The 55,590-nt window shown below is 71.4% G+C and carries 55 protein-coding genes (2 of these 55 running past the window's edge); 36 read left to right on the forward strand and 19 right to left on the reverse strand.

Annotation, left to right across the window (positions count from 1 at the left end; genetic code table 11):
• The 4 genes from AB0P25_RS11265 to AB0P25_RS11280 form a co-directional block, all read left to right on the forward strand.
• A protein-coding gene (locus tag AB0P25_RS11265; protein WP_363808054.1) for an ABC transporter ATP-binding protein crosses the window boundary here: on the forward strand, positions 1-1,143 show its 3' portion. 741 nt of this gene lie to the left of the window's left edge; 1,143 of the gene's 1,884 nt are visible here — the last part of the coding sequence; the start codon falls outside the window, past its left edge; its stop codon occupies positions 1,141-1,143.
• Positions 1,144-1,207: 64 nt separating this feature from the next.
• Positions 1,208-1,564, forward strand: a complete 357-nt coding sequence (locus AB0P25_RS11270; protein ID WP_363807374.1) for a nuclear transport factor 2 family protein — start codon at positions 1,208-1,210, stop codon at positions 1,562-1,564.
• A gap of 64 nt (positions 1,565-1,628) precedes the next feature.
• Positions 1,629-2,873, forward strand: coding sequence for an Nramp family divalent metal transporter (locus AB0P25_RS11275; RefSeq protein ID WP_363807375.1), 1,245 nt, complete (start codon positions 1,629-1,631; stop codon positions 2,871-2,873).
• A 51-nt stretch (positions 2,874-2,924) separates the two neighbouring features.
• Positions 2,925-3,596 (forward strand): NYN domain-containing protein, encoded by a 672-nt coding sequence (locus AB0P25_RS11280; protein ID WP_363807376.1) that lies wholly within the window; start codon positions 2,925-2,927, stop codon positions 3,594-3,596.
• Positions 3,597-3,631: 35 nt separating this feature from the next.
• Here the strand turns inward: AB0P25_RS11280 and AB0P25_RS11285 are convergent, their stop codons facing one another.
• On the reverse strand, positions 3,632-4,297 hold the full coding sequence (locus tag AB0P25_RS11285; RefSeq protein ID WP_363807377.1) for a metal-dependent transcriptional regulator: 666 nt from the start codon (positions 4,295-4,297) through the stop codon (positions 3,632-3,634).
• A gap of 65 nt (positions 4,298-4,362) precedes the next feature.
• Here AB0P25_RS11285 and AB0P25_RS11290 point away from each other — a divergent pair, with 65 nt between their 5' ends.
• The 3 genes from AB0P25_RS11290 to AB0P25_RS11300 are packed head-to-tail and all read left to right on the forward strand — an operon-like array spanning position 4,363 to position 7,332.
• A complete protein-coding gene (locus AB0P25_RS11290) occupies positions 4,363-5,727 on the forward strand; it encodes a cystathionine beta-synthase (protein WP_363807378.1) in 1,365 nt (454 codons plus the stop codon).
• A gap of 19 nt (positions 5,728-5,746) precedes the next feature.
• The gene (locus AB0P25_RS11295) at positions 5,747-6,892 is read left to right on the forward strand and encodes a cystathionine gamma-synthase (RefSeq protein WP_363807379.1); all 1,146 of its coding nucleotides are present in this window, start codon (positions 5,747-5,749) and stop codon (positions 6,890-6,892) included.
• A 20-nt stretch (positions 6,893-6,912) separates the two neighbouring features.
• Positions 6,913-7,332 (forward strand): VOC family protein, encoded by a 420-nt coding sequence (locus tag AB0P25_RS11300; protein ID WP_363807380.1) that lies wholly within the window; start codon positions 6,913-6,915, stop codon positions 7,330-7,332.
• Here the strand turns inward: AB0P25_RS11300 and AB0P25_RS11305 are convergent.
• Positions 7,319-8,194, reverse strand: coding sequence for a hypothetical protein (locus AB0P25_RS11305; protein WP_363807381.1), 876 nt, complete (start codon positions 8,192-8,194; stop codon positions 7,319-7,321). The genes AB0P25_RS11300 and AB0P25_RS11305 overlap by 14 nt on opposite strands.
• A 39-nt stretch (positions 8,195-8,233) precedes the next feature.
• Positions 8,234-8,521, reverse strand: coding sequence for a hypothetical protein (locus tag AB0P25_RS11310; protein ID WP_363807382.1), 288 nt, complete (start codon positions 8,519-8,521; stop codon positions 8,234-8,236).
• 220 nt (positions 8,522-8,741) lie between these two features.
• On the opposite strand from AB0P25_RS11310, the gene AB0P25_RS11315 reads away from it, so the two are divergent.
• The gene (locus tag AB0P25_RS11315) at positions 8,742-9,854 is read left to right on the forward strand and encodes a glutamate--cysteine ligase (protein ID WP_363807383.1); all 1,113 of its coding nucleotides are present in this window, start codon (positions 8,742-8,744) and stop codon (positions 9,852-9,854) included.
• 61 nt (positions 9,855-9,915) lie between these two features.
• Positions 9,916-10,185, forward strand: coding sequence for a hypothetical protein (locus AB0P25_RS11320; protein ID WP_363807384.1), 270 nt, complete (start codon positions 9,916-9,918; stop codon positions 10,183-10,185).
• 43 nt (positions 10,186-10,228) lie between these two features.
• Here the strand turns inward: AB0P25_RS11320 and AB0P25_RS11325 are convergent, their stop codons facing one another.
• The 3 genes from AB0P25_RS11325 to AB0P25_RS11335 all read right to left on the reverse strand — a co-directional run bounded on the left by AB0P25_RS11325 (position 10,229) and on the right by AB0P25_RS11335 (position 12,332).
• Positions 10,229-10,435 carry a hypothetical protein gene (locus AB0P25_RS11325; RefSeq protein ID WP_363807386.1) on the reverse strand — a complete coding sequence of 69 codons (207 nt, stop codon included), beginning with the start codon at positions 10,433-10,435 and terminating at the stop codon, positions 10,229-10,231.
• A gap of 78 nt (positions 10,436-10,513) precedes the next feature.
• Entirely contained in the window at positions 10,514-10,678 is a 165-nt protein-coding gene (locus AB0P25_RS11330) for a hypothetical protein (protein WP_363807387.1), read from the reverse strand.
• Between the two features lie 67 nt (positions 10,679-10,745).
• Complete coding sequence (locus AB0P25_RS11335; protein ID WP_363807388.1) at positions 10,746-12,332, reverse strand: Na+/H+ antiporter; 1,587 nt, start codon at positions 12,330-12,332, stop codon at positions 10,746-10,748.
• Positions 12,333-12,486: 154 nt separating this feature from the next.
• On the opposite strand from AB0P25_RS11335, the gene AB0P25_RS11340 reads away from it, so the two are divergent.
• Genes AB0P25_RS11340 through AB0P25_RS11360 form a run of 5 tightly spaced genes read left to right on the forward strand, consistent with a single transcriptional unit; the run spans position 12,487 to position 19,762 of the window.
• Positions 12,487-13,770 carry a bifunctional glycosyltransferase family 2/GtrA family protein gene (locus AB0P25_RS11340; RefSeq protein WP_363807389.1) on the forward strand — a complete coding sequence of 428 codons (1,284 nt, stop codon included), beginning with the start codon at positions 12,487-12,489 and terminating at the stop codon, positions 13,768-13,770.
• A gap of 4 nt (positions 13,771-13,774) precedes the next feature.
• On the forward strand, positions 13,775-15,850 hold the full coding sequence (locus AB0P25_RS11345) for a glycosyltransferase family 39 protein (RefSeq protein ID WP_363807390.1): 2,076 nt from the start codon (positions 13,775-13,777) through the stop codon (positions 15,848-15,850).
• A gap of 43 nt (positions 15,851-15,893) precedes the next feature.
• Positions 15,894-17,273 (forward strand): amino acid permease, encoded by a 1,380-nt coding sequence (locus tag AB0P25_RS11350; protein WP_363807391.1) that lies wholly within the window; start codon positions 15,894-15,896, stop codon positions 17,271-17,273.
• Positions 17,274-17,317: 44 nt separating this feature from the next.
• Positions 17,318-18,328 carry a LacI family DNA-binding transcriptional regulator gene (locus AB0P25_RS11355; protein WP_363807392.1) on the forward strand — a complete coding sequence of 337 codons (1,011 nt, stop codon included), beginning with the start codon at positions 17,318-17,320 and terminating at the stop codon, positions 18,326-18,328.
• Positions 18,329-18,367: 39 nt separating this feature from the next.
• Positions 18,368-19,762, forward strand: coding sequence for an MFS transporter (locus AB0P25_RS11360; RefSeq protein WP_363807394.1), 1,395 nt, complete (start codon positions 18,368-18,370; stop codon positions 19,760-19,762).
• A 15-nt stretch (positions 19,763-19,777) separates the two neighbouring features.
• On the opposite strand, the gene AB0P25_RS11365 is transcribed toward AB0P25_RS11360, so the two are convergent.
• Positions 19,778-20,470 carry a FadR/GntR family transcriptional regulator gene (locus tag AB0P25_RS11365; RefSeq protein WP_363807395.1) on the reverse strand — a complete coding sequence of 231 codons (693 nt, stop codon included), beginning with the start codon at positions 20,468-20,470 and terminating at the stop codon, positions 19,778-19,780.
• A 116-nt stretch (positions 20,471-20,586) separates the two neighbouring features.
• Here AB0P25_RS11365 and AB0P25_RS11370 point away from each other — a divergent pair, with 116 nt between their 5' ends.
• Together AB0P25_RS11370 and AB0P25_RS11375 are read left to right on the forward strand one after the other, a co-directional pair.
• Positions 20,587-22,017 carry a gluconate:H+ symporter gene (locus AB0P25_RS11370; protein ID WP_363807397.1) on the forward strand — a complete coding sequence of 477 codons (1,431 nt, stop codon included), beginning with the start codon at positions 20,587-20,589 and terminating at the stop codon, positions 22,015-22,017.
• The gene (locus tag AB0P25_RS11375; RefSeq protein WP_363807398.1) at positions 22,014-22,523 is read left to right on the forward strand and encodes a gluconokinase; all 510 of its coding nucleotides are present in this window, start codon (positions 22,014-22,016) and stop codon (positions 22,521-22,523) included. Before AB0P25_RS11370 ends, AB0P25_RS11375 begins: the two co-directional genes overlap by 4 nt.
• A 2-nt stretch (positions 22,524-22,525) precedes the next feature.
• Here the strand turns inward: AB0P25_RS11375 and xylB are convergent, their stop codons facing one another.
• The 6 genes from xylB to AB0P25_RS11405 form a co-directional block, all read right to left on the reverse strand.
• The gene (gene xylB, locus AB0P25_RS11380) at positions 22,526-23,956 is read right to left on the reverse strand and encodes a xylulokinase (protein ID WP_363807399.1); all 1,431 of its coding nucleotides are present in this window, start codon (positions 23,954-23,956) and stop codon (positions 22,526-22,528) included.
• 104 nt (positions 23,957-24,060) lie between these two features.
• Positions 24,061-25,251, reverse strand: coding sequence for a xylose isomerase (gene xylA, locus AB0P25_RS11385; protein ID WP_363807401.1), 1,191 nt, complete (start codon positions 25,249-25,251; stop codon positions 24,061-24,063).
• An 82-nt stretch (positions 25,252-25,333) separates the two neighbouring features.
• Positions 25,334-27,640 (reverse strand): glycoside hydrolase family 3 N-terminal domain-containing protein, encoded by a 2,307-nt coding sequence (locus tag AB0P25_RS11390; RefSeq protein WP_363807402.1) that lies wholly within the window; start codon positions 27,638-27,640, stop codon positions 25,334-25,336.
• 30 nt (positions 27,641-27,670) lie between these two features.
• Positions 27,671-28,552 (reverse strand): carbohydrate ABC transporter permease, encoded by an 882-nt coding sequence (locus tag AB0P25_RS11395; RefSeq protein ID WP_363807405.1) that lies wholly within the window; start codon positions 28,550-28,552, stop codon positions 27,671-27,673.
• Entirely contained in the window at positions 28,549-29,595 is a 1,047-nt protein-coding gene (locus AB0P25_RS11400; RefSeq protein ID WP_363807406.1) for a sugar ABC transporter permease, read from the reverse strand. The genes AB0P25_RS11395 and AB0P25_RS11400 overlap by 4 nt, the downstream gene beginning before the upstream one ends.
• Positions 29,596-29,608: 13 nt before the next feature.
• A complete protein-coding gene (locus AB0P25_RS11405; protein WP_363807407.1) occupies positions 29,609-30,898 on the reverse strand; it encodes an extracellular solute-binding protein in 1,290 nt (429 codons plus the stop codon).
• 110 nt (positions 30,899-31,008) lie between these two features.
• Between AB0P25_RS11405 and AB0P25_RS11410 the strand changes: the two genes are divergently transcribed.
• Complete coding sequence (locus AB0P25_RS11410) at positions 31,009-32,007, forward strand: LacI family DNA-binding transcriptional regulator (RefSeq protein ID WP_363807408.1); 999 nt, start codon at positions 31,009-31,011, stop codon at positions 32,005-32,007.
• A gap of 73 nt (positions 32,008-32,080) precedes the next feature.
• Here the strand turns inward: AB0P25_RS11410 and AB0P25_RS11415 are convergent, their stop codons facing one another.
• Entirely contained in the window at positions 32,081-33,055 is a 975-nt protein-coding gene (locus tag AB0P25_RS11415; protein WP_363807409.1) for an acetylxylan esterase, read from the reverse strand.
• Positions 33,056-33,196: 141 nt separating this feature from the next.
• Here AB0P25_RS11415 and AB0P25_RS11420 point away from each other — a divergent pair, with 141 nt between their 5' ends.
• The 8 genes from AB0P25_RS11420 to AB0P25_RS11455 all read left to right on the forward strand — a co-directional run bounded on the left by AB0P25_RS11420 (position 33,197) and on the right by AB0P25_RS11455 (position 42,602).
• Complete coding sequence (locus AB0P25_RS11420; RefSeq protein ID WP_363807411.1) at positions 33,197-34,207, forward strand: LacI family DNA-binding transcriptional regulator; 1,011 nt, start codon at positions 33,197-33,199, stop codon at positions 34,205-34,207.
• Between the two features lie 90 nt (positions 34,208-34,297).
• A complete protein-coding gene (locus AB0P25_RS11425; protein ID WP_363807413.1) occupies positions 34,298-35,485 on the forward strand; it encodes a Gfo/Idh/MocA family oxidoreductase in 1,188 nt (395 codons plus the stop codon).
• A gap of 28 nt (positions 35,486-35,513) precedes the next feature.
• Positions 35,514-36,206, forward strand: a complete 693-nt coding sequence (locus AB0P25_RS11430) for a ThuA domain-containing protein (protein WP_363807414.1) — start codon at positions 35,514-35,516, stop codon at positions 36,204-36,206.
• Complete coding sequence (locus tag AB0P25_RS11435) at positions 36,191-37,288, forward strand: Gfo/Idh/MocA family oxidoreductase (RefSeq protein WP_363807415.1); 1,098 nt, start codon at positions 36,191-36,193, stop codon at positions 37,286-37,288. Before AB0P25_RS11430 ends, AB0P25_RS11435 begins: the two co-directional genes overlap by 16 nt.
• A gap of 42 nt (positions 37,289-37,330) precedes the next feature.
• Positions 37,331-38,512, forward strand: coding sequence for an ROK family transcriptional regulator (locus AB0P25_RS11440; RefSeq protein ID WP_363807416.1), 1,182 nt, complete (start codon positions 37,331-37,333; stop codon positions 38,510-38,512).
• 159 nt (positions 38,513-38,671) lie between these two features.
• Positions 38,672-39,949 (forward strand): multidrug effflux MFS transporter, encoded by a 1,278-nt coding sequence (locus tag AB0P25_RS11445; RefSeq protein ID WP_363807417.1) that lies wholly within the window; start codon positions 38,672-38,674, stop codon positions 39,947-39,949.
• 45 nt (positions 39,950-39,994) lie between these two features.
• Positions 39,995-40,708 carry a phosphatase PAP2 family protein gene (locus AB0P25_RS11450; protein ID WP_363807418.1) on the forward strand — a complete coding sequence of 238 codons (714 nt, stop codon included), beginning with the start codon at positions 39,995-39,997 and terminating at the stop codon, positions 40,706-40,708.
• Between the two features lie 10 nt (positions 40,709-40,718).
• Positions 40,719-42,602 carry a helicase HerA-like domain-containing protein gene (locus tag AB0P25_RS11455; RefSeq protein ID WP_363807420.1) on the forward strand — a complete coding sequence of 628 codons (1,884 nt, stop codon included), beginning with the start codon at positions 40,719-40,721 and terminating at the stop codon, positions 42,600-42,602.
• Here AB0P25_RS11455 and AB0P25_RS11460 read toward each other — a convergent pair.
• From AB0P25_RS11460 to AB0P25_RS11470, 3 genes are all read right to left on the reverse strand, one after another.
• A complete protein-coding gene (locus AB0P25_RS11460) occupies positions 42,599-43,420 on the reverse strand; it encodes an aminoglycoside phosphotransferase family protein (protein ID WP_363807421.1) in 822 nt (273 codons plus the stop codon). The two genes, AB0P25_RS11455 and AB0P25_RS11460, sit on opposite strands and share 4 nt — an antisense overlap.
• Positions 43,421-43,433: 13 nt before the next feature.
• Positions 43,434-44,000, reverse strand: a complete 567-nt coding sequence (locus AB0P25_RS11465; protein ID WP_363807422.1) for a hypothetical protein — start codon at positions 43,998-44,000, stop codon at positions 43,434-43,436.
• Between the two features lie 93 nt (positions 44,001-44,093).
• Positions 44,094-44,537, reverse strand: a complete 444-nt coding sequence (locus tag AB0P25_RS11470; RefSeq protein ID WP_363807424.1) for a DUF1801 domain-containing protein — start codon at positions 44,535-44,537, stop codon at positions 44,094-44,096.
• 252 nt (positions 44,538-44,789) lie between these two features.
• On the opposite strand from AB0P25_RS11470, the gene AB0P25_RS11475 reads away from it, so the two are divergent.
• From AB0P25_RS11475 to AB0P25_RS11500, 6 genes are read left to right on the forward strand one after another with little or no spacing between them, the layout of a single operon-like run.
• Positions 44,790-45,095, forward strand: a complete 306-nt coding sequence (locus AB0P25_RS11475) for a hypothetical protein (protein ID WP_363807425.1) — start codon at positions 44,790-44,792, stop codon at positions 45,093-45,095.
• Positions 45,092-46,330, forward strand: coding sequence for a hypothetical protein (locus AB0P25_RS11480; RefSeq protein WP_363807426.1), 1,239 nt, complete (start codon positions 45,092-45,094; stop codon positions 46,328-46,330). Before AB0P25_RS11475 ends, AB0P25_RS11480 begins: the two co-directional genes overlap by 4 nt.
• 10 nt (positions 46,331-46,340) lie before the next feature.
• Positions 46,341-46,706 carry a hypothetical protein gene (locus AB0P25_RS11485; RefSeq protein WP_363807427.1) on the forward strand — a complete coding sequence of 122 codons (366 nt, stop codon included), beginning with the start codon at positions 46,341-46,343 and terminating at the stop codon, positions 46,704-46,706.
• On the forward strand, positions 46,703-47,035 hold the full coding sequence (locus AB0P25_RS11490) for a hypothetical protein (protein ID WP_363807429.1): 333 nt from the start codon (positions 46,703-46,705) through the stop codon (positions 47,033-47,035). Before AB0P25_RS11485 ends, AB0P25_RS11490 begins: the two co-directional genes overlap by 4 nt.
• 60 nt (positions 47,036-47,095) lie before the next feature.
• Positions 47,096-48,766 carry a SulP family inorganic anion transporter gene (locus tag AB0P25_RS11495; RefSeq protein WP_363807431.1) on the forward strand — a complete coding sequence of 557 codons (1,671 nt, stop codon included), beginning with the start codon at positions 47,096-47,098 and terminating at the stop codon, positions 48,764-48,766.
• Positions 48,767-48,777: 11 nt separating this feature from the next.
• Entirely contained in the window at positions 48,778-49,449 is a 672-nt protein-coding gene (locus AB0P25_RS11500) for a GAP family protein (RefSeq protein WP_363807432.1), read from the forward strand.
• Here the strand turns inward: AB0P25_RS11500 and AB0P25_RS11505 are convergent.
• Positions 49,446-49,871, reverse strand: a complete 426-nt coding sequence (locus AB0P25_RS11505) for a hypothetical protein (RefSeq protein ID WP_363807433.1) — start codon at positions 49,869-49,871, stop codon at positions 49,446-49,448. The two genes, AB0P25_RS11500 and AB0P25_RS11505, sit on opposite strands and share 4 nt — an antisense overlap.
• A 46-nt stretch (positions 49,872-49,917) precedes the next feature.
• Here AB0P25_RS11505 and AB0P25_RS11510 point away from each other — a divergent pair, with 46 nt between their 5' ends.
• From AB0P25_RS11510 to AB0P25_RS11520, 3 genes are read left to right on the forward strand one after another with little or no spacing between them, the layout of a single operon-like run.
• On the forward strand, positions 49,918-50,241 hold the full coding sequence (locus AB0P25_RS11510) for a helix-turn-helix transcriptional regulator (protein WP_363807435.1): 324 nt from the start codon (positions 49,918-49,920) through the stop codon (positions 50,239-50,241).
• Positions 50,238-50,654, forward strand: coding sequence for an SRPBCC domain-containing protein (locus tag AB0P25_RS11515; protein ID WP_363807437.1), 417 nt, complete (start codon positions 50,238-50,240; stop codon positions 50,652-50,654). Before AB0P25_RS11510 ends, AB0P25_RS11515 begins: the two co-directional genes overlap by 4 nt.
• A 58-nt stretch (positions 50,655-50,712) precedes the next feature.
• Complete coding sequence (locus AB0P25_RS11520; protein WP_363807440.1) at positions 50,713-53,418, forward strand: Ig-like domain-containing protein; 2,706 nt, start codon at positions 50,713-50,715, stop codon at positions 53,416-53,418.
• A gap of 21 nt (positions 53,419-53,439) precedes the next feature.
• Here the strand turns inward: AB0P25_RS11520 and AB0P25_RS11525 are convergent, their stop codons facing one another.
• The gene (locus AB0P25_RS11525) at positions 53,440-53,997 is read right to left on the reverse strand and encodes a TetR/AcrR family transcriptional regulator (RefSeq protein WP_363807442.1); all 558 of its coding nucleotides are present in this window, start codon (positions 53,995-53,997) and stop codon (positions 53,440-53,442) included.
• A 122-nt stretch (positions 53,998-54,119) separates the two neighbouring features.
• On the opposite strand from AB0P25_RS11525, the gene AB0P25_RS11530 reads away from it, so the two are divergent.
• Entirely contained in the window at positions 54,120-54,689 is a 570-nt protein-coding gene (locus AB0P25_RS11530) for a hypothetical protein (protein WP_363807444.1), read from the forward strand.
• Positions 54,686-55,590: the 5' portion of an NAD(P)/FAD-dependent oxidoreductase gene (locus AB0P25_RS11535; protein ID WP_363807446.1), read on the forward strand. 586 nt of this gene lie beyond the right edge of the window; only the first 905 of its 1,491 coding nucleotides appear in the window; its start codon is at positions 54,686-54,688; its stop codon lies off the right edge, out of view. The genes AB0P25_RS11530 and AB0P25_RS11535 overlap by 4 nt, the downstream gene beginning before the upstream one ends.

Consider the following 55,590-nt stretch of genomic DNA (forward strand, 5'->3'; position numbering starts at 1 on the left):
CTGTCGAAGAGCTTCAACCGTCAGCAGACGGAGGAGGAGCGCTACGCGGACGAGAACCGCAACCAGATCCGGCTGCAGGTGTCGCAGGCGATGAGCGGTCAGTGGTTCTTCGCGATGGTGAACATCTTCCTGTCCTCCATCCCGGCGATCGTCTACCTCGTCTCGGGGTGGCTGATCGCGGGAGGCACGGCGGACATCACGGCCGGAACGATCGTCGCCTTCACCACGGTGCAGGCCCGGCTGCTCTTCCCGCTGCTCGCGCTGATGCGGGTCGCGCTCGACCTGCAGACGTCCGGGGCGCTGTTCGCCCGCATCTTCGAGTACCTGGACCTCAAGCCCGCGATCGCCGACCGGCCGGACGCGGCGCCGGTGGACCCCGCGCGCGACCTCGGGCGGATCGAGTTCGACCACGTCGTCTTCCGCTACCCGGACTCGCGTGAGGGCGAGCGCAACACCCTCGACGACGTGTCGTTCGTCATCCAGCCGGGGGAGTTCGCCGCGTTCGTCGGACCGAGCGGCGCCGGCAAGACGACGGTGTCGTACCTGATCCCGCGGTTCTACGACGCGACCAGCGGTCGCGTCTGTTTCGGCGACACCGACGTGCGCGACCTCCAGCAGGAATCGCTCGTCTCGCACATCGGCGTGGTGAGCCAGGAGACGTACCTGTTCCACGCCACCATCGCGGACAACCTCCGCTACGCGCGTCCCGGCGCCTCGCAGGAGGAGATCGAGGATGCGGCAAGGCGGGCCAACATCCACGAGACGATCGTGGGCTTCCCGGACGGCTACGCCACGGTCGTGGGCGAGCGCGGCTACCGGCTGTCCGGCGGCGAGAAGCAGCGGATCGCGATCGCGCGCGTGCTGCTCAAGGATCCGGAAGTCCTCATCCTGGATGAGGCCACCAGTGCCCTCGACACCATCTCGGAGCGGGTGGTGCAGCAGGCGCTGGACACCGCATCCAGCGGCCGCACCACCATCGCGATCGCCCACCGGCTGTCGACCATCGTGTCGGCCGACGTGATCTTCGTCATCGACCACGGCAAGGTCGTCGAGCGCGGGACGCACCGCGAACTGCTCGAGCTCGGCGGCGTGTACTCCCGGTTGTACCGCGAGCAGACCGAGGGCGCGCTGCTCGAGGAGTAGTCCACCGCACCACCCGCGCCACACGCACCACCCGCGCCACCCGACATCGACGAGAGGACGGCCCGTGCCGACGATCACCGAACTGCTCACCGCCCAGCTGCGCGACGTCTTCGACAACCGGGACGCCGCGTCCCGCCGCGAGGCGATCGAGCGCATCTACGCCGAGGACGTCGTGTTCACCGACCCCGAGGGCGAAGTGCGCGGCTGGGACGGCCTCGAGGCGAAGGCCGCGAGCATCCTCGACGGGACGCCCGGCGAGTTCGCACTGGAGGAGTCCGGCCCGGTGTATCTCGGACCCGACACCGGCGCAGTGGCGTGGACGTTCGGCCCGGCCGGCGCGCCGGTCGCGCGAGGCGTGGACGTCGTGCAGGTACGCGACGGGCGGATCGCGTCGTTGACCACCCTCCTCGCGGAGGGCTGACACGTCCTTCCACCATTCCGGCCGCAGAGTTAGACTGGGCTAACTTTTCGCGGAAGGAGCCGGGATGAGCGTCGACGTCGCCGAGCGGGCCTCCCGTGCCGCTCCTGCGCGTATGCTCCTCCTGCTCGGTCCGGCCTTCGTCGCGGCGATCGCGTACGTCGATCCCGGCAACGTCGCCGCGAACCTCACCGCCGGTGCGCGCTACGGGTACCTGCTGGTCTGGGTGCTGGTCGCGGCGAACGCGATCGCGGTGTTCGTGCAGTACCAGTCGGCGAAGCTCGGCATCGTCACCGGCCGCAGCCTCCCCGAGCTGCTGGGCACGCGGCTGGGGACGTTCGGCCGCCGCGCCTACTGGGTGCAGGCCGAGCTGGTCGCCGCGGCGACCGACATCGCCGAGGTGATCGGCGGCGCGATCGCGCTGAATCTCCTGTTCGGGCTTCCGCTGCCGCTCGGCGGCCTCATCGTCGGCGTGGTGGCGCTCGGCATCCTCTCCATCCAGTCGCGCCGAGGGCAGAGGCCGTTCGAGGCGGTCATTGTGGGCCTGCTGGCCGTGATCGCGGTCGGCTTCCTGGCCGGGCTGTTCGTCAGTCCCGTCGACTGGGGCGCGGCGGCCGCCGGCCTGGTGCCGCGCTTCGACGGCACCGAGACGGTGCTGCTCGCGGCGAGCATGCTCGGAGCCACCGTCATGCCGCACGCCATCTACCTCCACTCCGCCCTCGCCCGCGATCGGCACGGCGCGTCCGGCGACGCGGGCCGCATCCGGACGCTGCTTCGGGCGACGAGGCTCGACGTCGTGCTCGCGCTGATCATCGCGGGCGCGGTCAACATCGCGATGCTGCTCGTGGCGGCGTCGTCGCTGCGCGGGGTGGCCGGGACGGACACCATCCAGGGCGCCCACGCCGCGATCTCCTCGGCGCTGGGGCCGGCGATCGGGGTGGTCTTCGCGATCGGCCTGCTCGCGTCGGGCCTCGCGTCGGCGTCGGTCGGCAGCTACGCGGGTGCGACGATCATGGGCGGGCTGCTGCGGCTGCGCGTGCCGCTGCTCGCGCGGCGCGTGGTGACGCTGGTGCCCGCGGTGATCATCCTGGCTGTCGGGGTGGACCCGACCTGGGCGCTGGTGCTGTCGCAGGTGTTCCTGAGCCTGGGCATCCCGTTCGCGATGATCCCGCTGCTGCGGCTGACCGGGTCGCGCGCGGTCATGGGGGACGCGGTGGACCGGGTGTGGGTGCGGGTGCTCGGGGGTGCGGTCGCGGGGGGCGTGGTGGTGCTGAACCTGGTGCTGGTGGTGCTGACGGTCACGCGGGCGTGATTGCGGCCACCGGTGCCGTAAGGGGTGCCCCGTCGTTCTAAGGTGGCGCCCATGTCCAAGCCCACCGCCGTCGTCTACGTCGATGGGTTCAACCTCTACAAGGGGCAGCTGGAAAGCCGGCCGGGCAACAAGTGGCTCGACCTGGAACGGCTGTTCGATTCGCTGCTGAGCGACTTCGACGTCCGGCGAATCCACTACTTCACCGCCAATGTTCGGGGCGGTGCTAATCCGGAGGACCCGTCGGCGCCCGATCGTCAGGCGGCATATCTCCGCGCACTCGGCAGCTTGTCGAGAGTCATGATCCATCGGTCGCAGTTCACCATCCACCCCAGCCGTGCGAGGCTCAGGGGTACGAGGGATGTGCGATGGGCCGACGTGTGGAAGGTGCAGGAGAAGGGTTCGGACGTCAAGCTCGCCGTGCAGCTCGTCGTGGATTCGGTCGATGGCGCCTACGACACCTACGTCGTGGTGAGCAGCGACTCCGACCTTTCAGCGGCCATCGACGTCGCCATCAACCGCTGTCGCCGCCATGTCGTCGTGGTGTATCCGCGAGACGAGCGAACCCGAGAATTCGAGAAGGCAGGGGTCAGGTCATCCCTTTACCTGCGGCCCTCTCTCGCGGCGGCAAGTCAGTTTCCGCCCATCGTGATAGCCCGCAGCGGAAGGCCCGTTCGGCGCCCCGAGTCCTGGAAAGAGCAGAGCCCCGCCGAAGCGGGGCTCTGAGCCCGATCCAGAGGAACGGGGGTTGTACCGATAGCTTAGCGTGTCTGGGCCGCCACCCACAGCGCCGCGGCGGCCCCCGCCCCCAGGACCACTACTGCGTCGCCCACGCGTACCGTTGCATCGCCTCCGCCGCCCTCCACCGTCAGCACCGTGTCCAGCCCGACTCCCACCTCCGCCAGCTGCCGCAGGACCGCCGGGTCGGCGTCCGAGATGCGCACCACCGACAGCGGCACCCCGGCCGGTGCCGACAGCAGCGGCACCGCGTCCGGGCGCCGCGGCGTCCCGTCCGCCGTCGGGATGGGGTCGCCGTGCGGGTCGCGGGCGGGGAAGCCGAGGCGGCGGTCCAGGCGCTCGATCAGGCCGTCCGACACGGCGTGCTCCAGCACCTCCGCCTCGTCGTGAACCTCGTCCCAGCCGTAGTCCAGCTCCTCGACCAGAAACGTCTCGATCAGGCGGTGACGCCGGACCATCGCGACGGCGTGGCGGCGTCCGGCGTCGGTCAGCTCCACACCGCCGTAGCGTTCGTGCGCCACCAGGCCCTGCTCGCTGAGGCGGCGGATGCCGTCAGACACCGTCGCCGCGCGGACGCCCATCCGCTCGGAAAGCTGCTTCACGGTGACCGGCTGGTCCGACCACTCGGTCGCCGACCAGATGATCTTCAGGTAGTCCTGGGCGACGGACGACAGGTCGGACACGGGCATGCACCGATGATAGGGCGGCCGTCACACGCTCGTCCCGCACGCGGCCCGCTGTTAAGGTTGGTCGGGTGAAGTACGCAGAGACCATTACAGACTTGGTCGGCGACACCCCGCTCGTGAAGCTCAACAGGCTGACCGACGGGATCGCGGCGACGGTGCTCGTCAAACTCGAGTACCTGAACCCCGGAGGTTCGTCGAAGGACCGCATCGCCTCCCGCATCATCGACGCTGCGGAGAAGGACGGGCTTCTGAAGCCCGGCGGGACCATCGTGGAGCCGACGAGCGGCAACACCGGCGTCGGACTCGCACTCGTCGCGCAGCAGCGCGGCTACCGGTGCGTGTTCGTCTGCCCCGACAAGGTCGGCGAGGACAAGATCAACGTCCTCACCGCCTACGGCGCGGAGGTGGTGGTGACGCCGACGTCGGTGCCGCCGGACCATCCCGACTCCTATTACTCCGTCTCGGACCGCCTCGCCGCCGAGATCCCGGGCGCGTTCAAGCCCAACCAGTACTTCAACCCGAACGGGCCGCGCAGCCACTACGAGACCACCGGTCCGGAGATCTGGCGCGACACCGACGGACGCGTCACCCACCTGGTGGCGGGCGTCGGCACCGGCGGCACGATCACGGGCACCGGACGCTACCTCAAGGAGGTCTCCGAGGGCCGCGTCCGGATCATCGGCGCCGACCCGGAGGGGTCCGTCTACTCGGGCGGCACCGGCCGGCCCTACCTCGTCGAGGGCGTGGGCGAGGACTTCTGGCCGGGCGCCTACGACCCGTCCGTCGTGGACGAGGTGATCGCGGTCACCGACGCGGAGGCGTTCCGGATGACACGGCGGCTCGCCCGCGAGGAGGGCATGCTCGTCGGCGGCTCCAGCGGCATGGCCGTCGTGGCCGCGCTCGAGGCCGCGAAGAAGCTCGGCCCGGACGACGTGGTCGTCGTGATCCTCCCCGACGGCGGCCGCGGCTACCTGGCGAAGATCTTCAACGACCGGTGGATGCAGTCCTACGGCTTCAGCGAGGTGCCCGACGAGTCCACGGTGCACGACATCGTCAAGACCAAGCGCGGCGACCTGCCGGACCTCGTGCACACGCACCCGTCCGAGACGGTGCGCGACGCCATCCAGACCATGAACACCTACGGGGTCTCGCAGCTCGTCGTCCTCACGGCCGAGCCGCCCGTCGTGATGGGCGAGGTCGCCGGCGCGCTCGACGAGCGCTCGCTGGTGGACGCGGTGTTCAGCGGGCACGCCGAGATGAGCGACTCGGTCGGCACGCACCTGGGCGAACCGCTGCCGCTGATCGGCGTCAACGAGTCCGTGACCGCCGCGCGCGCCGCCCTGGCGCAGTCGAGCGCCCTGCTGGTGACCGACGGCGGTAAGCCGGTCGCGGTGCTCACGCGCCAGGACCTCCTCAACTACTTCAGCGACTGAACCACGAGAGATACGAGACATGACTGACGGCTTCGCCACGCGCGCCATCCACGAGGGTCAGGAGTTCGACCCGACCACCGGCGCGATCATCCCGCCCATCTACCAGACGTCGACCTTCGTGCAGGACGGCATCGGCGGTCTGCGCAACGGCTACGAGTACAGCCGCGGCGGCAACCCGACCCGCACCTCGCTCGAGACGCTGCTCGCGTCGCTCGAGGGCGGCGTCCGTGCGCTGTCCTTCGCGTCCGGCCTCGCCGCCGAGGACGCGCTGATCCGCGCCGCGCTGCGCCCGGGCGACCACATCGTCCTGGGTAACGACGCCTACGGCGGCACGCACCGCCTGATCGACCGCATCCACAGCGCGTGGGGCATCCGCAACACCACCGTCGACCTCACCGACCTCGACGCCGTGCGCACGGCGCTCGGCACCGACGGCACCCGGATGCTGTGGATCGAGACCCCGAGCAATCCGCTGATGAAGATCAGCGACATCGCCGCCCTGGTCGAGCTCGGCCACGCGGTCGGCGCGGTCGTCGTCGTGGACAACACGTTCGCGTCCCCGGCCCTGCAGCAGCCGCTGTCGTTCGGCGCGGACGTCGTGGTGCACTCGACCACCAAGTACCTCGGCGGCCACTCGGACGTGGTCGGCGGCGCGCTGGTCTTCGCGGACGACGAGCTCGCGGAGAAGACGCAGTTCATCCAGTTCGCGGCCGGTGCGATCTCCGGTCCGATGGACGCGTGGCTCACCACGCGCGGGATCAAGACCCTGGACGTGCGGGTCCGTCAGCACAGTGCGAACGCGCAGGCGATCGCGGAGGCCCTGGTCGGCCACGCGGGCGTCGAGGCGGTCTACTACCCGGGCCTCCCGGACCACCCCGGCCACGAGCTGGCGCAGCGCCAGATGAGCGGCTTCGGCGGGATGCTGTCGGTGGCGCTCAGCGGGGGAGCGGCGGCGGCTCGCCGCTTCGCGGAGTCGACCCGCGTCTTCCAGCTCGCGGAATCGCTCGGCGGCGTCGAGTCTCTGATCGGCTACCCCTCGGAGATGACGCACGCGTCGGTCCGCGGCACGGCGCTCGAGGTGCCCGACAACATCGTGCGTCTCTCGGTCGGCATCGAGGACGTGGACGACCTGCTCGCGGACGTGGAGCAGGCGCTCGGTCGGTAGCCGGCGCTAGCCTCGGGCGCATGGACCAGCGCATCAGCCTCCTCACGCTCGGCGTCGCCGACCTCGCCCGTTCCCGTGCCTTCTACGAGGACGGGCTCGGCTGGCGGCCGGCCGATGTGCCCGAGGGCGTGGTCTTCTACCAGCTGCCCGGCATGGCCTTCGCGCTGTTCGGCCGCGACGACCTGGCCGAGGACGCGCGCCTGCCGGTCGACGGCACGTTCAGCGGCATCACGCTCGCCTGCAACCAGCGCAGCGAGGCCGACGTGGATGCGGTGCTCGCGCAGGCCGCGGCGGCCGGCGCGCGCATCCTCAAACCGGCCGAGCGCGTGTTCTGGGGCGGCTACTCCGGCTACTTCGCCGACCCCGACGGCCACGTCTGGGAGGTCGCGGTCAACCCGGGGTGGACGCTCGCCGAGGACGGCACGCTCACCATCGGGTGAGCGCGTCGCGCGCGACGGCCAGCCTGTCGGCGAGCGGGGCGAGCCGGGCTTTGGTCAGGTTCTCGCGGGCGACCCAGCGCGAATCGGGGTCGGCGGAGGTCGCCAGACGGTTCAGCAGCGGGACGCCGCCGTCGGGGTCGGCAGCGGCCACGACGCTCACGGCATAGCCGAGGGCCCTGCGGAGGACACGCACGCCGGGGTCACGTCGATCCGGTGACGGCACGGCCAGGAGCACGTCCACCGCGTCGGCGACGATCCGGCAGGCATCGGCCGCGTGCGCGGGCTCGCGCAGCAGCGCCGGCTCTGCAACGCCCGCCGCCGCTGCCCGCGCGAGCAGCGCACCGCCGCCAGCCCGCGATTCGTCACGGATGGCCGCGACTCGCGGCGAATCGCGATCATTCGTCGCGAATCCGTCGGACAGCCAGGCGCGTGCCTGCGCGATGCCGCGCGGCCAGTCCGCGGCGAGGACGCGCTGCAGGCCGGTCGCGGCGAGCTCCCGCACCCGCCAGCGCGGGTCGCGCGCCGCGGCGGTGAGGATGGCGCCGGCGTCCCGGTCGGGGGCGGCCGCGACCAGGGCGCCCGCGGCAAGGGCGGCGACGGCTGCGAGGTATTCGGCGCGCGGGTCCGGCTCTCCTACGGGAAGGGCGAGCCAGGCCGCCAGCACGGCGTTCGCCGCGGCCCGCTGCTCCGGCGGGGCGGCGCCCGCGCGATCCGCGAACCGGTGCGCCAGCTCCAGGTTCGCGCGCGGACCCGGCAGTCTGCTGTCGGCGACGAGCCGCTGCTCCAACCCGGCGGGATCGCCGCTCAGCGCACGGTCCCACCGGTTCGCGAGCTCGTCGTCCGTCGGATCCGGGGCTGCCATGGCGCGAGTCTAGGGGCGCCTACCGGCGGCCGACGTGGGTCAGCGTGCGGGCGCCGCCGGGTAGACGCGGGTGGCGCGCTCGAAGAAGCGAGGCGGCTCGGCGCTCGCCGCGATCGAGCCGTCGCGGTGGAGCGCCCGCAGGTCGGCGAAGAGCCCGGGCAGGCCCAGGGCGTGGAGTTCGTCCACGCTGATGCCCGGCACGGCGGCGATCAGGGCGCGCAGACGGTTCCGCCCGGAGGTGTCGCTGCGGTCGGTGAGCAGGGAGGCGTCGCTGCGGTCGGTGAGCAGGGAGGCGTCGACGGGGATCCTGACGGCGGTGTCCCACATGGCGGCTCCTCGTGATCGATTCAGGCGGCGACGCGGTTTTGTTGCACCGCCGGATCCGTTATAGAGGAATATCCAGCGCTGACCAAATGGTATACGAGCCGATCCTGCGCGTGGGGCGTTTGCGCCGCAGAATGCGTGCGCGGCTCGACCGACCCGGCCACGGCATCCTCACAGGGAGAAGGGTATTGTCCGTGTGCACCCCGGCACCGATAGTGGGAGGGTGAGGACTTTCGGGGTGGAGGAGGAGCTCCTCCTGGTCGATGCGCGCGGGGTGGCCTCTCCGGTGGCGCCGTTGCTGCTCGCCGAAGCCCCCGCCGTCATCGACGGGCCCTCGGTCAGCGCGGAGATCCAGCAGGAGATGATCGAGACGCAGACCCGTCCGCAGCTGCTCACGAGCGAGCTCCTGCTCGACATCGTCGCCGGCCGCGAGCTGGCCGACGGACTCGCGCAGCGCCACGGTGCGCGCGCGGTGGCCGTGGCGATGTCACCGATGCGCCTGCGTCCGCATGTCACCGAGGACCCCCGCTACGCGACCATGATCGAGCGTTACGGGCTGACCGCGCGGGGCACCCTGGTGTGCGGCTTCCACGTGCACGTGGGCATCGAGTCCCGCGAGGAGGGCGTCGCGGTGCTCGATCGCATCCGCACCTGGCTGCCCACCCTGCTCGCCCTCAGCGCCAACTCGCCGTTCTTCGGCGGCGCGGACACCGGCCACGCCAGCTACCGCTTCGTCGCCTGGCACCAGTGGCAGAGCGCCGGCCCGACCGACGTCTTCGGGTCCGTCGAGGCCTACGACCGGTTCGAGCGGTTCCTCGTCGACACCGGCGTCATCCTCGACACCGGAATGCTGTACCTGGACGCGCGGGTCTCCCGGAAGCACCCGACCGTCGAGGTGCGGGTCGCGGACGTCTGCCTGGACGCACGTGACGCGGCCGTGATCGCGGCCATCGTCCGCGCGCTGGTCGACACCGCCGTCGCCGAGTGGCGCGCGGGCATCCCGCCGGCCGCGGTTCCGTCGGCCGCCCTGCGGCTGGCCGAGTGGCAGGCGGCGCTCACGGGCGTGACCGGCTCGCTGCCGCATCCCGTGACCTGGCGGGAGGCATCGGCGGTGGATGCGGTGGACGCGCTCCTCGCCCACACCGCGGAGGCGCTGGACGCGAACGGCGACCTCGCTGTCGTCCGGCGCGGCGTTGCACGCATCCACGCGTCCGGCGGAGGGGCCGGCCGGCAGCGTGCCGCGTTCGCCCGCAGGGGCCGGATCAGGGACGTCGTCGAGCTCGCCGTCACCGCCACGCACGAGCAGGCGGAAGACGACGACCTGGACGTCGCGTGAGGCGTGCAACAGCGCGTCGCGGTCCCTTCCGTGTGCGCGTGATCGCGCATATTCTGCGGTCATGACGGAGAGGGACCTCGCCCACCAGCACGCCGTCTACACGTACGGCTCGCTGCCGCTCACCCTCATGTACAGCCCGACCGCGACCGCCGCATGGGAGGTCTACTACGGCGGCGAATACCTCGGCCTGATCGAGGAGCTGCACAGCACGGGTGAGCTCTGGCCGGGATTCGTTGCCCGGCTCCCCGGCGAGGAGGACGCCGGCGAGGGCATCCCGGCGCGGGACTGGCGCGTGGCCGTCGAGATCCTGGCCGGACGGGCCGGGCTCTGAGCGCTGTCAGCCAGCCGGCCGTGAAGTCGATGCCCCTCCCGGATCAGAAGGCGAACTGCGACCATTCCTCCCGCGCGAGCGCCATGCGCTGGCCGCGCGAATCGACGATCCACGAGTCGGGCGTGCACGCCACATAGGTGCACAGCACGGTCTCGCTCGTCCAGCCGTCCGCCGACCGGATCCAGCGGACGAGATGAACGTCCTGACCCGGTTTCGGAACGTTCCCGATCGGTGTGTCGAATGTGGTCACGCTGCACCCCTCCCCCTTGTGCGGCCTGTCTACGACAGACCCTAGCGGGGTACAGGACCGGGGGACAAGAGGTGCGGGTCAGTTGCCGCTGTCGTCCTCCAGCGGGTCGAACTCGTCGTGCGCCGGCTCGAAGACACCGTCGGCGTCGTACGGCCCCTCGTCCTCGGTGCCCTCCGCGATCGCGTCCACGTCGATCGGTTCGCCGGACGGCGTCTCCGGCCAGTTCTCCTTGGCGTCGGTCATGGTGCACACCCCTTCCTGGATGCTCTGAGCGCGATGGTAGACGGGCATCGGGCGAAGCAGAAGGCCGTCATTCGCCGGGCTCGCGGCCGGTGAGCCGCACCTCCTCGACGTCGAGCCGTCGCTGCACGTCGCGCAGCACGATGTCGTCGATCTCACCCTCGTCACGGAGGCGGACGACCTCCTCGCGCTTGCAGTGCAGGAGGGCCAGGCGCAGGTCGGTGTCCTGACGGCTGCGCTCGATCGCCTCCTCGCCGTCGCGGGATTCGTCCTCGGCCTCCAGCAGCTCCAGGTGCTCCTCGAACTCGTTCTGGATGCGTTCCGCGATCTCCTGGTCGACGCCGAGCCGGCGGACCAGCTCCGGCAGCTCGTCGAGCGCCGCCCGGGTCGCGTTGGTCTCGGCGAGCCGCAGCTCGTGCCCGACGGACTCGTCCTCGGGAAGCTGCGCCCAGCGGACGACCGCCGGGAGGACGAGGCCCTGCACGACCAGGGTCACGATGATGACTCCGGTGGTCACGAAGACGATGAAGTCGCGGTGGGGGAACGGGGTGCCCGAGCCGATCGTCGCCGGCACCGCCAGTGCGGCGGCCAGGGAGACGGCACCCCGGAATCCGGAGAGCCCGCTGACGATGCGCCAGCGGTTGCTCAGCCGCCGCGCCCGCTGCTGGGGCCGCCGGTCGATCGCGCGGATCGTGTACGCGCTCGCGAACTGGAAGAGGATCCGCACCCCGACGATCACCACCGTGACCAAGACGATGGCGACCAGCCCGATGCCGAGGTCGCTCGTGGCGAGCTCCCCGACCGAGCGCGGGAGCTCGATCCCGACCAGGACGAACAGGCTCGCGTTGAGCAGGAAGGTCGAGAACGACCAGAACGCGTCGGACTGACGGCGTCCCTCTGCGACGCCGACGCGCGGTCCCGCCTGGCTGATGATGAGGCCGGCGACGACGACGGCGAGCACCCCGGAGGCATGCACGAGCTCGGCCAGCAGATAGGCGATGAACGGCGTGAGCAGCATCGCGATGTTCTGGGTGATCGCGTCCTGGAGGCGGCGGCGCACCAGGATCGCGAGCCACGCCACCAACGCTCCGATGCCTGCCGCGGCCAGATAGGCGAACAGGAACGTGACGGTGACCGCGCCGAAGCTGACGTCGGCGTCCCCGACCGTGAAGCCGACGGCGAGCGACCAGAGGACGAGGGCCGTCCCGTCGTTCACCAGGCTCTCCGCGCGCAGGATGGTGACGTTGCGCCGCGGAAGGGAGTGCGTGAACGAGGTCATAGCCGTGGCGTCGGTCGGGGCGACGGCGGCGCCCAGCACCCACGCCGGTCCCCAGCCCAGACCCATCGAGTGGGCGAGCACCGCGACCGCGCCCGCCGTTGCGACCACCAGCAGGGTGCTCATGAGCGCGATGCTGCGCAGGTTCGAACGGATCTCACGCAGCGAGGTGGTCAGGCTCTCCCAGTACAGGATCGCCGGAAGGAAGAGGAACAGCACGACCTCGGGGGCAAGCTCGATGTCGCGGAACAACGGCACGAGGCCGATCAGCACGCCGAAGGCGACCAGCAGCAGCGGCTGGGCGACACCGATGCGACGCGACAGCACCTTGCTCACGAGCGTGATCACGCCGATGACGACGAGCAGTTCCAGTCCGAGCACGCAGCCTCCTCCGTCCCACATGTTCCCGCGAGTCGGGGTCGGGCGGAACCTGCGGCGGCCTGAGAGTGCGCCCATAGGGAGTCCGCAGAAGACGCATGAGCCGGTCATAGGGTCACGAAAGGTCACGGGAATGTAACGACGCGAGGGTGTCGGCATGACGCTCGAAACCTCCACCCACGCAACGCCCGTCCTGGCGCTCGATGTCGTCGTGCCCGTGTTCAACGAGCAGGCGACGCTCGAGTCCTCCATCCAGCGCCTCCACGACTACCTGACCCGGTCGGTCGGGTGGAGCTGGCGCATCACCATCGCCGACAACGCCAGCACCGACGCGACGCCCGCCCTGGCCGATGCGCTCGCCGACGCGCTGCCCGGCGTCGTCGCCGTCCACTTCCCGCTCAAGGGGCGCGGACGCGCTCTCAAGCACGTCTGGCTCGCTTCACCGGCGCAGGTGCTCGTCTACCTGGACGAGGACCTGTCCACCGACCTTGCCGCGCTGCCGCCCCTGGTGGCGCCGCTGCTCTCCGGCCACTCCGACCTCGCGATCGGCACCCGGCTGGGGAGGACCGCGCGCGTGACCCGGGGCGGCAAGCGCGAGTTCATCTCCCGCAGCTACAACCTGCTGCTGCGGCGAACGATGTCCGTCGGGTTCAGCGACGCGCAGTGCGGGTTCAAGGCCATCCGCCGGGACGTCGCCCAACGGCTCGTCCCGCTGGTCGAGGACGACGGTTGGTTCTTCGACACCGAACTGCTCATCCTCGCCGAGCGGGCCGGGTTGCGCATCCACGAGATCCCGGTGGACTGGGTGGACGACGCGGACAGTTCGGTCGACGTCGTGCGCACGGCCCGCGACGACCTCAAGGGGATGCTGCGCGTCGGCAGCAATCTCGCGCGCGGGCGCATCCCGCTCGAGGCCGTCTACGCCGAGCTCGGGAGGCGGCCGTTTGCACCGCCCTCTCCGCCGGGCTTCTTCGGGCAGGTGCTGCGCTTCGGGGTGGTCGGCGTGCTGTCGACCGCCGCCTACGCGGTGCTCTATCTGCTGCTGCAGTCGGTGCTCACCGCGCAGGCCGCCAACTTCGCGGCGCTGCTCCTCACCGCCATCGCGAACACCTGGGCGAACCGGCGCTTCACCTTCGGCGTCAACGGCCCCGGGATGGTCAAGCACCAGTTCCAGGGACTCATCGTGTTCGGGATCGCGTGGGGCCTCACCAGCGGATCGCTCGCGCTCCTCCACGCGGCGGCTCCGACCGCGTCCGCGCAGCTGCAGCTGGTCGTGCTGACGGTCGCGAACCTCGTCGCGACCCTCCTGCGCTTCGTGCTGCTGCGGCTCTGGGTGTTCCGGCCGGCGCGGACGAGACCGGCCGTGCAGCCCGCCCCGATACCCGCTGCCGTCCCCGCTCCTGTTTCCGCCTCCGTTCCCGTCTCTGCTGAAAGCGAGTGAAGCCATGACCACCACCACGAACCCCACGACCGCCGCAGACCCGCACGCCGCCGCGCCTCCCGGACGGGTCGCGCGCGCCGCACGCCGGCTGATCCGCGGTCGTGCCGACGCGGCCGCCTGGGAACGCCCGGCGCTCCTCGGCCTGCTCGCCATCACCGCGCTCCTCTACCTCTGGGACCTCGCGGCCAGCGGCTGGGCCAACTCCTTCTATTCGGCCGCCGTGCAGGCGGGCAGCGTCAACTGGGAGGCGTTCTTCTACGGCTCCAGCGACGCCGCCAACTCGATCACCGTCGACAAGCCGCCCGCGAGCCTGTGGATCATGGCCCTCTCGGTCCGGCTGTTCGGTCTGAGCTCGTGGAGCATCCTCGTGCCGGAGGCGCTGATGGGTGTCGCCACCGTCGGGCTCGTGTACGCGATCGTCCGCCGCCGGTTCTCCGCGCAGACCACGCTTCTCGCAGGCGGTGTGCTCGCGATCACGCCGGTGGCCGCCCTGATGTTCCGGTTCAACAACCCGGACGCGCTGCTCGTGCTGCTGCTCGCCCTGTCGGCGTACCTCACGCTGCGCGGGATCGAGAGCGGACGGATCCGCTGGGTGGTCTGGGCCGGCGTCGCCGTCGGCTTCGGGTTCCTTACCAAGCAGCTGCAGGCGTTCCTCATCCTCCCGGTGCTCGCCGGGGTGTATCTGGCGGCGGCGCCGGTGTCGTGGCGGAAGCGGTTCGGGCACCTCTTCGCCGCGCTCGGCGCCGTCGTCGTCTCCGCCGGATGGTGGGTCGCGATCGTCGAGCTGGTTCCGGCCTCGTGGCGCCCGTACATCGGGGGATCGCAGACGAACAGCTTCCTCGAGCTGACCTTCGGCTACAACGGGCTCGGCCGTCTGACGGGCGCCGAGACCGGGTCGGTCACCGGCGGCGGTGTCGGGAACACCGGCGGCGGGATGTGGGGCCAGACCGGCATCCTGCGCCTGTTCGAGAACGAGATCGGCGGTCAGATCGCGTGGCTGCTGCCCGCGGCGCTGGTCCTGTTCGTTCTCGCGCTGGTGCTCGGCCGGCGCATGGCGCGGACGGACGCGCGTCGGGCGACCCTGCTCGTGTTCGGCGGCTGGCTCGTCGTGACGGCTCTCGCATTCAGCTTCATGGCCGGGATCTTCCATGCCTACTACACGGTCGCGCTCGCCCCGGCGCTGGCCGGGACGGTGGCGATCGGCGCCTCCGCCGCCTGGCGGGCGCGCGAGCGGCTGTGGGTGCGCATCCTGTCGGCCGTCGTGGTGCTCGGCACAGGCGTCTGGGCCTGGGTGCTGCTCGACCGGGCGTCCGACTGGCTGCCCTGGCTGAAGGTGGTCGTGCTGATCGCGTCGATCGCGGCCGCCGTGCTGCTGCTCCTGCCGCCGCGGCGGGTGCTCGCCGCCGCGACGATCGCGGTCACCCTGGTCGCCGGGCTGCTCGCGCCGCTCGCGTACACGATCGAGACGGTCACGACGGCGCACACCGGGTCGATCGTCACCGCGGGTCCGGCAGTGGCCGGCGGGATGGGCGGGCCGGGCGGCGGACGCGCCTTCGGCGGAGCGCCGGGTGGCACCGGCGTCGGGCCGGCCGGCGGCGCGCCGGGCGGATTCGGCGGGACGCCTCCGGGCGGGACCGCGCCGGGCGGGACCGGGACGGCCGCCGGAGGGACGACGACCGGGGGCGCCGGTGCGGCGCCGGGAGGCGGAGGCGGCGGGATGGGCTCCCTCCTCGGCTCCGGCAGCGTCGGCTCGAAGCTCGCCGCGCTCCTGAAGGCGGATGCCTCGCAGTACACCTGGGTGGCCGCCGCGGTCGGCTCCAACTCCGCCGCCGGCTACCAGCTGGCGACGCAGCAGCCGGTGATGCCGATCGGCGGCTTCAACGGATCCGATCCGTCGCCCACCCTCGCGCAGTTCCAGGCGTACGTCGAGGCGGGACGCATCCACTACTTCATCGCGGGCGGTGTCGGCGGGCAGTCGAACGGCGGGAGCAGCGCCTCGAGCGAGATCGCGTCGTGGGTGTCCGAGAACTTCACCGCGCAGACCGTGGACGGGGTGACCGTGTACGACCTGACGCAGTAGCTCCGGTTCGCCCGGTGTCGGGGGTCCGCGCCATCATGGTCACATGACGGAACGCGGGCCCTCGACCACGCGCGCCCACGGTCCGGAGCCTGAGCTGCCCGACCCGCGGGTGCCGGATGCGCCGCACGGCACGCTCGGCGTCGCGGGCGGTACGGCGCTCTACATCGCGGCGGTGCTGGGCACGGGCATCCTGGTGCTGCCGGCGCTCGCGGCTGCGGCCGCCGGGCCAGGTGCGATCCTCGCCGTCGGGGCGCTCGCGCTGATCTCCGTGCCGCTCGCGGCCACGTTCGCCGCCCTGGCGCGTCGCCACCCGGACGCCGGCGGCGTCGCCACGTTCGCGCGTCGCGCCTTCGGACCGGATGCCGCCCGGATCATCGGCTACTGGTTCTACTTCGGCACGCCGATCGGCGCCCCGATCGCCGCGCTGATGACCGCACGGTACGTGGTCGCGGTCATCGGCGGCGACGCGCTGGCGACGACCCTCATCGCGGTCGGCCTGATGGTGATCCCGGTCGCCGTCACGGCCTTCGGCGTGCGGTTCGCCGCCTCCGTGCAGCTGGTCCTCTCCGGCGCGCTGGTCGCCGTGCTCGTCTTCGTCCTCGCGGCCGCGGCGCCGCACGGGCAGGCCGCGCACCTGCAGCCTCTGCTGCCGCACGGCTGGGCGGGCGTCGGACTCGCCATGTCCCTCTACATCTGGGCGTTCGCCGGGTGGGAGGCCGTGGCGGGCATCGGCGGGGAGTTCCGGAACCCGCGGCGCGACATCCCCCGGGCGACCGCCCTGGCGTTGATCATCGTGTCGGTCGCGTACCTGGCCATCCAGACCGTGACCGTCACGGTCCTGGGGTCGCAGGCCGCCACGAGCGCCGTGCCGCTTCTCGACCTGGTGCAGGTGTCGACGGGATCGGGAGGCGCCATCGTGGTGGCCGTCATCGCCGCGATCGTGGTCACCGGCGTGTTCAACGCCTACCTCGCCGCGTTCAGCAAGCTCGGCGCGGCCATGGGCCGCGACGGCGACCTGCCGGCGTGGTTCGGCCGCGGTGCCGAGAACGGCGCGGTCGCCCGCCGGGGGCTGCTGCTCTCGGCCGTCGTCATGGCGGTGTACTCCGTCGTCGTGCTGTCGAGCGGCGACCTGCAGCCGTTCATCCTCGTGCACACCAGCATCGCGGCGGCGGTCTACGGCCTGGGCGTCGCATCCGCGCTGCGGCTGCTGCCTGCGCGCTCGCTCGGCTGGTGGATGGCGCTGCTCTCGTGCGTGCTCGCCGCCGGCCTCCTCATCCTCGCGGGCTGGCACCTGGTGTTCCCGGCCGGCGTCGCCGTCGTGGCGCTCGTGGTCGGGCTCGTCGCGCGGCGGACGCGTCGGGGGCGATCGGCCTCGGGCGACGCGGGTGCGCCCGAACCGCTCCCGCGCGCCGATCGCGCATAATAGGGGCACCGCGGACCCGACCCGCGGCAGGCGAGGGGGACCCGGTGACGGAGCACCAGCGCGCCGCGAGCATGCGCGACGTCGCCGCGCTCGCCGGGGTGTCGCACCAGACGGTGTCCCGCGTGATCAACGGCCACCCCAGCATCCGCGAGTCCACCCGGCAGCGTGTGCAGGAGGCGATGCTCCAGCTGCACTACCGGCCCAACCGGGCGGCCCGCGCGCTCGTCACCGCCCGGTCCCGGACGATCGGCGTGCTGTCGACCACCGCCGCGGCCCTTTACGGTCCGGTGTCGAGCATCAACGCGATCCAGGACGCGGGCCGCGCCGCCGGATACTCGGTGGCCGTCGCGCAGCTCCCCGACCTGACCGGCGAATCCATCGAGGCGGCCCTCGACCATCTGCTCGCGCAGTCCGTCGAGGGGATCGTCGTCATCGCCCCGCAGGAGGTGGTGATCGAGCAGCTCCAGTCGGCCCGCCTCGGTGTGCCGTACGTCACGTTGCAGGGCGGTCCGTCGTCTCTGCAGCGCGAGCTCACCGTCGACCAGGTCGCCGGTGCGCGCGCCGCGACGCGGCACCTGGTGTCGCTCGGGCACCGGCGGATCGTGCACGTCTCCGGGCCGCTCGCGTGGTTCGAGGCGCAGGCGCGCGTCCACGGGTACCGCCAGGAGCTCGCCGACGCGGGTCTCGCACCGGAGCCGGTGCCCGAAGGGGACTGGACCGCCGAGTCGGGGTACCGGCTGGGGCTCGAGGTGCTGCGCGACCCGGGGGTGACCGCGGTGTTCGCATCCAACGACCAGATGGCACTCGGGATCTACCACGCGGCCTACCAGCTCGGTCGACGCCTCCCGGAGGACCTGAGCGTGGTCGGTTTCGACGACATCCCGGAGGCCGCGCACTTCTGGCCACCGCTCACGACCGTCCTGCAGGACTTCACCGACCTCGGCCGCCGCAGCGTCGAGAGCCTGGTGGCCGAGATCGAGGGCGGCGAGGAGCTGACCGCTGTCAGTCTGCTGCCGGATCTGATCGTCCGGTCGTCCACCACGGAGCTCGCCTGACCCCTCGCGGCGTCGGTGGCCAGGCCTAGGCTGGAGCCCATGAGCTCGCGCGACCTGGACTCCGTGTCGACCGGCTCCGCATCCCCCGACCGCGCGGTGTCCGGCGGCGTCCTGAGCCCGCCGTTCCGCTGGACCAGCATCGGGATGTGCCTGCTCATCATGCTGGCGGCGTTCGAGGCGCTGGCGGTCACCACGATCATGCCCGCGGTCAGCCGGGAGCTCGATGGGGCGGCGCTCTACGCGTTCGCCTTCGCCGGTCCGCTCGCGGTGAGCGTGGTCGGCATGGTCGCCGCCGGCGCGTGGGCCGACCGGGGCAATCCGCGCAGCGCGCTGATCGCCTCGGTGGTGCTGTTCGCCGCGGGCCTGCTGCTGGCGGGCACGGCGCCGACGATGGGGCTGTTCGTGGCGGGTCGCCTCGTCCACGGGCTCGGCGGGGGAGCGCTCACCGTCGTGCTCTACGTGATCGTGGCGCGGGTGTACCCGCCGCGGCTGCATCCCCGCATCTTCGCCGGCTTCGCAGCCGCGTGGGTGATCCCGTCGCTGATCGGTCCGTTCATCGCCGGCCTCCTCGCCGAGACGGTCGGCTGGCGGTGGGTGTTCCTCGGTGTCGTGGCGCTGACCGCGCTCGCCATGCTGATGGTCGTGCCGGTGATGCACGGCGTGCTCGAGCCCCCGGCGGACCCGGCGCCGTTCCGTCCGGCGCGGCTGCTCTGGGCGGTGCTGCTGGCGGCCGCGGTGCTCGCGCTGACGCTCGCAGCGGAGGCGACCGGGCCGGTCCAGTGGGTCGTGCCGGTGGTCGCCGCCGTGCTGGCCGCGTTCGCTCTCCGCCCGCTGGTGCCGCGGGGTGTGCTGCTCGGTCGGCGCGGGCTGCCGAGCGTGATCCTCATGCGCGCGATCGTGGCCGGGACGTTCTTCGCGTCCGAGGTGTACGTGCCCCTTCTGCTCGTCACCGAGTACGGCCAGTCGGCGGCGGTCGCCGGACTGGCGCTGACCGCGGCCGGGCTGACCTGGTCGGCGGCGTCCTGGGTGCAGGGCCACTTCCCGCGCATCGGCAACCGGCTCGCCGCCCGGCTCGGCGCGCTCGGGCTGACGATCGCGCTCGCGGCGCTGATCGCGACCGCGGTGTGGCACCTGAGCCCGGCCGTCGCCGTGATCGCCTGGGCCTTCGCGGGCGGCGGGATGGGCATCCTCTACCCACGGCTCGGCGTGCTGACCCTCGAGTACTCGACCGACGACGACCAGGGCTTCAACAGCTCGGCCCTGTCGATCTCCGACGCGACCGGGTCGGCTGTGGCGCTGGCGGCGACGGCCATCGTCTTCGCGGCGCTGCGGGAGGCGGGGGGCGGGTGGCCGTTCGTCGGCGCGTTCGCCGTGTCCGCGCTGCTGTGCGTACTCGCGTGGCTGGTCGGCCCGCGCATCCTGCGGCGCGCCTGACGCTCGTCGGCGTGGCTAGCGCGCCAGTCGCTGGACGGCGCCGTCCGCCTCCTCGACGATCGCGCGGGTCGCCGCCTCGGCAGCCGCGCCGTCGCCCCGGCGGATCGCCGCCGCAACCTCCTCGTGCAGCCGGATCGCCTCCGGATTCGCCGTTCCGGGCATGAGGGAGTGCTCCGTCCGCCCGATCAGGGCCTCGGCGACCGCGTCGCTGAGCGCGGCGAACACGGGGTTGCCTGACGCCTCCAGCAGCACGCGGTGGAAGTCGCGGTCGTGCGCCAGGTACTCGTCGCGGTTCGCTGAGCGCTGGGTCGCCGACATCCCGACGATCGCCGCCGTGAGGTCGCCGCATTGTTCGGGTGTCGCGCGCTCCGCGGCGAGCCGGGCGGCGACGGGCTCGACCGCCCGCCGCAGCTCGCTGAGGTCTCCCAGCGCGCGCATGCGGTCCGGCCCGGCGAGCCGCCAGCTCAGGATGCGCGGGTCGAGCGCCTGCCACGCGGTCTCCGGCAGCACGACCGTCCCGCGGCGCCGGCGCGCCTGAACGAGGCCGAGCGATTCCAGTACCCGCAGGCACTCGCGCAGCACCGTGCGCGAGATCCCCAGCCCTTCGGGCGTCAGGACCGTGCCCACCGGGATGTCACCCGCGACGATCCGCGCGCCGAGCGAGGCGATGGCCTGCTCGTGCAGGGAACCGGGTGGCGGCTGCGTCACCCCTTCATTATCGACTGTGCGTAATTCGTCCGCAAATATGAGCACCGATTCGACACAAATCTGATTTATTCCTAGAGTGATCCCTGCCTCATCCGGATTCACGACCAAGGACGTTCATGACCACAGCACTTCTCGGGCGCCTCGCTGCCGCCGCGCCCGCCCCCACCCCCGCCCCGGAGCCGACCGGCCCCGAGGGCCAGCTGATCATCGCCGCGCTCGTCGGCATCGCGGTGATCGTCATCCTGATCACCTGGCTCAAGCTCCACCCGTTCCTGTCGCTGCTGCTCGGCTCGCTCGTGGCCGGCCTCGCGGCGGGCATGGCGGCCGACAAGGCGATCGCCAGCTTCATCACCGGCTTCGGCAACACGATGGGCAGCGTCGGCGTGCTCATCGGCCTCGGTGCGATGTACGGCAAGCTGCTCGCCGACTCCGGCGGCGCCGACCGGATCGTCGACACGCTGGTCTCGCGCACCAGCGCCCGGATGCTCCCGTGGACCATGGGCGCGGTCGGCGCGATCATCGGCCTGCCGATGTTCTTCGAGGTCGGCCTCGTGCTGCTGATGCCGGTGATCATCCTGGTGACCCGCCGCTCCGGCCTGCCGCTCATGCGCATCGCGCTGCCGACGCTCGCGGGCCTCTCGGCGATGCACGGCCTGGTCCCGCCGCACCCGGGTCCGCTGGTCGCCATCGGCGCGCTGGGCGCGAACCTCGGACTGACCCTGGCCTTCGGCGTCATCGTCGCCATCCCGGCCATCGCGATCGCCGGCCCGCTGTTCAGCCGTGTCGCCGCACGGTGGGTGCCGGCGGGCGTCCCCGCGCTGTTCGTCGCGGACGAGGCCGAGAAGGCCGGCGCTCGCCGCCGTCCGTCGTTCGCCGCCGCGCTGATCAGCATCCTGCTGCCCGTCGTGCTCATGCTGGGCAAGGCCGTCGCCGACATCGCGACGCCGGCCGACGCCGCGCCGGTCTGGAAGGTCGTGCTCGACTTCCTCGGCACCCCGGTCATCGCGCTGACCGTCGCCGTGCTGGCCGGTCTGCTCCTCCTGGGCCTGGGCGGCGGGATGGACCGCAAGGCCATGCAGAACAGCCTCAGCGCCTCCCTTCCTCCGATCGCGGGCATCCTGCTCATCGTTGGCGCGGGTGGCGGCTTCAAGCAGGTGCTGGTCGACACCGGCATCGGTCAGGTCATCGCGGGATGGGCGACCGGCGCGAGCGGGATCGTCGTGCTGCTCCTCGCCTGGACGGTCGCGGCCCTCATCCGCGTCGCCACCGGCTCGGCGACCGTCGCGACGGTGACCGCGGCCGGCATCCTCCTGCCGCTCACCGAGCACCTGTCGACCCCGATGGTCTCGCTCATGGTCCTCGCGATCGGTGCCGGCTCGGTGTTCCTGTCGCACGTCAACGACGCTGGCTTCTGGCTGGTGAAGGAGTACCTGGGTCTCAGCATCCCGCAGACGCTGAAGAGCTGGACCGTGCTCGAGTGCCTGATCTCGGTCGTCGGCCTGGCCGGCGTCCTGATCGTGAGCCTGTTCGTCGGCGGCCTCGGATGACGCCGGTGCGCGCGGTCGTCGTGATGGGCGTCGCGGGGTGCGGCAAGTCCACGGTCGCCGCCCTCGTCGCAGCCCGGCTCGGGTGGGAGCTGCTGGAGGGCGACGCCCTTCACCCCGCGGCCAACGTCGAGCGGATGGGCGCGGGGATCCCGCTCACCGACGAGGACCGCGCGCCCTGGCTCGCCTCCATCGCGTCGTGGATGGGGGAGCGCCGGCCGGTCGTGGTGGCCTGCTCGGCCCTCACCCGCCGCTACCGGGATGTTCTCCGGGCGGACGACGTGCTGTTCGTGCACCTCACCGGCTCGCCCGACCTGCTGGGGGATCGCCTGGCCGCGCGCGAGCACCACTTCATGAAGGCGGGCATGCTGCAGAGTCAGCTGGCCCTGCTGGAGCCGCCGGCGCACGACGAGCGCCACCTGACGCTCGACATCGACGCGACGCCGGCCGAGCTGGCCGAGCGGGTGGCGGCGGCGCTGGCCGAGAGGGACCGCGTCGCCGTCGGCTGAACTCAGGAGCGGGCGGCGGCGTACTGCTCGCGGATGACCGGGCGCGTGTCGACGGGCAGGGTCGCGGCGGTCTCGACCGTCCACGACGGGCGTGTGCCGGTCAGCGCCCAGGCCGCCTGCACCGCTCCGCCGTCGGCGACGTACTCGCCGGGTGACGGCACCTCGACCGGCGCGTCGAAGACCTGCGCGGCGACCTGTGCGACCGCCGGGTTCTGCGCCGCGCCGCCGATGAGCAGGATGCGGCGCTCGCGGACCCCGACGGAGCGCACGGCGTCGAGGCCGTCGGCCAGCCCGCACAGCATCCCCTCGATGGCGGCGCGCGCCAGGTTCGCGGGGATCGTCGACGCCAGGGTGAGGCCGTGGACGCTCGCCTTCGCATCCGGCAGGTTCGGCGTCCGCTCACCTTCGAAGTACGGCACGAGCACGACGCCGCCGGAGCCGGGCTCCGCGGTCAGCGCCAGCTCGGCGAGCCGGTCGAAGTCGACCGACAGGAGACCGGCGATGGAGCCCAGCACGCGCGCGGCGTTGAGGGTCGCGATCAGCGGAAGGGAGACCCCGGACGCGTCGGCGAAGCCGGCGACGGTGCCCGAGGGATCGGCGACGGGCTGCTCGGTCACGGCGAAGACGGTGCCGGAGGTCCCGATCGAGACGACCACGTCGCCTTCGGCGGCGCCGAGTCCGAGGGCGGCGCCCGCGTTGTCGCCCGCGCCCGGACCGACGAGCACGCCGGACGGCGTACGGCCGGCGGCCTCCGACGGTCCCAGCACGCGGGGGAGCACCACGGCGTCCCCGTCGCCCGAACCGGCCTCGCGGCCCGGGCGCCCGAGCGCCCGCTCGAACAGGTCGGGGTCGTACGCCCCGGTCGCCGCACCCCAGTACGCCGTGCCGCTCGCATCCGAGCGGTCGGTGGTCAGCGCCTCCAGATCCGGCCCGAGCTCGCTCTCGTCCGCGGGCCCGTAGCCCCGCAGGCGCCAGGTCAGCCAGTCGTGCGGGAGCGCGACCGCGGCGACCCGCGCCGCGTTCTCCGGTTCCGCACCCCGCAGCCAGCGCAGCTTCGTCGCGGTGAAGGACGCGACCGGCACCACGCCGACGCGGCGCGCGTACTCGTCCGCGCCGACCTCGTCGATCAGGTCGCGGGCCGCCTGCGCCGAGCGGGTGTCGTTCCAGAGCAGGGCGTCGCGGATGACGCGGCCCTCCGCATCCAGCACCACCATGCCGTGCTGCTGACCGGCGATCGAGATCGCGTCCACATCGTCCAGCCCGCCCGCTGCCGCGAGGGCATCCTGCAGCGCGGACCACCACGCGGCCGGGTCGACCTCCGTGCCGTCGGGATGCGCGGCACGCCCCGAGCGCACGAGCGCGCCCGTCTCGAGGTCGCGCACGACCACCTTGCAGCTCTGGGTCGACGAGTCGACTCCCGCAACCAGCGTCATCTCGCTGTCTCTTCCTTCCACGGGTCGAACGAGTGAAGTGCACGTCGTTGCGGCCGACACGCCGGTCGGATGCGCAACGACGTGCACTTCGAGGGGTTCAGCGGTCAGCGGGCGCCCAGCAGGTGCTCGAGAGCCAGCTGCTGCAGGCGCACGAAGCCGAAGCCCTTCGCGCCGAAGTACGCGCTCGGGTCGAAGTCCTCGTAGGCGCTGCGGTCGGAGAGCAGGTCGTCGTACGTCTCGCCGTCGGCCAGGGTCGGACGCGACAGCTCGATCACGCGGGACGCCTCCAGCTGCTCCTGCACCTCGGGGTCGGCGCGGAACGCCTGCGCACGCTCCTTGAGGAGCAGGTAGGTGCGCATGTTCGCGGCCGCCGAGTCCCAGACGCCGGTGATGTCCTCGGTGCGGGAGGGCTTGTAGTCGAAGTGACGCGGGCCGTCGTAGGCCGGGCCGCCGTCGGCGCCGCCGTTCTCGAGGAGGTCGACCAGAGCGAATGCGTTCTGCAGGTCGCCGTGGCCGAAGACGAGGTCCTGGTCGTACTTGATGCCGCGCTGCCCGTTGAGGTCGATGTGGTAAAGCTTGCCGTGGTACAGCGCCTGGGCGATGCCGGCGGCGAAGTTGAGGCCCGCCATCTGCTCGTGGCCGACCTCGGGGTTGAGGCCGACGAGCTCCGGGCGCTCCAGCGAGTTGATGAACGCCAGCGCGTGGCCGACGGTCGGGAGCAGGATGTCGCCGCGCGGCTCGTTCGGCTTCGGCTCGATGGCGAAGCGGATGTCGTAGCCCTTGTCGGTGACGTAGTCGCCGAGCAGGTTCACGGCCTCGCGGTAGCGCTCGAGCGCGGCGCGGATGTCCTTCGCCGCGTCGTATTCGGCGCCCTCGCGGCCGCCCCACATGACGAACGTCTTGGCGCCGAGCTCGGCCGCCAGGTCGAGGTTGCGCAGCACCTTGCGGAGCGCGAAGCGACGCACGGCGCGGTCGTTGGAGGTGAAGCCGCCGTCCTTGAAGACCGGTGCCGAGAACAGGTTCGTGGTCACCATCGGCACGATGATGCCGGTGTCGGCGAGGGCCTGCTTGAGGCGGTCGATCTGCTTCTGGCGCTCGGCGTCGGTCGAGCCGAACGCGAAGAGGTCGTCGTCGTGGAAGGTGAGGCCGTAGGCGCCGAGCTCGTCGAGCTTGTGCACCGCCTCGACCACGTCGAGCTGGGGGCGGGTGGGGCCGCCGAACGGGTCGGTGCCGTTGTAGCCGATGGTCCACAGACCGAACGAGAACTTGTCGGCGCGGGTGGGGGTGAGGCTCATGGATGTTCCTTCAGCGTCGTCGGTGATTTGTTGTTTCAATAAACTTATACCGCACGGAGGCGTGCAGCGCGAGAGTTGAGGCTCAGACGGCACCCACGGTAGCCGTCTCGGCCTCCGACGTCACCAGGCGGGCGTCCGCGGCGGTGACCTCGTGGACCGGGCCGGCGATCGTCAGCGCCGCCGTGGCCTCGCGCACGTCGCACGACGGCCCGACCCACAGCTCCACGGCGCCCGGCTCCACGATGCGGCGGAACGCCGGGTCCGAGAACGCGAGACGTGTCGTCGGCACGGCGAACCGCACCACCGCCTCCTCGCCAGGCTGCAGCTCGATGCGGTGGTAGCCGAGCAGCTGCGCCACCGGACGCGTCACGCTGGCGTGCACATCCCGGGCGTACAGCTGGACGAGGTCGGTCGCGGCGCGGTCTCCGGTGTTCCGGACGCGCACGCTCGCGGTGAACGTGCCGCCGGCGGCGACCTCCGCGTCCACGGTCAGCTCGGACCGCTCGAACGTCGTGTACGAGAGCCCGTGCCCGAACGGCAGCACCGGGGTGCTGTCCGCGCTCGTGATCTCGTTCGGTCCGCCGAGGATCGGGTGGAGGTACGAGTACGGCTGCGCGCCCGCGGAGCGGGGGAGGGAGACCGGCAGGTGACCGGACGGAGCGACCCGGCCGGAGAGGACCGCCGCGATGGCACGGCCGCCCTCCTCGCCCGGGAAAAATGCTTGCATTACGGCCGCGGGGGCGGTGACGCCCTCGACAGCCCAGCCGATCGCGTACGGACGGCCGGAGAGCACGACGAGCACGACGGGCGTGCCGGTCGCGACGACCCGCTCGACCAGCTCGCGCTGGATGCCCGGCAGCTCCAGGCTCTCCACGTCGTTGCCCTCGCCGACCGTTCCGCGGCCGAACAGGCCCGCGCGGTCGCCGACGATCACGACCGCGACTTCGGCGGCGCTCGCGGCGGCCACGGCCGCCGGAATGCCCGAGCGGTCGTCGCCCTCCACGTCGCAGCCGCGCTCGTGCACGACCTCGGCACCGGCGAACTCCCCGCGCACCGCCTCCAGCACCGACGGCAGCTCGAAGCCGAGCGGCACCTCCGGGTGGTGGGCCAGCACGTGGTTGGCGAACGAGTAGCAGCCCATCAGGGCCTCGGGGGCGTCCGCGTTCGGGCCGAGCACGGCGATGCGACGGGGAGACGTCGCCAGCGGCAGCGTGCCGTCGTTCGTGAGCAGCACCAGCGACTCCTCGGCCAGGCGGAGCGCCACGTCCCGGTGGGCGGGCGTGTCCAGGTCGATCGAGGTCGGCGGGTTGTCGAACGTCTCGTCGAGCAGCCCGAGCTCCTCCTTCTGCGCCAGCACGCGCAGCACGGCGCGGTCGACCAGCGCCTCGTCCGTCTCGCCCGAGCGGATGCGCTCGACCAGCGGCTCGAGGAACGCGTCGCCCGTGGGCAGCTCAACGTCGATCCCGGCGGCGAGGGCCAGGGCGGCCGCCTCGCCGAGGTCGGCCGCGACGCCGTGCATCGTGTGCAGGAAGGCGACCGAGAAGTAGTCCGAGACGACCGTCCCGTCGAAGCCCCACTCGTCGCGGAGGATCCCCGTGAGGTATTCGGGCGAAGCACCGATGGGCACCCCGTCGATCTCGGCGTACGAGTTCATGACCGACCGCACCCCGCCATCCCGGACCGCCATCTCGAACGGCTGCAGGAGGGTGTCGCGCACCTCGCGGGGGCCGGCGTGCACGGGCGCGTGGTTGCGACCGGCCTGCGAGGCCGAGTAGCCGACGAAGTGCTTCAGCGTCGCGTGGACGCCCGCGCCCTGCAGGCCGCGCACGTAGGCGGTGCCGAGGGTTCCGACGACGTACGGGTCCTCGGCGATGCACTCGTCAACCCGGCCCCAACGCGGGTCGCGGATCACGTCGAGCACGGGCGCGAGGCCCTGGTGGATGCCGAGCTCGCGCATCGAGAGCCCGATCAGCCCGGCCATCTCCTCCACCAGCTCGGGGTCGAAGGACGCACCCCACGCCAGCGGGGTCGGGAACGTCGCCGCCTTCCAGGCCGCGAGCCCGGTCAGGCACTCCTCGTGCACCAGGGCGGGGATGCCCAGTCGGGTCTCCTCCTTCAGCCGGCGCTGCTCCGACCACAGCCAGGCGGCGCGCTCGGCAGGGTCGACCGGGCGGGTCCCGTAGACGCGCGTGAGCTGGCCGAGGCCGTGCTCGGTGGCGTCCGCGTAGGCTCCGGGGTTGCCCATCTCGCCGGCCATCGGCGCGACCAGCTCGTCGCCCTTGTCGACCCAGTACCCGACGAGCTGCGCGAGCTTCTCCTCGAGGGTCATCTCGCCGAGCAGCGCGCGCACCCGCTCGGAGGGCGCAGTGGGATGGAGGGATTCGGTCATTTCGGATCTCACTTCTAGCGGAGCGGGCGGTCAGCCCTTGACGGCGCCGGTCAGGCCGCCGACGATGCGGCGCTCGAACAGGCTGAAGAACACCAGCGCCGGGATCATGGACAGGGAGGTGAAGGCCAGGACCTTCGCCGTGTCCTGCGAGTACTGCGACGAGAACGCCTGCACTCCCAGCGGCAGGGTGAACGTCGCCTCGTTGTTCAGGAGGAAGAGCGGCAGCAGATAGCTGTTCCAGCTGGCGATGAAGGCCAGGATGCCGACTGTGATCACGCCCGGCAGGGAGAGCCGGAGCACCATCCGCCAGAAGAACCCGAGCCGGCTGCATCCGTCGATGAACGCGGCCTCCTCGATCTCGTCCGGGATGGCCCGCAGGAACGGCACCAGGATGATGATGGTCGTCGGAAGGGCGAAGGCGATCTGCGGCAGGATGACGCCCCCGAGCGAGTTCATCAGGCCGATGTTGCGCACCACGATGTAGAGCGGCGTGATCGCGACGGTGATGGGGAACATCAGGCCGGCAGCGAACAGGGCGTAGAGGAAACCGCGACCCCGGAACTTGTAGCGCGCCAGCACGTAACTCGCCATCAGGCCGAGCACGATCACGCCGAGGGTGGTCACCAGCGCGACGATCGTCGAGTTGCCCACCTCCTGCCAGAAGGTGCTGCCGCTGAGGACGCTCAGGTAGTTCTGGACGTTCCACGGGTTCGGGAACCCGGCCGGGTCGACCGTGATCTGCGAGTTGGTGCGGAAGCCGCCGAGCACGATGTACGCGATCGGCACGAGCATCAGGGCGATGACGACGAGCGCCACGAAGTAGATGATCGGCGAGCCCCAGGGTAGGCCCTTCTCCTTGCGCCGGGTCGTACCCGGGAGCGTGGGCTCGGGAGTGGCGGTGAGGGTCGTCATCGTCCCTTCCTTTCTGCGCGCTGCGCCTTCCGGCTGTCGCCGGTGATGGCGCCCGCGGTGTCGCGCCGGAGCACGAACCGCTGGTAGACGAGTGCGACGATGAGCGAGATCAGGAAGATCACGACGGCGACGGCGTTTCCGTAGCCGAAGTTGCCCGCGTTGCGGCCGTTCGCGACCATGTACGTCGCCATGGTGGAGGTGCCGGCCGTCGATGCGACGTACTGGCCCCAGATGATGTAGACGAGGTCGAACAGCTGCAGCGCCCCGATGATCGAGAGGAAGGCCCAGATGCGCAGCGTCGGGCCGAGCAGCGGCAGCGTGATGCGCCGCTGGATCTGCCAGTAGGACGCGCCGTCGAGCGCAGCCGCCTCGTACAGCTCCTCCGGGATGCCCTGGAGGCCGGCGAGGAAGAGGATGACGGCGAAGCCGACGTACTTCCAGGTCAGGATGCCCATCAGCGTCCAGATCGCGAGGCTCGGGTCGGAGAGCCAGTCGTGGACCAGGAAGTCGAGGCCGAGGTTCTTGAGCATGCCGTTCAGCGCGCCGTTGGTGGCGAGCATCAGGCTCCAGCCCGTGCCGACCACGACCTCGGCGATCACGTAGGGCACGAAGATCAGGACGCGGATGATCGACTGGCCGCGCATCTTGCGGTTGAGCAGCAGCGCCAGCAGGATCGCGATCGGACCCTGCAGCACGATCGACATCACGACGATGAACGCGTTGTGCGCCAGCGCCTGCTGGAACGCCGAGTCCGTGAGGATCGTGATGTAGTTCTGGAGGCCGACGAAGTCGGTCGGGGTCCCGTATCCGGCCCAGCGGAAGAAGCCGTAGTAGGCCGCCATCACGACCGGGGCGATCACGAAGCCCAGGAAGACGATGACCGCGGGTCCGGCCAGGAGGGCGATCTCCAGGCGTCCGGACCAGCGGCCCTTGCGGGGGCGGCGCCGGCGCGACGGGGGCGACGCGATCGCGTCGCCCCCGTCGTGCTGCGCGAGACCCGCGGCCGGCTCGAGGCCGGTGGTGTTCTCGCGGATATCAGTCACGAGCTAACCTGCCTCAGCCCTTCTTGGCGGCGTCGTTGGCCGCCTGGATGAGCTGCTTCGGGTCGCTCTTGCCGGCGAGCATGTCGACGACCGCGACGTTCAGCGCGTTGCCGACGTTCTGGCCGAGGACGGTGTCGAGCCACTGCGAGACGTAGGGCGCCTTGTTGTAGGCGGCCAGCACATCCTTCAGGTAGGGCTCGGTGACGACCTTCTGCGCCTCGGAGTTCACCGGCGGGGCGTTGAAGGCCTTGTAGTAGGCCTCCTGCTGGTCCGTGGTGGCCACGAAGTTGAGGAAGTCGGCGCACTCCTTGGGGGCCTTGACCGAGCACGAGTACCCGTCGACGCCGCCCATGATCGAGCCCGGCTCGCCCTTGCCGCCCGGAACCTCCGGGAAGGGGTAGAAGCCGAGGTCGGGCAGGGGCTTCTGGTCAGGCGTGAGGGACGCGATCACTCCCGGGTCCCAGGCGCCCATGAGCTCCATCGCGGCCTTGTGGTTCGCGACGAGGCCGGCGGAGCTGCCCGCACCCTGCTGGGCGGAGGTGGTGAGGAAGCCGTCGTTGAAGGGCTTGGTGTCGGAGAACTTCTGCAGGTCCTCCGCGGCCTTCAGCCAGCAGCCGTCCGAGAACGACTTCGAGTCGGCCGTCTTCTCCATGGTGGAGCCGGCGCACTCGCGCAGCGCAAACCAGTAGAACCAGTGCGCGGCGGGCCAGGCGTCCTTCGCGCCGAGCGCGATGGGGGCGACGCCGGTGCTCTTGAGCTTGGTGACGTCGTCGTTGAGGTCGCTGATCGTCTTCGGCGCGTCGGTGATGCCCGCGGCCTTGAACAGATCCTGGCTGTAGAAGAGACCGCCCGGGAGCACGGCGATGGGCATGGCCCACACCTTGTCCTGGTAGGTCTCGGCCTTGAACGAGCCCTCGGAGATGTTCTTCTTGGTCTCGGACGACACCTTGTCGGTGATGTCCATGAGCTGGCCGGCGTTGACCATCGCCGCCATCTTGCCGCCGCCTCGCTGCAGGAAGATGTCGGGTGCGTCGCCGGAGTTCAGCGCGGTCTGGAGCTTGCCGTCGAGGTCTTCGTTCTGGATCGACTGGACCTTGATGGTGACGTTCGGGTTCTTCTTCTCGAAGGCCGCGACGGCGTTCTTCCAGAACTCCTGGCCGGGGCCGGTGGTGGAGTTCTGCCAGAGGGTCATGTTGACCTTGCCATTGCTGCTCGAGCTGTCGGAGCCTCCGCTGCACCCGGTGAGGGCGAGCGCGCCGGCCATCACGACGGCCGCTCCGGTGAGGAGCTTGGTGCCTTTCATGTGATTCCAACCTGTTCTCTTCGTTGAGGTGGGGACGACAGGAGTGTCGCAAGCGGTGAGCACGGTGTCAAACGTTTTCGAAAACCTTTTCTACGGTATGCTCAACGGCCATGGGACGACGTCCGACCATCAATGACGTGGCGGAGGCAGCCGGTGTTTCGGTTGCCACCGTCTCGAAGGCTGTGAACGGCCGCTACGGTGTGGCGGTCGAGACGGTCGAGCGTGTGCTCCAAGTCGTGCAGGAGCTAGGGTACGAATCCAGCCTGGTCGCGAGCAGTATGCGGTCGCGCCGCACGGGCGTCATCGGCGTGCTCGTCGCGGACTTCGAGCCCTTCTCCGCCGAGATCCTGAAAGGCGTCGGCGCGGCCCTCCACGAGTCCCGGTACGACCTCCTCGCGTACAGCGGCTCACGGCAGCCCTCGAGCGAGGGATGGGAGCGCCGCTCGCTGAGCCGGCTGAGCGGCACGCTCATCGACGGCGTCATCATGGTGACGCCGACCGTGGTGAGCGCGAACGCGGACGTGCCGATGGTCGCCATCGACCCGCACACCGGCCGGGCGGACGTGCCCACGGTGGAGTCGGACAGCTTCGGCGGGGCGCGCAACGCGATCGCCTTCCTGATCGGGCTGGGGCACCGCCGGATCGCGTTCGTCGCCGGACGTCCGGATCTGCGCTCGTCGAGCCTCCGCGACGCGGGCTACCGCCGCGCGCTGGGGGAGGCGGGCATCCCGTTCGACCCCTCGCTCGTCGCGGTCGGCCGGTACGAGCACGACACCGTGAAGGAGGTCGCCCTGCCCCTGCTGTCACGGGCCGACCGGCCCACGGCGGTGTTCGCGGCGAACGACATCTCTGCGATCGCGGTGATCGAGGTGGCGGCGGAACTCGGCTTGGATGTGCCGCGCGACCTGTCCGTCGTGGGCTTCGACGACATCCCCGAGGCGTCGCAGTACAGCCCGCCGCTCACCACCGTGCGCCAGCCGATGCAGAGCCTGGGCGCGGCGGCCGCCGACCTGCTGATCGCCCTCATGAACGGCGAGACGCCGGAACGCACGCACCTGCGTCTCCCGACGCGCCTCGTCCGCCGCGCCACCACCGCCCCGCCCGCCTGACCCACCGCAGATTCGTGCCGAATGTGCGTTTTGGGGGCGCTATTCCGCACATTCGGCACGAATCGCGGAGGGGTCAGGCGCCGAAGCGGGCGGCGAGCCAGGCGGCCTGCGCGCGCCACTGGAGGTGGCCGCCGCCCTCGTGGTCGTTGAACGGGTAGACCTCGATCGCGCGGTCCTCCGCGGCGAGGTGGTTGTACGCGGCGAACGTCGTGGACGGCGGCACCACGGTGTCCATCAGCGCCACCGAGAACAGCGACGGCACGTGGATGCGGCGGGCGAAGTTCACGCCGTCGAAGTACGAGACCGTCCGGAACACGTCCTCGATCTCGTCGCGGTGCACGGACAGGTAGGTCGCGATCTCCTGGTACGGACCGCCGACCGCGACCTCGACGCCGCGGCGGAAGGCGCAGAGGAACGCGACGTCCGGCATCGCCGCGGCCACATCGTCCGACAGAGCCGCCGCCGCGAGCGCGATGCCGCCGCCCTGGCTGCCGCCCGTCACGGCGATCCGCGACGCGTCGACGAACGGCAGCTCGCGCACGGCGTCGACCGCGCGCACCGCGTCGGTGAACACCCGGCGGTAGTAGTACGTTTCGGGCGAGTGGATGCCGCGGGTCATCACGCCCGGAGTCGCCGGCCCGGAGCCGTGCGGGTCGGGGGTGTCGCCGCCGCTGCCCCATCCGCTGCCCTGGCCGCGCGTGTCCACGAACACGTGCACGTACCCCGCGAGCGCCCACGACACGTTCTCGCCGGCGAGCCCACGGCCGCCGCCGTAGCCCTGAAACTGCACGACCGCGGGCAGCGGGCCGTCCGCTCCGAGGGGGCGCGACACCCACGCCCGCACCGGTTCGCCGCCGAAGCCTGGGAACACGAGGTCGTCGACGACGAGCTGGGTGACCGGCGTCTCCGCCGGCGTCAGCTCGGGCACCCCGCCCGCCGCGCGCGCCTCGGCGATGGTGCGCGCCCAGAAGGCGTCGAAGTCGGCGGGCTCCTGCACCTCGGGGCGGAAGGTCAGCAGGTCGGCGTGGGACAGGTCGGTGAGCGGCATCGGTCTCGCTTTCGGCGCGGTTTTCCGGGGAGGGCCGGCGGCGGCGGGGTACACCCGGCGCAGGTCGGCGTGGCCGTCATTGTGGCACACCGCGACGACGCCGCCGCGAAGGGGGCCGAGTGGATGTGCGACAGTGGCACCATGTCCGAGCCCACCCGACCGACGCTGGAGGCGATCGCCCGCGAGGCGTCCGTGTCGCTCTCCACCGTGTCCAAGGTGCTCAACGGGCGGCCCGGCGTGGCGGCCGCGACGAGGCGGCTGGTCGAGGACCTGCTGCACGACTCCGGCTACGCCCGCCGCGGTGTGGATGCGGAGCGCGGCGAGACGGTCGAGCTCGTGCTCGAGAACCTGGCGAGCGAGTGGTCGGTCGAGGTGATCCGCGGCGTGGAGCGGGTCGCGCGGGAGGCGGGGCTCGCGATGACCCTGTCGACGATCGGCGACTACCACGCGGCCGGCGACGACCTCATCACCGGGGTGCTGCGGCGCAAGCCGGTCGCGGTGGTGCTGCAGTTCTCGAACCTCACGGCCGACCACCGGCGGCAGCTGCGGGCGCGCAACATCCCGTTCGTCGTCGTGGATCCGGCGGGAGACCCGCCGCCGGACGTGCCGGCGATCGGCGCGACGAACTGGGCGGGTGGGCTGGCCGCCACGCGTCATCTCGTCGCCCTCGGGCACGAACGCATCGCGGCGATCGGCGGTCCGGCGGACCTGCTGTGCTCGCGGGCGCGGGTGGCCGGGTACCTGGCGGCCCTGCAGGAGGCCGGTCTCCCGGCTCCGGCACCGGTCGAGTCCGCGGGCTTCTCGCGGTCGGACGGCGAACGGGAAGGGCACCGCCTGCTCGGCGTCGCGCCGGGGGACCGCCCGACCGCGGTCGTCTGCGCCAACGACATGCAGGCGCTCGGTGTGTACGACGCGGCGTTCGCGCTCGGCCTCGACGTGCCGGGCGACGTGTCCGTCGTCGGATTCGACGACGCGCCGTCCGCGTCCTGGGCCCGCCCGCCGCTCACGACCATCCGGCAGCCGCTGCAGGAGATGGCGGAGGAGGCCGCGCGGCTGGCGCTCCGCCTGCGAGCGGCGGCCGCGGAGAGCACCCGGCTGGAGCTCGCCACGAGCCTGGTCGAACGCGGCTCGACGGCGCCGCCGCGCGGCTGAACGAAAGTTTTCCAACCTCTGGCAGAAACTTGCTCCGGTTCGCGAGGCCGCTTTAGCGTCGCTGAGGGATCCACAGGAGGAAGGCCGACGATGACCGACGACACACCCCGGCTCCGGGTCGCCATGATCGGCTACGGCTTCATGGGCGCGGCGCACTCGCAGGGCTGGCGGACCGCACCGCGGTTCTTCGACCTCCCCGCCGAGCCGGTGATGGACGTGATCGTCGGGCGCGACGCCGCCCGCGTCGAGAACGCGCGCCGCCGCTTCGGCTGGCAGCGTGCCGCCACCGACTGGCGCGAGGTCGTCGCCGATCCGGACATCGACATCGTCGACATCTGCACGCCGGGCGACAGCCACGCCGAGATCGCGATCGCCGCGCTCGCCGCGGGCAAACACGTCCTGTGCGAGAAGCCGCTCGCCAACACGGTCGCAGAGGCCGAGGCGATGACGGAGGCGGCCGAGGGCGCCGCAGCGCGCGGCATCCGGTCGATGGTCGGCTTCAGCTACCGCCGCGTGCCCGCGATCGGGGTGGCCCGGCGGCTGGTGCAGGAGGGACGACTCGGCGAGATCCGTCAGGTGCGGGCGCTCTACCTCCAGGACTGGCTGCGCGACGAGGACGGTCCGATGACCTGGCGCCTCGACAAGGCGGCGGCCGGGTCGGGTTCGCTGGGCGACATCGGCGCGCATGCCGTCGACCTGGTCGAATACCTCACCGGCTCGCGGCTGGCCGGCGTGTCCGGCACCCTCGCGACCTTCGTCGAGGAGCGCCCGTTGCTCGGCGAGACGGTCGGGCTCTCCGGGACCGCCTCCGAGGAGCGCGGCCAGGTGACCGTGGACGACGCCGCCTGGTTCACCGCCCGCCTCGACGGCGGGGCGGCGGCCGGCGCGATCGGTGCCTTCGAGGCGACCCGCTACGCGACCGGCCGCAAGAACGCCCTGCGGATCGAGCTCAGCGGCTCGCGCGGGGCCATCGCCTTCGACCTGGAGTCGATGAACGAGCTGGAGTTCTACGATGCGACCGCCCCGGCCGGCGAGCAGGGCTTCGTGCGGATCATCGCGACCGAGCCCGAGCATCCCTACATGGCGAACTGGTGGCCCACCGGACACGCGATCGGCTACGAGCACGCCTTCAGTCACGAGGTGGTCGACTTCGTCACCGCCATCGCGGCCGGAGAGGACCCCGAGCCGTCGTTCGCCGACGGCCTCCACATCCAGCGCGTCCTCGACGCCGTCGAACGCAGCGCTGCTGACGGCAGCGCCTGGACCCCCATCCCCTGATCGACCGACCCCGACCCACGAAGGAAGCATGAGCAAGCACGCACTGATCGTCCGCGGAGGCTGGGACGGGCACATGCCCGTCGAGACCACCGACCTGTTCATCCCGTTCCTCCGCGACAACGGCTTCGACGTCCGGGTCGAAGAGGGCACCGCCGTCTACGCGGACGAGGACTACCTGGCTGACGTGGATCTGATCGTCCAGGTCAACACCATGAACACCATCGAGGACGGGGAGTTCCGGGGCCTGCGGAACGCCGTCCTCAACGGGACCGGCATGGCGGGCTGGCACGGCGGCATCGCCGACTCCTACCGGAACAACGCGGACTACCTGCACATGATCGGAGGGCAGTTCGCCCACCATGCGGGCAAGGACCCGGCCGAGCGCGTGGGCGACCAGAGCGACAACTACATCCCGTACACCGTGCACATCACCGACTATGGGAAGACGCATCCGATCACCGAGGGGATCGAGGACTTCGACCTCGTGACGGAGCAGTACTGGGTGCTGAGCGACGAGTACAACGACGTGCTCGCCACCACCACGCAGGAGGTCCGTCCCTGGGACGCCTGGAACCGTCCGGTGACCTCGCCCGCGATCTGGACGCGCCAGTGGGGGAAGGGGCGCATCTTCGTCTCGGCTCCCGGCCACCGGCTGGAGATCGTCGAGAGCCGTCCGGTTCGCACCATCATCGAGAGGGGGCTGCTGTGGGCCGCCCGTTGAACGTCGGCGTCATCGGCGTCGGAGTGATCAGCAAGCAGTACTTCGAGCACCTGCCGCAGCTGCCGAACCTGCACCTGACCGCCGTCGCCGACCTGGACCTCGACCGCGCAGCCGTCGTCGCCGCCGAGCAGGGGGTCGAAGCGCTGTCGGTCGACGCCCTCCTCGCCGACCCGCGGGTCGACGTGGTGCTCAACCTGACGATCCCGGCCGCGCACGCGGAGGTCGCGCTCCGTGCGCTCGACGCGGGAAAGCACGTCTACGGCGAGAAGCCGCTCGCGCTGTCCACTGCCGAGGCCGCGCCCATCCTCGAGCGCGCCGCTGCGCGGGGGCTGCGCGTCGGGAGCGCCCCGGACACGGTGCTCGGGACGGGCATCCAGACGTCGCGGGCGCTCCTCGACGAGGGCGCGATCGGCGACCCGGTCGCGGCCGCAGTCGCCTGGACCGCGCCCGGGCACGAGCTGTGGCATCCGGCGCCCGCGTTCTACTACCAGCCGGGCGGCGGGCCGCTGTTCGACATGGGGCCGTACTACCTCACCAGTCTCGTCACCTTCTTCGGGCCGGTGGTCCGCGTCTCCGGCGCCACGGGGCGCTCGACGCGGGAGCGCCGGGTCGCCACTGGTCCGCTCGCCGGCTCCGTCGTGCCGGTCGACGTGGACACGCACGTCACCGCGATCCTGGAGCACGCGTCCGGCGTCATCTCGACCGTGACCGTCTCGTTCGAGGTGTGGGCGTCGCGCTCGCCGAAGTTCGAGGTCTACGGCACCGCGGGAACCCTGGCCGTGCCGGACCCGAACATGTTCTCCGACACCGTGCAGCTCGCCACGGCCGACGATCGCGACTTCCGCGACGTGGATCCGGTGGCCGGTTACGCCGACGCCGGACGCGGCTACGGCCTGGCCGACCTGGCGCGGGCGATCGAGACGGATCGGCCGGCCCGGGCCTCCGGCGAGCTCGCCTTCCACGTGCTCGAGATCATGGAGTCGGTGCTCCGCGCGGGTGCGACCCACGAGGTCGTGGAGCTGTCCTCGACGGTCGAACGTCCGGCGCCCGTGCCTCACGGCGCGCGCCCCGACACGTGGTGACCGGCCGGCGCCGACCGTCGCGCCGGTAGGGTTGCCTGCGACATGGACGGCAGGACGAGCCCGGGGACGAACCTCGACACGGTGCGGCGGCACAACCTCGCCGCCGTGCTCGGGCTGGTGCACCGGGACGGTCCGCTCGCCCGTTCCGCGCTGACCCAGGCGACCGGGCTCAACCGGTCGACGGTCGGGGCTCTGGTCGGCGAGCTGACCGCGCTGGGCCTCGTCCGCGAGCGGGAACCTGCGTCGAGCAACCGCGTCGGACGTCCGTCACCGGTGGTCGAGGCGGACGGGCGGGTTGTCGCGCTCGCGATCAACCCCGAGATCGACGCGGTGACCGTCGGCGTCGTCGGCCTGGACGCGACTGTGCGCCGCCGGCTCCGGTACCCGACGGGCCGCATCCCGACCGCCGCGGAGGCCGTGGAGATCGTCGCCGCCGCGATCGCGCAGCTGCGTCCGGAGCTGAGCGCCGCGAGCCGCCTCGTCGGCATCGGCGTGGCCGTCCCGGGCCTCGTGCGCGAGGAGGACGGGATGGTCCGCCTCGCCCCGCACCTCGGCTGGGTGGACGAGCCGTTCGCCGCGGAGCTGTCCGCCGCGACCGGCCTGCCCGTCCACGCCGCCAATGACGCCAACCTCGGCGCGGACGCCGAGCGGCTGTTCGGCGCGGGACGCGGCGCGAGCGACCTGGTGTACCTCAACGGCGGTGCCTCCGGCATCGGCGCGGGCGTCATCGCGGGCGGCCGGCCACTGACCGGCATCAGCGGGTACGCGGGTGAGCTCGGGCACACCCTGGTCAACTCGGCGGGAGTCCGCTGTCACTGCGGGGCGACCGGGTGTCTCGAGACCGAGGTGAGCCAGCGCGCGCTGTTCCGGGTGCTCGGCCTGGAGGCCGCGGATGCGGACGAACTGGAGCGGGCGCTGGATGCCGCACTCGCCGCCGGCGACGCCGCCGTGCGCGCCGAGGTCGACCGGCAGATCGGGTTCCTCGCCGTCGCGCTGCGGAACGCCACCAACATCTTCGCGCCGGAGCTGATCGTGCTCGGCGGGTTCCTCGGCGCCTTGCACGCGCTCGACCCCGAGCGCCTGCCGCGGCTGGTGGGGGAGCAGGCGCTCGCCGCGAGCGCCGAGCGATTGTCGATCGTGCGCGCGGCGTTGGGCTCGGACATCCTCATGATCGGGGCCGCGGAGCGCGCGTTCGGCCCGCTGCTCGCATCGCCCGCGTCCTGACCTGTTCCCGCCGCGAACGTTCACGCACGTCGTCCATGCGCACGTTCACATTCCGGGGCGGCCTCGTATAACATGGGACGTATCCGATGGCTCGAATCGATTCGAAGCCCGGGTCCCCGCACCGCGTCCCCGACGCGGTGCTCTCTTCTGCTGCGTCCGATGGCGGGCGCGCGCCTATCCGCCCCCAGACTCGCCAAGGACCTTCTCGTGACCACCGTCGTGCATCCCGGAGACTCGCTCTCCGGCCGCCAGCGCCTCGCCTACATCCTCATCCTGGGCGCCCTGACGGCACTCGGACCGTTCACGATCGACACCTACCTGCCGGCGCTGCCGACGCTGCAGAACGACTTCCAGGTGTCGACCGCAGCAATCCAGCTCACGCTGACGGCCACGACGATCGGCTTCGGCGTCGGGCAGCTGCTGGTCGGCCCGTGGTCGGACAAGATCGGCCGCCGCACCCCGCTCATGGTCGCGACCGCCGTCCACATCATCGCGTGCCTCGCGGCGGCGATCGCCCCGAACGTCGAGCTGCTCGGCGTCGCCCGTGCCCTGCAGGGCATCGGCGCGGCCGCCGGCGGCGTCGTCGCGATGGCCATGGTCCGCGACCTGTTCGGCGGCCGTCCGCTGGTCCGGATGCTCAGCCGCCTCGCGCTGGTGAACGGCCTGGCCCCGGTGCTCGCGCCGGTGATCGGATCCTGGCTGCTGCTCGTCATGCCGTGGCGCGGCATCTTCGTCGTGCTCGCCGTCTACGGCCTGTTCGTCGTGACCTGCGTCGCCCTGTGGATCGTCGAGACGCTTCCGAAGGCGCGTCGCCACGACGCCGGTCACTCCACCGTCGGCCAGCGCTACAAGAACGTGCTGAGCGACCGCCTGTTCGTCGGCATCGCGATCGTCGGCGCCGCCAACTTCACGGGGCTGTTCTCGTACCTGTCCTCGAGCTCGTTCATCTTCCAGGAGATCTACAAGTTCAACGCGCAGGAGTACGGCCTGCTGTTCGCGGTCAACTCGATCGGCATCATCATCGGCGTGCAGTCGGCGTCGCGCCTGACCAAGTACGTCGGCCCGCAGTGGATCCTCGCCTGCTCCACGATCGTCATGTTCGTCGCGTCCGTCACGATCGTGGTGCTCGACCAGGCGCACGTCGGTCTCTGGGGCATCGCGATCCCGCTCTGGTTCTTCATCGCGGCGTGCGGATTCGGCTTCCCCTGCGTCCAGGTGCTGGCGCTGAACGGCCACGGCGCCGAGGCCGGGACGGCGGCGAGCCTGCTCGGCGCGCTCAACTTCGGGACTGCCGGGATCATCTCGCCGATCGTCGGCATCCTCGGCGTCGGCAGCGCCGTCCCGATGGCCACCGTCATGGCGATCTGCGCGCTCATCTCGATCGCGTCGCTGTGGCTGGTGGTGCGGCCTCGTACGGTCCCCGAGCTCGCGCACTGAGTCGTCCCTAGGCGGCGCATGCCGCGGCGGGTACGTTGTCGTGTCATGAGCGCTGCCGAACCCTCTCCCGTGAAACCGGACGCCGAAGGGCACGATGTCGCCGGAGCGCGGCGCGTAACCAACCGGTGGCCGGTCATCGCGGCGTCCGTGGCGGTCGCGCTGGTGGTCGTGCTGGGCATCATCATCGCCCTGCGTCCCAAGCTGCCGTTCGGCATCGACACCGAGTGGATGGGCGAGATCGTCGAGCACCGCTCCCCGCTGTGGCTCGGGCCCGCGCTGTTCTTCAACTACGCGGGAGGCGGGATCGTCGGATCGTTCGTCGTGCCGCTCGTGATCTTCCTGCTGCTGCTCGCGTTCCGAAGGCCGTGGGGAGCCGCCTTCTTCGCGATCGCGAGCATCGTGTCGGTCGTCTGCGTGCAGATCCTCAAGCACACCGTGGGACGGGCGCGGCCGACCGAGATCCTGGTGCACGCGGACACGGGTTCATTCCCGTCCGGGCATACGGCCAACGCGGCGACGATGGTGGTCGTGCTCGGCATCCTGTTCCCGCGGGTGTGGGTGTGGATCCTCGGCGTCGTCTGGGCGGTGCTCATGGCGATCAGCCGGACCTACCTCGGCGCACACTGGGTGAGTGACACGATCGGCGGACTGATCCTGGGCGCCGGCGTCGCGATCATCGTGTGGACGCCGCTGGCGCACCGCCTCGCGTTGGAGGCGACGCAACCGCATCCCTTCTTCCTGTCCAGGGCGCGCCAGTAGAGTGTCCGGCATGAGCGACGCGGACGCGCTGGCGAAGGCGCAGGCCGAGGCCCAAGCGGCCGCGGATGAGGCGGAACGGCTGCAGGCGGAAGCGGCGGAGGCCGTGCGCAAGGCGCAGGAGGCGTCCGCGGCGGCGGAGGCGCGGGCGACGTCGCTGCGCGAGGCTGCGGCGGCCGCCGCTGCGACGGCGGCTGCGGCGGCGGCGCCGGCTGCGCCGACAGCACCGGCGGGCGCGGATACGACCGCGGGTCCGCTCGACGCCTCCGAGGTGGAGGCGGTCCGCGCCGGCTACGCCTTCGACGGAGCTGTGCTCGAGCTCGGCGCGCTCGTCAACGGCAACCCGCAGCCCGCCGTCCCGATCCGCATCCCGATCGCGATGACGAACCGGCACGGACTGGTCGCCGGCGCGACCGGCACCGGCAAGACCAAGACCCTGCAGGTGCTCGCCGAGCAGCTGTCCGCCGCCGGCGTCCCCGTCTTCGCCGCCGACATCAAGGGCGACCTCTCCGGCATCGCGACGCCCGGCCAGCCGAACGACAAGCTCCTGGAGCGCACCCGCGGCATCGGCCAGGAGTGGACGCCTCGAGCCGCGACGACCGAGTTCTTCTCCCTCGGCGGTGTCGGCGCCGGCGTCCCGATCCGCGCGACCGTCGCCGGCTTCGGGCCGCTGCTGCTCTCGAAGGTGCTCGGCCTCAACGACACCCAGGAGTCGAGCCTCGGGCTGGTCTTCCACTATGCCGAGCAGGCCGGCCTCCCGCTCCTGGATCTCGCCGACCTGCGCGCCGTGCTCACGTATCTCACGAGCGACGACGGCAAGGAGGAGCTCACCGGGCTCGGCGGACTGTCCGCGGCGACGGTCGGCGTCATCCTGCGCGAGCTCATCGCGTTCGCCGACCAGGGCGCCGACGCGTTCTTCGGCGAGCCCGAGATCGACACCGCGGAGTTCCTGCGGCTCGCTCCCGACGGCACCGGCGTCGTCAGCCTGCTGGAGGTGCCGGGCGTGCAGGACAAGCCGGCGCTCTTCTCCACGTTCCTCATGTGGCTGCTCGCCGACCTCTTCAACGACCTGCCCGAGGTCGGCGACCTCGACAAACCGAAGCTGGTGTTCTTCTTCGACGAGGCCCACCTGCTGTTCCGGGACGCGTCGAAGGACTTCCTGGCCTCCATCACCCAGACCGTGCGGCTCATCCGGTCGAAGGGCGTCGGCATCTTCTTCGTGACGCAGACGCCCAAGGACGTGCCGTCGGATGTGCTCGCGCAGCTCGGCTCGCGGGTGCAGCACCAGCTCCGCGCATTCACCCCGGACGACGCCAAGGCGCTCAAGCAGACCGTGTCGACGTATCCGACCTCCGGGTACGACCTCGCGCAGGTCCTGCAGTCGCTCGGCACCGGCGAGGCCGTCGTGACGGTGATGAACGAGAAGGGCGCGCCCACGCCGGTCGCATGGACGCGCCTCCGCGCGCCGCAGGGCTCGATGTCGCCCGCACCGGCGGATCAGGTGCAGGCGACGATCGCGGCGTCGCCCCTGCAAGCGAAGTACGGGACCCCGCTCGACCGGGATTCGGCGCGCGAGATGCTGGGACGCAAGCTGGATGCGGCGGCCGCCGCCGCGGCTCAGGCGCAGGCCGAGGCGGACGCGGCCAAGGCGTCCGCCGAAGCGCAGAAGCAGGCCGAAGCGCAGGCGAAGGCCGACGCCAAGGCGCAGGCGGCCGCGCAGAAGGAGTACGAGCGCATCCTGCGCCAGACGGCGCCGCGGACGACCTCCCGGTCGACATCGCGCCGGAGCTCATCGTCGAACAAGACGGTGCTGGAGCAGGTGCTCGGATCGAAGGCGACGCGCGACATCCTCGGCAGTGTCGTCGAGGGCATCTTCGGCACCCGGCGGCGGCGCTAGGGCGCGAGCAGAGCCCGGGCGCGGACGGCGATCCCGTGCGCGACCGACCCGTCGCCGCCGTCCTGGGCCGACCACAGGCTGGACAGCGCACCCCACGCGAGCGCCCACGAGAGCACGCGCCGCGGCGTCATCCCGGTCTCGGCCGCGATGATCGCGACCGTGCGCTCCAGCCGCCCCGGCGCGAGCGCCACCGCCGCGTCCGGGTTGCAGAGGATGTTCGCGACGTCGAATCCCGGATCGCCGTGCAGCGGCTTCGGGTCGATCGCCAGCCAGCCGCGCTCGCCGAAGCGAAGGACGTTGCCGTGATGCAGGTCGCCGTGCAGGACCACGTCACCGGAGGGATGGGACAGCAGCTCGTCGACCGTCCGCGCGGCGGCTGCGAGCATCCCGTCCGGGTCCGTGCCGTCGGAGCTCAGGAGATCGCGGAACCAGCGCCGCAGGTCGAACAGATCCGTGGGCCGAGGCCCACGCCCCGCCGCGTGGAGCCGCCTCCCGACCCGGCAGAGGATGCGCGCCGCCTCGTCGTCGCCGTCGGTCCCGGACCGCGCCAGGGCGGTGAGTCCGCCATCGTCGTCCGCGCGCTCGAGCAGCACCGCATCCCCATCGCCCGCGAGCACCCGCGCCGCGCCCTCGCCGTCCCACCAGCGGAGGACCGCGTTCCCGGCCCGCTCCTCGCCCGACGTCGCCAGCTTCAGGAACGCGCGCTCGTCGTTGCGCCGCACAGGCTGCAGAACGCTCGACGCGGTTGCGAAGGCGGCGCCGTCCGGGCGGACCCCCAGGCGTTCGCAGACCGCGGCCAACGCGTCCTCGGGCAGCACGATGCGGCCGCCGTCAGGGACGCAGGTGGAGGCGTTCGAACCAGTACAGCAGCCGCGGCCAGGTGCGCCGCAGCTGGTTGAGTGTCATCGGCTCGTCCGGCCGGGTGACCGGAACATCCAACTCCTCCGCCACCCGCTCCATGTCGGCGAGCGACCAGAACTGGCCCCGCATCCGGATCAGGAGGCGGCCCTGCGAGGACGCGACGAAGAGCTGGGGGAGGACGTCCAGCGTGCTGCCCTCGTACATCTGCACCAGGATCACCGCGCCCGCCTCGCCCGGCGCGACGTGCACCGTCCGCCCGAAGAACCCGCGCTCCCGCACGCCGTCCGCGCTGATGCTGATGGTGGTGTTGAGGAACGACGCGACCCCGACGACCGTCGCCCCGATGACCACGAGATGGGCGATGAGCACATACGGCCAGGCCGGCCCGGGGATGGTGAGCCAGTAGATCACGGCGAACACCGGAGTCGTGAGGGCGAGCACCGCGATGATGCCGCGCATGAACAGGTGCCGATGCGGGCGCAGGACGGTCACGCGGGTCGACCCCGCATCCCGATCCACGTCTGTCTGCTCACTCACCCGATGAGCTTGACCGATTCGGGCGAACCCCGGTAGCGGCATTTTGGGGGACACCCGTTCAGGGGTGCAGCCGCCCGCGCGGGCGGATCGGGGTCAGCCCGCGGCGCGGATCACCAGCTCGCGGATGCGTTCCTCGTCGGCCGAGGTGAGGTCCAGGATGGCGAACGCCGTGGGCCACATCGTCCCGTCGTCGAGGTGTGCGGGGTCGTTGAACCCGAGCGTGGAGTAGCGGTACTTGAACTTCGAGGCCGGCTGGAAGAAGCAGAATGTCTTCCCGCCGACGGCGTACGCCGGCATCCCGTACCAGAGCTTCGGCCACACGTCGGGCACGCTCTCCGTCACGATCGCGTGGACGCGCTCGGCGAGCCGGCGGTCGTGCTCCGGCAGCTCGGCGATCTTCTCCAGCAGGTCGCGGGTGTCGTCCTCCCGGCTGGCCTTGCCGCGCCGCTGGCGCTTGACCTCGGTCGAGCGCTCCTTCATGGCGGCGCGCTCCTCGTCGGTGAAGGCGGGGGCTGTGGTGTCTGTCGTCTTCGTCATGGTTCTGACGATAGGGCGGGCGGGTGGGGCGCGGCTTCTCCGAAACTGCTCGGATACAGCGGCGTCACGATCGGTAGAACGCTTCGTCTTCTAGAGTGACGGGTTCATCCGTCCGGTCGAGGCTCGGGTGGTCCGGCCGTTTCGTGAGGAAGCGGGGCGCGGATGCGAGTGGTACCGGTACTCAGTGCTGTTGCGGTGGGCGTCGTCCTCGTTGCGGGTCTGACAGCCTGCTCGATGTTCAAGGATCGGTTGATGACTCCAGACCCTCCAGTTCGGGAACTGCAGCGCGAGGCCGCCCTCTTCTACCGGGACTGGTCACAGCCGGACGTCGAGAGGATTCGGTTCACTCAGGATGGTGGCAGGCCGGGGCTGGGTGCGTCGTGGAGAGTGAATGCGGTAGCCACCGTGAAGGGCGTGGATTACGAGGTGCTCATCACCCCGCACAGCGCAGTAGGTTTCGTCGGAGACAACGGTGAGCCTCCCGAAGCGCCAACCCCTTCGCCGCGCCTGCCGTTGACGGTGATGTACAGCGACGGAACATCCGAGGTGATCGAGTGACGACCGCCGAAGAGTACTTGCGTCTTGCAGACGAGGCGTACTCGGTCGATCCTTTGCGGCACCATCCTCCGCATACGAAGGGCAAGCGGTTCTGTGTTCGCGTCGATCCCGCCGGCACACTGCAACGGTACGAAGTTCTTGATTCCGAGAACCACGAGGCCAACGGTTTCCAGGCGATGGCTGTCGCGCCGGTCGTGAACGGTGTGGTGGACACGTCCCACGTCGTGGTCGTCTATGCGGGCACCAACCCTGACCATCGGGCGGACATCCTCGAGGACGTCTCCACGGTGATCGGGGGCAAGAACGGACCGGGATCGCAGGTGCTGGACGCGCACTTCTTCGCCGATCGGGTGCGAGCTCGGTATCCGCAAGCGACGATGTCGACCGTGGGGCACTCGCTGGGCGGGTTCCTCGCGTTGCTGGTCGCGGCGGAGAACGACTGGGATTCCACCACGTTCAACGCGCCCGACCCGTGGGATTCGCTGACCGGGCGGACCAAGGACAGGCTGAAGGCCGCCACCAAAGCGGGCCGGAACCGGCTGCACAACTATGTCAACGTGTGGGACGTCGTCGGGAACATTCTCGGCAACAGGACCGGTGCCGCCGACTACGTCGCCGACGAACCCGGGCGGGACGCGCCCAGCTACCACGACATCGGCAAGGACAAGGCGTTCAGCTTCAACCCCGATGGTTCGATCGCCGGCGCGGGGGCGAAGGGCCGTCGCCTCGAGGACGTGATCGGAAACGCGGTCGACACGATCGCCCCGGGCGCATCGATCACCCTCTCCCCGGGCATCTCGGTGCTCGCCGGCATCGCCCGAAGCCCAGCGGCGATGGCGTCGCTGGCCAAGTACGCGTCCGGAGCGATGATCGCGGTGAACTCCGCCGCCGCGCTCGGTTTGGCGTCGAGCATCGCCGGCACCGCGTCCGCGTTGATACAGGTCAAGGAGGCGAACGGCCGGATCCTTCCACGGATGGAGGCGGGTTTACTGGCGGCGAAGAACGCTGTGGCCGGTCTGCCGTACATCACCGCATACGACATCGACCTATGCGTGGACGTGAACAGGTTGCATGTTCGGCAGAACGTGGACGAACAAGCGGTTCACCGCGTCGCCCGACTGGTCGATGAGCACCTGGTCCTGGTCGGCCAGCTCAGCGACGGGATCACCCGGTCCGTGACCCACACCCTCGAACACGACGCCCGCTGGGCGATGAGCTTTGGCTTGCAGAAGTGAGGGGCGCCTGATGTCGAATCACGGTGCGCTTGACCCGGCGACGTTCGTGCAGGAGCTTTTCGGCGGGATCGAACGCGAACTCCAGACCGGTGCCGGCGAGGTCCAGGCCTGGATCCAGGCGCAGGTCCACGGTGTGGCGGTGGGGCTCCTGCACAGCATGCTGCCTCCGCTCGTCCACGCGAACTACGTCGCCGTCAAGGTCAGCGAGTCCACCACCGTGCTTCCCGCGCACGCCGGCATCCACACCGCCCTGGGCGCGGCGGACGTCAGCAACGGTGTGCTCGCCGGCGCTGTCGGCGACAAAGTGAAACAGGGCCTCACCGAGCTGACCCGGCGAAGCGACTACTCCGAAGGGGTGAACAGCATCCGATGGTGACCCACCGAACGCTCCACGAACTCGACGACGCTCACGCGGACCAGCGCACGCGCGCACGACTGCGAATCGACCTGGCGGAGCAGTACGTCCACGACTATCGTTCCCGCGTCCGGGACGTGCAGGAACGGTTCCACGAGCTCGCCGCTCGCGACGGCGTCGGCGACGACACCGGCTTCCGCGAGGAACTGCGTCGCACCTCCGTCATCGTCGACGAGAAGGTCGCACGCGCGGGCCGCCAGATCGCCGAGCTGGAAGACGAGTACGACCAGCTGCTGCGCGCCCAGACCGACGAACGCGAGTCCTTCCTCGCGCGATCGGCCGCGGACTAGCGTCTAGACGCCCCGAAACCCCTGGCGATACCCTGCCCGCACGTCACGAGGGGAGCGCGCATGGCCGACGCAGGCACCGCGGCACCGCCGCGCCGCCTGCTGCCCGGCCTCACCCGCCGCAACCTCGTCCGCGAACTCCTCGCCGGCGTGACCCTGCTGGCCATCGCTATCCCGCTCAACATCGGCTACGCGCAGATCGCCGGGCTACCGCCGACCGCCGGGCTGTACGCGCTGGTCCTCCCGTCGATCCTCTACGCCCTCACGGTGAGCTCCCGGCAGGTCGTCGCGTCGCCGGATGCGGCGGCCGCGGCGCTCGTCGCCTCCTCCGTCGGCGGGCTCGCTGTCAGCCAGGGGAACTACATCGCCCTGACGCTCGCGCAGGCGCTGATCGGCGGCGCGCTGTTCCTGCTGAGCGCGATCTTCAAGCTCGGGTTCCTGGCGAACTTCCTCTCCAAGCCGATCCTGGTCGGCTTCGTCGGCGGTCTCGCGCTCGACATCCTGGTGTCGCAGGTCGCCAAGATGCTCGGCGTGAAGATCGACTCCGGCGGGGAGTTCGTGGACAAGCTCGTCGGCCTGATCGGGGGGCTCTCGGGCGTCAACGTCTGGTCGGTGCTGATCTCGGCCGGGTCGCTCCTCATCCTGCTCGCCGGGCGGCGCATCGCGCGCGCCGTGCCGTGGGCGCTCATCGTTCTCGTCCTCGCCACGATCGTCGTGCTGCTCACCGGCGCCGAGTCCGCGGGCGTCTCGGTGCTCGGAAAGGTGGAGGCCGGCCCGCCCCGCCTCACGTGGCCGGTGATCGACTGGGGGCAGTGGCTCGCGGTCATCCCGTCGGCCATCGCGCTGACGTTGGTGACGATGGGGGAGGGGCTGCTCGTGTCGCGGTCCTACGGCGAGCGCCGCGGCTACGCGACAAGCCCCAACCGCGACCTGTTCGCCTTCGGCCTCGGCAACCTCGGCGCCGGAGTGAGTGGCGGCTTCTTCGTCGGCGCGTCCACGTCCCGCACCGCGGCGATGGACCAGGCCGGCTCGCGCACCCAGCTCCCATCGCTCGTCACCGCGGCCGGAACGCTGCTTCTCCTCGTCTTCGGGACGGCGCTGCTCGAGGACATCCCGTCTCCCGTCATCGGCGCGATCGTCGCCGTCGCCGTCGTGCCGCTGCTCGGAATCCCGGACTTCATCCGGTTGTGGTCTCTCGACCGGTTCGAGTTCGCCGTCGGCGCGGTGTGCTTCCTCGGCGCGGTGTTCATCGGACCGATCGCCGGGATCGTGATCGCGTTCGTGCTCGCGGTCGTCAACGTCACCAGGCGGGCGGCGAACCCGCCGATCGACACGCTGTCGTCCGACGGCGACCCGACCCACTCCCTGCTCGACCCGGCCGACCCGGGGACGCTGACCGCGCCGGGCGTGGTCGTCATCCGACTGGCCGCGCCGCTGTTCTTCGCGAACAGCACCGCGTTCGGGGAGGCCGTCACCTCCGCGGTCACCGCGACCGGGGCGCGACAGGTCGTCCTCGACATGGAGGCGGTGACCGACGTCGACGTGACCGGCGCGGAGGCGTGGGAGTCGATGCGGGCGTTCCTGTCCGCGCGGGAAGTCGGCCTCGCGCTGAGCCGCGTCCGCCCGGGGATCCTCGACCGGCTGCACCAGCTCGGCCTCGACAAAGGCATCACCGTCTTCGACACCAACCGGGCGGCGATCGCGGCCCTGCGGACCGACGCGGACGCCCGCTGAAAGGACTTCTGGTGCTCCAGGCAATCGGAGAGGTGCTGCCGCTGGCGGTCGGCATCGCGATCAGCCCCATCCCGATCATCGCGGCCATCCTGATGCTGCTCTCGCCGCGCGCCCGGTCGACCGGCGTCGGCTTCCTCGTCGGCTGGGTCGTCGGCATCCTGGTCGCCGTCGTCGTGTTCAGCCTCCTGTCCGGCCTCATCCCCGCGGCGGATCCCGACGCCTCCCAGCCGATCGTGGGCGTGATCGAGATCGTGCTCGGTGTGCTGCTGCTCCTCCTGGCGCTGCGCCAGTGGCGGTCGCGCCCGCGTGCCGGCGAGACCGCGGCCCTGCCGAAGTGGATGGACGCGATCGACGACATGACGGCCGCGCGTGGGCTCGTGCTCGGGTTCCTGCTCGCCGCGATCAACCCGAAGAACCTGCTGCTGGCCGCCTCCGCCGGCGTGACGATCGGCACCGCCGGCCTGTCGGTCGGGTCGGCGGTGGTCGTCATCGCCGTGTTCACGCTGATCGCCGCGATCTCGGTGCTCGTCCCGGTGGTCGGCTACCTGGTCGCGGCGTCGGCGTTCCGCGGACCGTTGAACGCGCTCCGCGGCTGGCTGGTGGACCACAACGCCGCCGTCATGTCCGTGCTGCTGCTGGTGATCGGCGTCGCGGTCATCGGCAAGGGGATCGCCGCCTTCTAGGAGGGTCCGCCCGCCCTGACCCGCTCGCGGATCATCCGGAACGACGTGTTGAGCACGGACGCGGCGAGCAGCACCAGGTAGATCGCCCAGAAGGCGGCGTCCCCCGCGTGCAGGTACCGCGTCAGCTCCCAGGTCTCCTGAGTCGCCAACAGTGCTCCGCCCGCCGAGACCGCGAACCATCCCGTCCCCGAGGCGCGGAACAGCCGCGCGCGCGACCCGACCGACGGATCGGCCGCGATCAGACGGCGCGTGAGGAAGTACATCACCGGCGGCAGCAGCCACCAGTACCGCGACGGCAGGGCTGTGTCCTCCTTCGCGATCGACGACTCGATGCGGTGCAGTTCCACCGAGCCCTGGAACAGGGGACCGGCGACGAGGAACCACGCCCCGATGAAACTCGCCCAGACGACCAACGCCTCCACGGACCCAGTCTAGACAGGTGACCCTAGAGTCACCTATTGTGTCGGTATGAGCACCGACGACGTCATCCAGGCGATCGCGGATCCCACGCGCCGCCGGCTGCTCGACGCCCTCCGTGAGCAGGACGGGCAGCCCATCGCATCCCTCACCGAGAGGGTCGCGCCGCTCGGGCGCCACGTCGTGCTCAAGCACATCCACGTGCTCGAAGCAGCCGACCTCGTCGTCACCCGCAAGGTGGGGCGCCAGCGGCTGTGCTATCTCAACGCGGTGCCCATCGTGCAGCTCGCCGAACGCTGGATCGACGACTTCGGCGCACGCACGGCATCCGGACTCACCGCACTGAAGAGGGATCTGGAAGGAAAGACACCATGACCGAGGACCGCGTCTACCGCGTCCGCATCGACGCCACGCCCGAAGCGGCGTGGGCGGCGATCACCGAGCCCGCCCGCACCGCCGCCTGGTACTACGGCTCCGAGGTGCGCACGACCTGGACGGTCGGCGAGCCCCTGGAGTACTACGCCGGCGACGAGCTGCAGATCACCGGCGCCCTCCTGTCGTACGACCCGCCGCGCTCGTACAGCCACCAGTTCATCGCCGCCTGGTCGGGCGAGCGCGAGGACCAGGGCACGCTCACCTGGACCGTGGAGCCCGACGGAGACGGGTGCGTCGTGACGCTCGTGCACGCCGGCGGTCACGGGCAGGAGACCGTGGACGGCTCCCGCTACATCATGGACGCGCTGAAGGCGTACCTGGAGGGAGCGGAGGTTCCGCGCGCCGCGGGCTGAGTGCGCGGGCCGTACGCCGGGTCTGGCCGCCGAGCGGTCGCCCGGCCATACTGCCCCCATGGCGCGATTCGGGATGCGGAGCGGCATCGGAGCGCTGGCGGCGCTCGCCGTCGGAGCTCTCCTGGCTCTCGGGGTGCCCTCCGCTCCCGCCTCCGCGACGTTCGCCACCCAGTGCAACGCGCCCACCCGCACGCTCGACCCCGCCGCCTCGTCGGTGAGCCTCGCGCCGGGGGAGACGGTGCTGCTCGCGTCCGGGACGTTCACCGGCGGTGTGGATGCGCTGCCCTCGGGCGCGACGCTCTGCGTGGCCTCCGGTGCGACCCTCCGGCCGGCGTACCTCAACAACGGCTCGGGTGCGGTGGTGGTCGCGCAGGGCGGCGTCGCGACGTTCCCCTCCCTCTCCGTCGGCACGGGTTTCTCGCTGGGGGCCGAGGGCGCCGTGACGTTCGCCGGGCTGAACGTCAACGGAGCGTCCCGCTTCGTCGTCCCGTCCGGCGGTTCGCTGACGGTGTCCAGCACGTTCTCGCCGTCGGCGGGCGTCTTCGACATCGACGGCACCATGACCGTCGCCGGGGGCCTCAACCTGAACACCGGGGCGACCATCGACAACGCCGGCCGGCTGACCGTGAACGGCGACGCCACCCTGAACGGCCGGTTCGACAACACGGGCCAGGTGCAGATCGCCGGCATCCTCACCCTGAACGGCGGCGCCGTCTTCGCGAACGCCTGCCGCGTGGAGGCCTCGGGCGCACTCACCAACGGCGCCGCCGGTTCCACCAACGCCGGCATCGTGGTCGCGGGCGGCACCTTCCGGAACAACGGCACCTGGCGGCAGTCGGTGGAGGGCCTGCTCGCGTCGACCGGGCTGACGGACGACGGCACCGTCAGCGGATTCGGCGGCTATCAGTTCGCCGGACCGACGAGCGTGCAGGGCAGGTTCACCGGAGACTCGGCCGGGAACCCGATCCAGGTGCAGACGCAGGCGCCGCCCGGCAGCATCTTCGACGTCCAGACCGGCACGATCGCGAACGTGATCCGGGTGGTCACGTCCCGCTCCACGGCGCCCGACGCCCCGCTCTCCGGCTGCAGCTCCAACGTCATGCCGTTCGCCGACCTCGCCGTGTCGAAGCAGGGCCCCGGGGTGGTGCTGCCGAACGGCGACATCGGGTACACCATCACCGTGACCAACCAGGGGCCCGACGATGCGACGGGCGTCGTGGTGCATGAGACGCTTCCGGCCGAGACGACGGGCGTCGTGGATGCCGACGGCGGCACGGTCGCGGGCGGTGCCATCTCGTGGACCGTCGGCTCGCTGGCTGTGGGGGCATCGGCGTCGTTCGCCGTCACGATCTCCCAGGCCGCCCCGGTGGGGACCGTGCTGCACGATGCCGCCGACGCGAGTGCGGACACGGCGGATCCGAACCCGTCGAACAACGACGGCACGAGCGCCGACAGCCAGGTGGACACCGTGGTCGTCGGCACCACGCCGGTCGCCAACAACCCGCCCGTCGCCGACCCGCTGGTGCGGCCGGGCTTCACCGACGAACTGTTATTCGGGCGCGCGACGGCGACCGACCCGGACACCGGGCAGGAGCTGACCTTCACCATCACGACGCCGCCCCCGCACGGCACCGCGGTGATGGTCGCCGGCGGCGGGTTCGCGTACCGGTCGGATCCCGATTTCACCGGCGACGACGCGTTCACCTACACCGTGTGCGACGACGGGGACCCCGTGCTCTGCGATTCCGCCGTGGTGTCGCTGCCGATCAGCCCGACAGCCGTGGACGACAGCGCGGTCACCGGCACGGAGACACCCGTGAGCATCCCGGTCACCGCCAACGACTCGCTCGGGGCGGAGCTGCGGACAGCGCTGGCGGCCGCCCCGGCGAACGGGACGGCGATGGTGGACCCGGCAACCGGCTCCATCACGTACACGCCGGCGGCCGGCTTCACCGGTCAGGACAGCTTCCAGTACGTGACCTGCTCGCCGACGAACACGACGCTCTGTGCGACCGCGACCGTCACGATCGACGTGCGCCCGGTCAACCATCCGCCGGTCGTGGACGCTCTGCATCTCGTCACGATCGTCGGTGTCCCGGTGACCGGCCCGATCGGCGCGAGCGACCCCGACGTCGGCCAGACGCTGGCCTTCGCCCGCGGCATCCCGCCGCGCACGGGGACGGCGTCGGTCGCCGGCGATCGGACGACGTACACGCCGCGGCGGAGCTTCGCGGGCACGGACGCGTACTCCGTCATCGCCTGCGACGACGGGGATCCCGTGCTGTGCGACACCGGTGACGTCACCGTCGACGTGTACCCGGTCGCGTACCCGGACAGCGCATCCACCACCGAGGGGACGTCGGTGAGCATCCCCGTGACCGGCAACGACCTCGGCGCCGTCGGGGCGCCCGCCGTCACCGCGAGCCCGGCGCACGGCACGGTGCGCGTGGAGGGATCGGCGATCGTCTACAGCCCCGACAGTGGCTTCACGGGTACGGACACCTTCGAGTACACGGTCTGCGCGGCCGTCGCCCCGACACTGTGCGCGACCACGACGGTCACCGTCGAGGTCACCGCCTCGCCGGTCGTTCCGCCGGACGTTCCGGGTGGAGGAGGCGGGATGGACACGGCCGAGGTCACCGGTGGTGCGGACGGCCTGCCCGACACGGGATCGTCGACTCCGGTCGGCGGGACGGCAGGGGCCGCGCTGTTGGCGGTGGCGCTGGGAGTGGTGCTCCTCCTGCGGCGGCGGGGGACGACCTGAGACCGATCGATGGGGACCGCCTCAGCGGGACCCGGTGAGCGCCCGCGCGCTCCGCAGGAACGACTGCTCCAGGGCTTCGGTGCGGTCCAGGTACCCGGCGACCATCGCGCCGTCGCGGATGAGCATGAGGTCGTCGGCGACGGCCTGGGCATCGCCCGGGCCCAGGGGCGCGACGATGGTCCGGAACGCGTCCTTGCACCAGGCGCGGTGGGTGTCGACGAGCCTGCGCACGGGGGTCTCGGGGTCGGGATATTCGGCGGCCGCGTTGATGAAGGGGCATCCGCGGAAGCCCTGAAAGCAGGCGAACTCGCCGAGCTGTGCGGCGATGAGCTGGAAGACGCGGTCCGCGTCGCCGTCGGCGGCCTCCATGGCCTGCGTGATCCCGTCGCGTTCCTGCTGCGCCCGGACCTCGAGGTAGGCGACGACCAGGTCCTCCTTGCTCTTGAAGTGCCGGTAGAACGTGACCTTGGTCGTTCCGGCCCTCTCGATCACCTTGTCGACGCTGACTGCCCGGAGACCTTCCGCATAGAACAGCTCGGTCGCCGCGGTCACCAGCGCATCCCGCATCGACGTCTTCACGCTCCCGATCATAGGTAGTCCTTCCTGCGGTGGTTGCGATGCCGGCAAATGTTCACTATGGTGACTTTTCTAAGTAGAGTGACTAGTCATTCTACATCGATTTCTCGACGAACGGACTGCTCATGACCACAACCACCGCCCCCGATGCGCAACGCGCGACGATCGCCACGTCGTTACGCGCGCTCTACTTCGTCCGCTTCGGCTTCGCGATCGTGTGGGCGATCATCATCGCCTTCACGGCCGCGGCCGTCACACCGCTCAGCGCGACCCTGCTCGTGCTCTACCCGGTCTTCGACCTGGCCGCCGCCGTGATCGACCACCGCGTCTCGCGGGGCACGCGGTCGGCCGGGCTGCTGTACGTGAACATGGCGCTGAGCCTCCTCGCCGCCGTCGGGCTGGCGTTCGCGGCCGGCTCGGGGCGGTCGGCGGTGCTCCTGGTCTGGGGGCTCTGGGCGATCACGGCCGGCGCCGTGCAGCTGATCGTCGGCATCTCGCGACGCTCCCTCGGCGGCCAGTGGCCGATGATCCTGAGCGGCGGCATCTCCGTCCTCGCGGGGGCCGGCTTCGCGTTGCAGTCCGCCGGCTCGTCCGCGTCGCTCGTCGGCCTCGCGGGCTACGCCACCCTGGGAGGGATCTTCTTCCTGGTGTCGGCCATCCGTCTGTCGCGCGCCGCCAAGGCGGGCGCCCGATGAGCGCGGACGTGTACGACGTCATCGTGATCGGTGCGGGCCCCGTCGGCGAGAACGTGGCCGACCGTGCGGTCCAGGGAGGTCTGACGGCGGCGATCGTGGAGGCCGAGCTGGTCGGCGGAGAGTGCTCCTACTGGGCGTGCATGCCCACGAAGGCGCTCCTGCGCGACGCCGCCGCGCTGCGCGCTGCGCGGAGCCTGCCCGGCGCGGCCGCGGCGGTCACCGGGCGACTGGACACGGCCGCCGTGCTGCAGCGCCGGGACCGCTTTGCAGCACACTGGCACGACGATGGACAGGTCTCCTGGCTCCAGAGCGCCGGCATCGCGCTGGTCCGCGGCCACGGCCGCCTCGCCGGGGAGCGCACGGTGACCGTGACGCGACCCGACGGCGGCGCCACCATGCTGGAGGCCCGCCACGCGGTCGTCATCGCGACGGGCACCAGCGCGGCCGTCCCGCCGATCCCGGGCCTCGCGGACGCGAGGCCGTGGACGAGCCGGGAGGCCGTGGCGGCCGAGCGCATCCCCGAGCGGCTGGCGATCATCGGCGGCGGTGTCGTCGGGGCCGAGCTGGCAACGGCCTACAGCGCGTTCGGCACGGCCGTGACGCTCATCGCTCGCGACGGGCTGCTTCCCCGCGTCGAGCCCTTCGCCTCGGAGCAGGTAGCGACCGCGCTGGCCGCGGACGGCGTCCGCCTCCTGATCGGCGCCGAGCCGACCGAGGTGACGCGTCACGGCGACGGCACCGTGAGCATCGTCCTCGCGGCCGGTGAGACCGTCCAGGCGGACGAGGTGCTGGTCGCGACCGGCCGCCGGGCGAACACCGGCGACCTGGGCCTCGAGACCGTCGGCCTCGTGCCGGGCGGCTGGCTCCGGGTCGACGAGAGCCTGCGCGTCGTCGACGAGTC

The sequence above is a fragment of the Leifsonia sp. NPDC077715 genome, from assembly GCF_040686855.1.
Taxonomy (GTDB): Bacteria; Actinomycetota; Actinomycetes; order Actinomycetales; family Microbacteriaceae; genus Leifsonia.

Coding starts and splice junctions, on each gene's coding strand:
- AB0P25_RS11275 (WP_363807375.1), top strand. CDS start 1,629: ATGAGCGTCGACGTCGCCGAGCGGGCCTCCCGTGCCGCTCCTGCGCGT.
- AB0P25_RS11280 (WP_363807376.1), top strand. CDS start 2,925: ATGTCCAAGCCCACCGCCGTCGTCTACGTCGATGGGTTCAACCTCTAC.
- AB0P25_RS11285 (WP_363807377.1), bottom strand. CDS start 4,297: ATGCCCGTGTCCGACCTGTCGTCCGTCGCCCAGGACTACCTGAAGATC.
- AB0P25_RS11295 (WP_363807379.1), top strand. CDS start 5,747: ATGACTGACGGCTTCGCCACGCGCGCCATCCACGAGGGTCAGGAGTTC.
- AB0P25_RS11300 (WP_363807380.1), top strand. CDS start 6,913: ATGGACCAGCGCATCAGCCTCCTCACGCTCGGCGTCGCCGACCTCGCC.
- AB0P25_RS11305 (WP_363807381.1), bottom strand. CDS start 8,194: ATGGCAGCCCCGGATCCGACGGACGACGAGCTCGCGAACCGGTGGGAC.
- AB0P25_RS11310 (WP_363807382.1), bottom strand. CDS start 8,521: ATGTGGGACACCGCCGTCAGGATCCCCGTCGACGCCTCCCTGCTCACC.
- AB0P25_RS11320 (WP_363807384.1), top strand. CDS start 9,916: ATGACGGAGAGGGACCTCGCCCACCAGCACGCCGTCTACACGTACGGC.
- AB0P25_RS11330 (WP_363807387.1), bottom strand. CDS start 10,678: ATGACCGACGCCAAGGAGAACTGGCCGGAGACGCCGTCCGGCGAACCG.
- AB0P25_RS11340 (WP_363807389.1), top strand. CDS start 12,487: ATGACGCTCGAAACCTCCACCCACGCAACGCCCGTCCTGGCGCTCGAT.
- AB0P25_RS11345 (WP_363807390.1), top strand. CDS start 13,775: ATGACCACCACCACGAACCCCACGACCGCCGCAGACCCGCACGCCGCC.
- AB0P25_RS11350 (WP_363807391.1), top strand. CDS start 15,894: ATGACGGAACGCGGGCCCTCGACCACGCGCGCCCACGGTCCGGAGCCT.
- AB0P25_RS11360 (WP_363807394.1), top strand. CDS start 18,368: ATGAGCTCGCGCGACCTGGACTCCGTGTCGACCGGCTCCGCATCCCCC.
- AB0P25_RS11370 (WP_363807397.1), top strand. CDS start 20,587: ATGACCACAGCACTTCTCGGGCGCCTCGCTGCCGCCGCGCCCGCCCCC.
- AB0P25_RS11375 (WP_363807398.1), top strand. CDS start 22,014: ATGACGCCGGTGCGCGCGGTCGTCGTGATGGGCGTCGCGGGGTGCGGC.
- xylB (WP_363807399.1), bottom strand. CDS start 23,956: ATGACGCTGGTTGCGGGAGTCGACTCGTCGACCCAGAGCTGCAAGGTG.
- xylA (WP_363807401.1), bottom strand. CDS start 25,251: ATGAGCCTCACCCCCACCCGCGCCGACAAGTTCTCGTTCGGTCTGTGG.
- AB0P25_RS11390 (WP_363807402.1), bottom strand. CDS start 27,640: ATGACCGAATCCCTCCATCCCACTGCGCCCTCCGAGCGGGTGCGCGCG.
- AB0P25_RS11395 (WP_363807405.1), bottom strand. CDS start 28,552: ATGACGACCCTCACCGCCACTCCCGAGCCCACGCTCCCGGGTACGACC.
- AB0P25_RS11405 (WP_363807407.1), bottom strand. CDS start 30,898: ATGAAAGGCACCAAGCTCCTCACCGGAGCGGCCGTCGTGATGGCCGGC.
- AB0P25_RS11410 (WP_363807408.1), top strand. CDS start 31,009: ATGGGACGACGTCCGACCATCAATGACGTGGCGGAGGCAGCCGGTGTT.
- AB0P25_RS11415 (WP_363807409.1), bottom strand. CDS start 33,055: ATGCCGCTCACCGACCTGTCCCACGCCGACCTGCTGACCTTCCGCCCC.
- AB0P25_RS11420 (WP_363807411.1), top strand. CDS start 33,197: ATGTCCGAGCCCACCCGACCGACGCTGGAGGCGATCGCCCGCGAGGCG.
- AB0P25_RS11425 (WP_363807413.1), top strand. CDS start 34,298: ATGACCGACGACACACCCCGGCTCCGGGTCGCCATGATCGGCTACGGC.
- AB0P25_RS11430 (WP_363807414.1), top strand. CDS start 35,514: ATGAGCAAGCACGCACTGATCGTCCGCGGAGGCTGGGACGGGCACATG.
- AB0P25_RS11440 (WP_363807416.1), top strand. CDS start 37,331: ATGGACGGCAGGACGAGCCCGGGGACGAACCTCGACACGGTGCGGCGG.
- AB0P25_RS11445 (WP_363807417.1), top strand. CDS start 38,672: ATGGCGGGCGCGCGCCTATCCGCCCCCAGACTCGCCAAGGACCTTCTC.
- AB0P25_RS11450 (WP_363807418.1), top strand. CDS start 39,995: ATGAGCGCTGCCGAACCCTCTCCCGTGAAACCGGACGCCGAAGGGCAC.
- AB0P25_RS11455 (WP_363807420.1), top strand. CDS start 40,719: ATGAGCGACGCGGACGCGCTGGCGAAGGCGCAGGCCGAGGCCCAAGCG.
- AB0P25_RS11470 (WP_363807424.1), bottom strand. CDS start 44,537: ATGACGAAGACGACAGACACCACAGCCCCCGCCTTCACCGACGAGGAG.
- AB0P25_RS11475 (WP_363807425.1), top strand. CDS start 44,790: ATGACTCCAGACCCTCCAGTTCGGGAACTGCAGCGCGAGGCCGCCCTC.
- AB0P25_RS11485 (WP_363807427.1), top strand. CDS start 46,341: ATGTCGAATCACGGTGCGCTTGACCCGGCGACGTTCGTGCAGGAGCTT.
- AB0P25_RS11495 (WP_363807431.1), top strand. CDS start 47,096: ATGGCCGACGCAGGCACCGCGGCACCGCCGCGCCGCCTGCTGCCCGGC.
- AB0P25_RS11510 (WP_363807435.1), top strand. CDS start 49,918: ATGAGCACCGACGACGTCATCCAGGCGATCGCGGATCCCACGCGCCGC.
- AB0P25_RS11515 (WP_363807437.1), top strand. CDS start 50,238: ATGACCGAGGACCGCGTCTACCGCGTCCGCATCGACGCCACGCCCGAA.
- AB0P25_RS11520 (WP_363807440.1), top strand. CDS start 50,713: ATGGCGCGATTCGGGATGCGGAGCGGCATCGGAGCGCTGGCGGCGCTC.
- AB0P25_RS11530 (WP_363807444.1), top strand. CDS start 54,120: ATGACCACAACCACCGCCCCCGATGCGCAACGCGCGACGATCGCCACG.